Source organism: Pseudomonas sp. GW822-FHT02G04, assembly GCF_058802085.1.
Window position 1 is genome coordinate 57,672 of sequence record NZ_JBXANU010000025.1, and the last position, 40,584, is coordinate 98,255.

The 40,584-nt window shown below is 61.8% G+C and carries 29 protein-coding genes (1 of these 29 cut by a window edge); 5 read left to right on the forward strand and 24 right to left on the reverse strand.

Annotated features, from left to right (window positions below):
* The 5 genes from AC1RO5_RS24815 to AC1RO5_RS24835 form a co-directional block, all read right to left on the reverse strand.
* On the reverse strand, positions 1 to 180 hold the 5' end (the start) of the coding sequence (locus AC1RO5_RS24815; protein WP_493178182.1) for an efflux RND transporter permease subunit. Its footprint begins 2,928 nt before the window's first position; the window shows 180 of its 3,108 coding nt (coding positions 1-180); it begins with the start codon at positions 178 to 180; its stop codon lies off the left edge, out of view.
* On the reverse strand, positions 177 to 3,281 hold the full coding sequence (locus AC1RO5_RS24820; protein ID WP_493178185.1) for an MdtB/MuxB family multidrug efflux RND transporter permease subunit: 3,105 nt from the start codon (positions 3,279 to 3,281) through the stop codon (positions 177 to 179). The genes AC1RO5_RS24815 and AC1RO5_RS24820 overlap by 4 nt, the downstream gene beginning before the upstream one ends.
* Positions 3,278 to 4,594, reverse strand: coding sequence for an MdtA/MuxA family multidrug efflux RND transporter periplasmic adaptor subunit (locus AC1RO5_RS24825; protein WP_493178188.1), 1,317 nt, complete (start codon positions 4,592 to 4,594; stop codon positions 3,278 to 3,280). The genes AC1RO5_RS24820 and AC1RO5_RS24825 overlap by 4 nt, the downstream gene beginning before the upstream one ends.
* A 189-nt stretch (positions 4,595 to 4,783) precedes the next feature.
* Positions 4,784 to 5,284 (reverse strand): thiol peroxidase, encoded by a 501-nt coding sequence (gene tpx, locus AC1RO5_RS24830; protein WP_007940656.1) that lies wholly within the window; start codon positions 5,282 to 5,284, stop codon positions 4,784 to 4,786.
* Between the two features lie 142 nt (positions 5,285 to 5,426).
* Entirely contained in the window at positions 5,427 to 5,870 is a 444-nt protein-coding gene (locus AC1RO5_RS24835; RefSeq protein WP_493178189.1) for an SRPBCC family protein, read from the reverse strand.
* Positions 5,871 to 6,051: 181 nt separating this feature from the next.
* Here AC1RO5_RS24835 and AC1RO5_RS24840 point away from each other — a divergent pair, with 181 nt between their 5' ends.
* On the forward strand, positions 6,052 to 6,474 hold the full coding sequence (locus AC1RO5_RS24840) for a YciI family protein (RefSeq protein WP_493178191.1): 423 nt from the start codon (positions 6,052 to 6,054) through the stop codon (positions 6,472 to 6,474).
* A gap of 130 nt (positions 6,475 to 6,604) precedes the next feature.
* Entirely contained in the window at positions 6,605 to 6,754 is a 150-nt protein-coding gene (locus AC1RO5_RS24845) for a hypothetical protein (protein WP_493178192.1), read from the forward strand.
* A 46-nt stretch (positions 6,755 to 6,800) separates the two neighbouring features.
* On the opposite strand, the gene AC1RO5_RS24850 is transcribed toward AC1RO5_RS24845, so the two are convergent.
* The 4 genes from AC1RO5_RS24850 to AC1RO5_RS24865 form a co-directional block, all read right to left on the reverse strand.
* Positions 6,801 to 7,472, reverse strand: coding sequence for a DUF3313 domain-containing protein (locus AC1RO5_RS24850; RefSeq protein ID WP_493178193.1), 672 nt, complete (start codon positions 7,470 to 7,472; stop codon positions 6,801 to 6,803).
* A 134-nt stretch (positions 7,473 to 7,606) separates the two neighbouring features.
* Positions 7,607 to 8,575 carry a hypothetical protein gene (locus tag AC1RO5_RS24855; RefSeq protein WP_493178194.1) on the reverse strand — a complete coding sequence of 323 codons (969 nt, stop codon included), beginning with the start codon at positions 8,573 to 8,575 and terminating at the stop codon, positions 7,607 to 7,609.
* Between the two features lie 86 nt (positions 8,576 to 8,661).
* A complete protein-coding gene (locus AC1RO5_RS24860; protein ID WP_493178195.1) occupies positions 8,662 to 9,156 on the reverse strand; it encodes a DUF934 domain-containing protein in 495 nt (164 codons plus the stop codon).
* Positions 9,153 to 10,826 (reverse strand): nitrite/sulfite reductase, encoded by a 1,674-nt coding sequence (locus tag AC1RO5_RS24865; RefSeq protein WP_493178196.1) that lies wholly within the window; start codon positions 10,824 to 10,826, stop codon positions 9,153 to 9,155. The genes AC1RO5_RS24860 and AC1RO5_RS24865 overlap by 4 nt, the downstream gene beginning before the upstream one ends.
* A gap of 264 nt (positions 10,827 to 11,090) precedes the next feature.
* Between AC1RO5_RS24865 and ccoN the strand changes: the two genes are divergently transcribed.
* Positions 11,091 to 12,518, forward strand: a complete 1,428-nt coding sequence (ccoN, locus tag AC1RO5_RS24870) for a cytochrome-c oxidase, cbb3-type subunit I (protein WP_493178197.1) — start codon at positions 11,091 to 11,093, stop codon at positions 12,516 to 12,518.
* 15 nt (positions 12,519 to 12,533) lie between these two features.
* A complete protein-coding gene (locus tag AC1RO5_RS24875) occupies positions 12,534 to 12,755 on the forward strand; it encodes a cbb3-type cytochrome c oxidase subunit 3 (RefSeq protein WP_493178199.1) in 222 nt (73 codons plus the stop codon).
* Positions 12,756 to 12,890: 135 nt separating this feature from the next.
* On the opposite strand, the gene AC1RO5_RS24880 is transcribed toward AC1RO5_RS24875, so the two are convergent.
* Positions 12,891 to 13,385 carry a hypothetical protein gene (locus AC1RO5_RS24880; protein WP_493178201.1) on the reverse strand — a complete coding sequence of 165 codons (495 nt, stop codon included), beginning with the start codon at positions 13,383 to 13,385 and terminating at the stop codon, positions 12,891 to 12,893.
* A gap of 70 nt (positions 13,386 to 13,455) precedes the next feature.
* Positions 13,456 to 14,232, reverse strand: coding sequence for a helix-turn-helix domain-containing protein (locus AC1RO5_RS24885; protein WP_493178203.1), 777 nt, complete (start codon positions 14,230 to 14,232; stop codon positions 13,456 to 13,458).
* A 77-nt stretch (positions 14,233 to 14,309) separates the two neighbouring features.
* Here AC1RO5_RS24885 and AC1RO5_RS24890 point away from each other — a divergent pair, with 77 nt between their 5' ends.
* Entirely contained in the window at positions 14,310 to 15,002 is a 693-nt protein-coding gene (locus tag AC1RO5_RS24890; RefSeq protein WP_493178204.1) for an aspartate/glutamate racemase family protein, read from the forward strand.
* Between the two features lies 1 nt (position 15,003).
* Here the strand turns inward: AC1RO5_RS24890 and AC1RO5_RS24895 are convergent, their stop codons facing one another.
* From AC1RO5_RS24895 to AC1RO5_RS24955, 13 genes are all read right to left on the reverse strand, one after another.
* The gene (locus AC1RO5_RS24895; RefSeq protein WP_019579290.1) at positions 15,004 to 15,522 is read right to left on the reverse strand and encodes a GNAT family N-acetyltransferase; all 519 of its coding nucleotides are present in this window, start codon (positions 15,520 to 15,522) and stop codon (positions 15,004 to 15,006) included.
* A 215-nt stretch (positions 15,523 to 15,737) separates the two neighbouring features.
* Positions 15,738 to 16,715 carry a LysR substrate-binding domain-containing protein gene (locus AC1RO5_RS24900; RefSeq protein ID WP_493178206.1) on the reverse strand — a complete coding sequence of 326 codons (978 nt, stop codon included), beginning with the start codon at positions 16,713 to 16,715 and terminating at the stop codon, positions 15,738 to 15,740.
* Positions 16,716 to 16,867: 152 nt separating this feature from the next.
* The gene (locus AC1RO5_RS24905; protein WP_493178207.1) at positions 16,868 to 17,815 is read right to left on the reverse strand and encodes a peptidylprolyl isomerase; all 948 of its coding nucleotides are present in this window, start codon (positions 17,813 to 17,815) and stop codon (positions 16,868 to 16,870) included.
* A complete protein-coding gene (locus tag AC1RO5_RS24910) occupies positions 17,812 to 18,297 on the reverse strand; it encodes a YbjN domain-containing protein (RefSeq protein ID WP_493178208.1) in 486 nt (161 codons plus the stop codon). The genes AC1RO5_RS24905 and AC1RO5_RS24910 overlap by 4 nt, the downstream gene beginning before the upstream one ends.
* A gap of 20 nt (positions 18,298 to 18,317) precedes the next feature.
* Positions 18,318 to 18,947, reverse strand: coding sequence for a DNA repair protein (locus tag AC1RO5_RS24915; RefSeq protein ID WP_493178210.1), 630 nt, complete (start codon positions 18,945 to 18,947; stop codon positions 18,318 to 18,320).
* Positions 18,948 to 18,964: 17 nt separating this feature from the next.
* Positions 18,965 to 20,665: a putative porin gene (locus AC1RO5_RS24920; protein ID WP_493178211.1), complete on the reverse strand. Its 1,701-nt coding sequence runs from the start codon at positions 20,663 to 20,665 to the stop codon at positions 18,965 to 18,967.
* A gap of 40 nt (positions 20,666 to 20,705) precedes the next feature.
* Entirely contained in the window at positions 20,706 to 21,404 is a 699-nt protein-coding gene (locus AC1RO5_RS24925) for an energy transducer TonB family protein (RefSeq protein WP_493178212.1), read from the reverse strand.
* A 2-nt stretch (positions 21,405 to 21,406) separates the two neighbouring features.
* A complete protein-coding gene (locus tag AC1RO5_RS24930; protein WP_007901242.1) occupies positions 21,407 to 21,832 on the reverse strand; it encodes an ExbD/TolR family protein in 426 nt (141 codons plus the stop codon).
* An 11-nt stretch (positions 21,833 to 21,843) separates the two neighbouring features.
* Complete coding sequence (locus tag AC1RO5_RS24935) at positions 21,844 to 23,652, reverse strand: DUF2341 domain-containing protein (RefSeq protein WP_493178213.1); 1,809 nt, start codon at positions 23,650 to 23,652, stop codon at positions 21,844 to 21,846.
* Between the two features lie 19 nt (positions 23,653 to 23,671).
* Positions 23,672 to 25,270 carry a ShlB/FhaC/HecB family hemolysin secretion/activation protein gene (locus AC1RO5_RS24940; RefSeq protein ID WP_493178215.1) on the reverse strand — a complete coding sequence of 533 codons (1,599 nt, stop codon included), beginning with the start codon at positions 25,268 to 25,270 and terminating at the stop codon, positions 23,672 to 23,674.
* A gap of 53 nt (positions 25,271 to 25,323) precedes the next feature.
* Positions 25,324 to 25,935 (reverse strand): transposase, encoded by a 612-nt coding sequence (locus tag AC1RO5_RS24945; protein ID WP_493178216.1) that lies wholly within the window; start codon positions 25,933 to 25,935, stop codon positions 25,324 to 25,326.
* Between the two features lie 304 nt (positions 25,936 to 26,239).
* Positions 26,240 to 38,719 (reverse strand): filamentous hemagglutinin family protein, encoded by a 12,480-nt coding sequence (locus AC1RO5_RS24950; RefSeq protein WP_493178218.1) that lies wholly within the window; start codon positions 38,717 to 38,719, stop codon positions 26,240 to 26,242.
* A 210-nt stretch (positions 38,720 to 38,929) separates the two neighbouring features.
* Positions 38,930 to 40,102: a substrate-binding domain-containing protein gene (locus AC1RO5_RS24955; RefSeq protein WP_493178219.1), complete on the reverse strand. Its 1,173-nt coding sequence runs from the start codon at positions 40,100 to 40,102 to the stop codon at positions 38,930 to 38,932.
* Positions 40,103 to 40,584: the final 482 nt, after the last annotated feature.

Below are 40,584 nucleotides of genomic sequence, written 5' to 3' on the forward strand. Positions count from 1 at the left end.
GGCCATGACCTCCGGGCTCGCGCCGGGCAGACTGGCCTGAACCACGATCACCGGGAAATCCATCTGCGGCAGTGGCGATACCGGCAACAGGCCGAAGCTCACGCCGCCCAGCAGCATGATCGCCAGGCTCAGCAACATCGTCGCAACCGGGCGCTTGATGAAAGGTCGGGACAGGTTCATGGCTGTTCTACCGGGTCCACGGACTCGGGCTTACGGCCCCAGCGCCGCCCGAGGCGGTCGAAGTACAGGTAAATGACGGGCGTGGTAAACAGCGTCAGCACCTGACTCACCAGCAAGCCACCGACCATCACCAGACCCAGCGGCTGACGCAATTCCGCGCCGGAACCGGTGGCGAGCATCAGCGGCACCGCGCCGAACAACGCCGCCAGTGTCGTCATCAGAATCGGCCGGAAGCGCAGCAGCGCCGCCTGATAGATCGCAGCTTGCGGGTCCATGCCCTGATTACGTTCAGCTTCAAGGGCGAAGTCGATCATCATGATCGCGTTCTTTTTCACGATACCAATCAGCAGGATGATGCCGATGATCGCGATCATCCCCAGGTCGTTGCCGCTCAACAGCAGCGCCAGCAAGGCGCCGACCGCCGCCGAGGGCAAGGTCGAGAGGATGGTGATCGGGTGAATGTAGCTCTCGTAGAGCACGCCGAGCACGATGTACATGGTCACCACCGCCGCCAGAATCAGCAGCAAGGTGCTCGACAGCGATGCCTGGAACGCTTCGGCCGCGCCCTGGAACTGGGTCTGCACGCCAATCGGCATGCCGATGTCTTTCTGCACCTGATCGATGATCTGCACTGCATGCCCCAACGCCACGCCGGGCGCCAGGTTGAACGACATCATCACCGCCGGGAACTGGCCGATGTGGGTGATCGCCAGTTGCGCCTGACGCTCCTCGACATGCGCCAGGCTGGACAAACGCACTTGCCCGCCATCGGTGGTCTTGACGTGAATCTGGTTCAGCGCATCGGGGCCGATCTTCTCGCCGGACTGCGACTGCAGCACCACGCGGTACTGGCTGGCCTGAGTGTAAATGGTGGAAATCTGCCGCTGACCGAAGGCGTCGTAGAGCGCGTCGGTGATGTTCGACACCGATACGCCGACTCGCGACGCCGCATCGCGGTCGATCACCAGATAAACCTGCAAACCCTTGTCCTGCAAATCGCTGGCGACATCGGTCAGCTCCGGCCGTTGCGCCAGCGCTTCCACCAGACGCCCGCTCCACAGGCTGAGCAACTCGGCATCCGGCGACGACATACTGAACTGGTACTGCGTGCGGCTGACCCGATCTTCAATGGTCAGGTCCTGCACCGGCTGCATGAACAGGCGAATGCCGACCAGCTTGTCCAACTCCGGTTGCAGGCGGGCAATGACTTGGGTGGCGCTCAGGTCGCGGCTGCTGTGGGACTTGAGATTGATCAGCAGACGACCGCTGTTCAGCGTCGAGTTGTCGCCATCAACACCGATGTAGGACGACAGGCTCTCGACCGCAGGGTCAGCCAGAATCACCTTGGCCAATTCCTGCTGGCGCTCGCTCATCGCCGCGAAGGAAATCGACTGCGGCGCCTCGGAAATCCCCTGGATCACCCCGGTGTCCTGCACCGGGAAGAAGCCCTTGGGCACCACCATGTACAGGAACACGGTCAATGCCAGGGTGCCTATGGCCACCAGCAAGGTCAGCGGCTGATGCTTGAGCACCCACTGCAACTTGCGCCCGTAGGCGGCGATCATCCAGTCAATGGCTTCACCGCTGGAACGGTAGAACCAGCCCTGATCTTTTTCCTTGGGCTCACGCTTGAGCAACCGCGCGCACATCATCGGCGTCAGGGTCAGGGACACCACCAGCGAAATCAGTATCGCCACCGCCAGCGTGATCGCGAACTCGCGGAATAAACGCCCGACCACGTCGGCCATGAACAGCAGCGGAATCAGCACCGCGATCAACGACAGCGTCAGGGAAATCAGGGTGAAGCCGATCTGTTTGGCGCCCTTGAGCGCCGCTTGCAGCGGACTGTCGCCCTCTTCGATGAAGCGGGAAATGTTCTCCAGCATCACGATTGCATCGTCCACCACAAAACCGGTGGCGATGGTCAGCGCCATCAGGGTCAGGTTATTCACCGAGAACCCGGCGAGGTACATCACGCCGAAGGTGCCGATCAACGACAACGGCACCGCCACCGACGGAATGATCGTGGCACTGGCCCGCCGCAGGAACAGGAACGTGACCATCACCACCAGGGCGATGGCGATCAGCAGTTCGTGTTGCACGTCGGTGACCGAGGCGCGGATGGTCTGGGTGCGGTCGGTGAGCACGGTGACGTCGAGGCCGGCCGGCAGATTGTCGGTGATGCTTGGCAGCAAGGCCTTGATCCGGTCGACCACCTCAATGACGTTGGCGCCGGGCTGACGCTGGATGTTCAGCAGCACGGCCTGGTTTTCATTGGCCCATGCCGCCAGGCGTTCGTTCTCGGCGCCGTCGACGATTTGCGCCACGTCCTTGAGCCGCAACGGCGCGCCGTTGCTGTAGGCGAGGATCAGGTTGGCGTAGTCCTTGGGCGACGTCAGCTGGTCGTTGGCGTCGAGCATCGACACCCGGGTCGGGCCGTCGAAGTTGCCCTTGGGCTGGTTGACGTTGGAGGCACCGATCAAGGTGCGCACGTCCGACAGGTTCAGGCCGTTGGCCGCCAGGGCCTCAGGGTTGACCTTGATCCGCACCGCCTGACGCTGACCGCCGGCAATAGAGACCATGCCGACGCCGCTGATCTGGGCAATCTTCTGCGCCATGCGGGTGTCAACCAAGTCATTGAGCTTGGGCAGCAGCATGGTTTTGGAGGTGATGGCCAGGGTCAGCACCGGGGTATCCGCCGGGTTGACCTTGTTGTACACCGGCGGCGCCGGCAAATCCTTGGGCAGCAAATTGGTCGCCGCGTTGATCGCCGCCTGCACTTGCTGCTCGGCGACGTCCATGTTGATGTCGAGGCTGAACCGCAGGGTTAGCACCGAGGCGCCGCCGGAACTGGTCGACGCCATCTGGGTCAGGCCGGGCATCTGACCAAATTGACGCTCCAGCGGCGCGGTCACGGCGCTGGTCATGACATCCGGGCTGGCGCCGGGATAGAGCGTCATGACGCGGATGGTCGGGTAATCGACCTGGGGCAATGCCGACACCGGCAGCAGCCGATAAGCGATCACACCGGCCAGAATAATGGCCAACATGCTCAGGGTCGTGGCGACCGGGCGAAGGATGAACAGCCGCGAGATGTTCATGCGCCGCCCTTTTTCGCCTTGTCGGTGGCCATCGCGTCAGGCGCAGTGACGGCTGACTTGCCTTGCAGGTGTTCGGTCGGGGTGGTCGGTACATCCTTGCTGTCGTTGACCACTTCCACTTCGCTGCCGTCCTTCAGGCGGTCGGTGCCTTCCAGCACCACCCGATCGCCCACGGCCAGGCCTTCGGTGATCACGGTGTTTTCCCCGTCACTGGCGCCGACTTTCAACTGACGGATGGCAACCTTCTTGTCGCCGTCCAGCGCATAGACGAACGTGCCGTTGGTGCCGAACTGAATCGCCGCCGAGGGCGCCAGCACCACGTCTTTGAGGGTGTCGGCCAGCAGGTGGACGTTGACGAACTGATTCGGGAACAACGCTTGATCGCGGTTCTCGTAGCGAGCCTTGAATTTCAGGGTGCCGGTGGTGACGTCGATCTGGTTATCGAGGCTCTGCAGCACGCCGGTGGCCTGCAATTTAGTGTCGCCACGGTCCCAGGCTTCGGCGGGCAGCTTGGCGCCGGTGCGATAGCGGGCCAGCACGGTGTCCAGGCTGTTTTCCGGCAAGGTAAAGGCCACGCTGATCGGTTGGGTCTGGGTGATGATCACCAGCGCCGTGGTGTCGTTGGCCGCCACGAGGTTGCCGACGTCCAGCTGCCGCAGGCCCACACGCCCGGCGATCGGAGCGCGGATTTTGGTGAATTCCAGATTGAGCTTGGCGTCGTTGACTGCCGCCTGATTGGTCTTGACCGTGCCCTGATACTGGCCCACCAAGGCTTCGGCGGTGTCCAGGGTTTGCTTGGCGATACTGTCTTCGCGGTACAGGCCGCGATAGCGCTCGACGTCGACCTGGGCGTTTTTCAGTTGCGCCTGATTCTGCAGCAAGGTGCCTTCGGCCTGGAGCAAGGCGTTCTGGTAAGGACGCGGGTCGATCTCGGCCAGCAGGTCACCCGCCTTGACCATCTGCCCTTCTTCGAAATAGACCTTGACCAGTTCGCCACCGACGCGGCTGCGCACATTGATGGTGTTCAGCGCCGTGACCGTGCCCAGCGCCTTGTAATACAGCGGAAAATCGCCTTTGACCACCGGCGCCACGCGCACCGGAACCGGCCCCGTCGCCCCGCCGAATCCCGGACGCATCCCCCCCGCTCGGCTCGTGTGCCCGGCAACGGCTTTCTGCCCTGCGCCCTCCTTCGGGCTGCTGCCTGCGGGCCAGAACTTCCAGCACAGGCCGGCGATGACCAACAGAACAAGCAGGCCGAACAGCCAGCGACGAGGATTGCGGGAAGCGGAGGATTGCATGGAATGATCAACCATTGGGCGCGTGCGCTTTTTTCTACGGGAGGCTGAACGATAAGCACTGGCGGGAATTAAGCAAAGCGCCTTTACCGGCAATTTACCTTTGGCTTACGGAACAGGAGGTTTAGCTAAGACACTGAAGCACAAATGAAAACGGCCTGGACAGAGCCAGGCCGTTAACAATTGTAAAACTTTGCTTACTTTTGCTTACTTCAGAACGGCGAGCGCTGCTTCGTAGTTCGGTTCTTCAGCGATTTCCTTGACCAGTTCGCTGTGCAGAACGTTGTCGTTTTCGTCCAGAACCACGACGGCACGGGCGGTCAGGCCTTTGAGTGGACCATCGGCAATCGCCACGCCATAGTTCTCGATGAACTCGGCACCGCGCAGGGTCGACAGGTTCTGCACGTTTTCCAGGCCTTCGGCGCCGCAGAAGCGAGCTTGAGCGAACGGCAGGTCAGCCGAGATGCACAGCACCACGGTGTTGGCTACATCGTTGGCCTGGGCGTTGAACTTGCGCACGGAAGTGGCGCAGGTCGGGGTGTCGATGCTTGGGAAGATGTTCAACACTTTGCGTTTGCCGGCGAAGCTCGCCAGGGTCACGTCGGACAGATTGCCGGCAACCAGGGAAAAGGCTGGCGCCTTGGAACCGGCTTGTGGCAATTGGCCGTTGACTTGAACCGGGTTGCCTTTGAGAGTGACTTGAGCCATGAACGGAGTCCTTCTGAACGTTGATGTAGAGAATTTTGACGAGGCCGAAGTTAACCACGAAATTGTCTGACGACCTATGCCCAAATACAAAGCAGATTGTATTACTGGATCTCCAGACAACGCCGCCCCCCTACAAACGGTGTCAGCCCAGCAACCGCAACATATTGCGGTGCCGCGCCACGAAGATCCGCCGCATGTAGGCATTCACCAGCAGCCCTTCACTCAAGGCACCGCCAATCGCCGCATAGGTCACGCGGTCGGTGTACAGCGTACCGCCCTCGCCCGCCGCCACCCGGTGTTCATGACGAAAGGCACGCAGTGGTCCCTTGAGCATTTCATCGATGAAATGCGTGTCGCCGACCTCCCGGATCACCACCGTCCAGTTCGACGGAATCACGTTGAACATCCAGTGCCGAAAACGGAACTGGCGGCCGGCTTCGATGCGCAGGTTGTTCAGATCGAGATCACCCAACGGTGTGACCCGTTCCGGGAAGATCTTCGGGAAATTCACGCCTTCCAGGCAGAAGTCGAGGACTTGCACGGGCGTGCGGTTGGGGATCAGCGTGGTGAGTTCCAGGACGGGCATAGGCAGTGGCATTCCAGTGGCCAGAGAACTCGCAGACTACCACTACACTAAAATCCGACCTATCCCCCCCAGGGGTGCAGTGTCAGCAGTTTTTTTGCGATTTCGTTAGAAGAGATGTCGATTCAGACGACGGCCATTCGACTAGACAGTGATTAACTCACATTACAACGGAGACAAGACCATGCGATTCATGATCATTGTAAAAGCCAGCCCCGATTCCGAGGCCGGTGTGATGCCCAGCGAAGAACTGATGACCGCGATGGGCAATTACAACGAGGAACTGGCCAAGGCCGGCATCCTCATCGATTGCGATGGCCTGCAACCCAGCAGCAAAGGCGCGCGCGTGCGTTTTTCGGGTGACAAGCGCACGGTGATCGACGGCCCTTTTATTGAAACCAAGGAACTGATCGCCGGCTACTGGCTGTGGCAGGTGAAGTCGAAAGAGGAAGCGATCGAGTGGGTCAAGCGCTGCCCCAACCCGATGCCGGGTACGGAGGCCGAGATCGAGATTCGCCAGGTATTCGAGGCCGAAGATTTCGGTGCCGAGTTCACCCCGGAGCTACGGGAACAGGAAGAGCGCGTGCGCGCGCAGGCGAAGAAGTAATGAAGCAAACCTGACTCCCTGAAACGGAGCAGCATGATTAGACGGTTGACGTGACAACCACCTGCTAGAGTAAAAAAAGCCTTCATGCAGGCCGGACTGAATGTCATCTTCGGAAAATGAGGAAACGTCTATGAAAGGTTTGCTTCGCGTTGCGGGATTCAGCCTGATGGCGCTTTTCGCAAGTTGTGGTGTCGGTGCCCAGACAATGCAAAGTCATGCGGCACCAATTGCGCTCACCGTCACACCGGCCAATATCCCGGGGGATAGCCAAAGGGATTGATCGTTCCCACGCTTGGGAACGATCCTTCGCGAACAATCAACCCGCGTTACTTGGACTTGAGCTTCATAAACGATTGATTCATGTCCGAAGCCCAGCCATCGATCACGTTTTTCACGTCATCGGCCTTCATCACCTGAGCTTCGTTTTCCAGCGGTTTGCCGGTGCCCTTGCGCACCACTTGGGCGATGACTTTGTTGGTGCTGCCATCGAGAAATACCGCTTCGGTGGCCAGATCGGTTTGCTGATCGCGAGCGCCGCTGGCGGTGGTGACGGCCGCCGCCACCAGGGCGATCGGGATCACTTCATACGGTTTGAGGCTTTCGGTCTTGCTGCTGACGGCGGTAATCGCTGCACGTACCACGATCACGCCTGGGCCGGGACCGCTGGCCAGTGGCAGGGATTTACCCAGTTCGCGCTTGAGCGCCTGATCGTAGTAGCTGGTGATGCCGTTCAGCGTGGTCTGAGGGATTTTCACTGTCGGTTGCGGTTTGGGGTAAAGCTGAGTCGGCTCGATGTAGGCACTGGTGTATTTGTTGACGTTGAGCTTGGGATCGACCCAGCGCATCACTACGGCGCCCGAGGGCGACTTGGCTTCCTTGAGCTGACTGTAGTCCTTGAGAAAGCCGGAGTACTGATCTGGCTCGACGACTTTGCTGGCGCAACCCACCGCCCCGATCGAGGCGATGCACAGTGTGCTCATCATTAACGCAAGCTTCATGCTTAAACTCCTGTCAAAAGGACGGCAACAGTATTGCCTACGGGAGTTACAGGTATAGCTAATGCCCGGCGTTTTTGTATCGAAAATCACAATTTCATCTCTCGCCACGGGCCGGTTCGCAACGGTCGCGGCAATCACCACGAAGACCCGGTTTTCGCGGCCAACTCCCGTCGACTATTGGCCCGCATCGCCTTGATCAACGACACCGTGCCCACCAGGATAATCACCGCGCCGAACAGGAAGTCGATGGTGTACAGCTGGAAGTCGTTCAACGGCCCCACCAGAAACACCCGGATCGCCCCAATACTTACCAGTGTCGCGAGAAAATCGATGCCCGGCTCGTCGCGATAGAACACGTGCAGCAACGGCAGGCACATCACCAGCAACAACAGCAACACAATCACCTTGAACGAGCCCTTGCGCTCGACGCTGAACGCGCACTCGTTGGCGCCGTAGGGCTTGTAGTCTTGCTCGCTGATCAGCGAATTTTTCTCGTTGATGTACTCGACGCGGTTGTACTTCTGAATCGGCGTAAAGGTGTTGGACATCTGCATGCTGGTGGTGACGTTTTTGAAGCGCAGGTCGATGCGCTCGTTACCCTTGAGGTAGTACAACACCGGTTTGTAACCGTAGCGGTAGGTGTCGAACGGAAAATCCGTCGCCCGCCCCTGGACATCGATGGGCCGGGACTCAAGTTCGGCATAGGCGCTTTTGTTGACTGCAGACAGGTTGCGGCTCAGGGGTTTGATCTTGACCTGTTCCATGAAAATCGGCGCAACGCCGTAGGACCATTGCAGCGGCTCCATGCGCAGCCGCAGTTCGTTGCGGCCCAGATCGTAGCGATCAAAGGTTCGCTCGGAAACGACAACCGCCCCCGAGAGCATGAACTCGCCGTGAACGTTGTTGGTGATGCGCAGTGACAGTTGATCCTTGCCCTGCCCGCTGCTATCGCTGGCAGGCGGCGTGCCGCACCAGGCGTAGCTGTCGAATGCATCCCCGAGCTGGCCGTTACGGTTCTCTTTGAACACGTAAAAGTAACTGCCCCACAGGGCCGCCATCAGCAACAGCGCTATCAACCCTAAAATCTTCTTGCCCGCGCCCAAACCAGACTCCTTCCTTCACCGACTCCTTATTAGACGCGGACTCTATCAAAATGCCATCAGTGGCCCAAGCAAAAGATCTCGATGCCCTACCGCCGCCGAAACAACGGCCGAGGCTCAATCACGGAACGCCCATACAACACGCTCATCCCCGCCAACCCCTTGAGCGCATCTTCGGCTGACTTGTCTTCGCGCACGGCAAAGCTGTCGAAGCCGCATTGGCGCATGTGGCTGAGTTGATCACGCAGCACATCGCCAATCGCGCGCAGTTCACCTTGCCAGCCGAAACGCGTGCGTAACAGATAGGCCTGGCTGTAGGCGCGCCCGTCGCGAAAGCTCGGGAAGTCCAGGGCAATCAGCGGCAGGTCGGGAAACCACGGGGTCAGGTTTGTCACTTCGTCGTCGGGACCGAGCCAGACGCCTTCGAGCGCAGACGTCTTGTCGGCGTTAAGGGTCAGCCACTGGGACAACGGCAGTATCAACGGTCCGGCCGGCAGCGCACCGGCCGTTTCACGAATCAACTGCCACGGATCATCGCGCACCCACTCGGCGCCGCCCTCTCGCAAACGCAGCAGATTGTTCATGCCGACACCTCCAGCACTTTCGGGTAGACGCGCTCCTTGAACGGCTCCAGACCGATGCGCGCCAGGGTATCGACGAACAGTTCCTCGCTCTCGCGGTAGCGCACGAACGTGCCGATGATCCGTTCAATCACATCGGGCACTTCGGCGGCGCTGAAGGACGGGCCGATCACCTTGCCCAACGCGCTGTCCTTGCCCTGGGCGCCGCCGAGGGTGATCTGGTACCACTCGCTGCCGTTCTTGTCGACACCAAGAATGCCGATGTTGCCGATGTGGTGGTGTCCGCAGGCGTTCATGCAGCCGGAGATGTTCAGGCTGATGTCGCCCAGGTCATGCAAGTAATCCAGATCTTCGAAACGCGCCTGGATCGCTTGCGCGATGGGGATCGATTTGGCGTTGGCCAGGGCGCAGAAGTCGCCACCGGGGCAAGCGATGATGTCGGTCAGCAAGCCGATGTTGGCACTCCCCAGGCCTTGCTCGCAGGCCTGGCACCACAGCGCATAAAGATCGGCCTTGGGCACATCCGGCAGGACGATGTTCTGTTCATGGGCGATACGGATTTCGCCGAAACCGAACTGCTCGGACCACTGCGCCACCGCGTCCATTTGCTCGGCGGTGACATCCCCCGGCGGCGAGGCGATGCCCGGTTTGGTCGACAACACCACACTGGCGTAACCCGGCACCTTGTGCGGCTGAACGTTGCGCGCCACCCAACGGGCGAACGCCGAGTGCTCGGCCAGGCGCGTGCCGAAGTCCAGGTCGGTGCCGGCCAGTGAACGGTAATCGGGTGGCACAAAGGCGCTGGCAACACGCTCATACTCGACGTCGGTCAACTGCGCCGGACCATCCTTGAGGTGCTGCCACTCCTCCTCCACTTCCTTGGCGAAAGCTTCAATACCCAGGGCCTTGACCAGAATCTTGATCCGCGCCTTGTACTTGTTATCGCGCCGCCCGTGACGGTTGTAGACCCGCAGCACCGCCTCGACGTAAGACAGCAAATGCTGCCACGGCAAGCCTTCGCGAATCTGCAAACCGAGGATCGGCGTGCGCCCCAACCCGCCGCCAACGATCACCCGCAAGAGCATTTGCCCGTGGTCATCGCGATAAAGATAAAGGCCGATGTCGTGCATCATGATTGCCGCGCGGTCCTGTTTCGCCGAGCAGATGGCGATCTTGAACTTGCGCGGCAGGAACAGGAATTCCGGGTTGATGGTCGACCATTGCCGCAGGATCTCCGCCAGCGGACGCGGGTCCATCAGCTCGTCCGCGGCGACACCGGCAAAGGCTTCGGTGGTGATGTTGCGCACGCAGTTGCCGGAGGTCTGGATTGCATGCATTTCCACCTCAGCCAGGCGTTCGAGGATGTCCGGGACCTGGGCGAGTTCGATCCAGTTGAACTGCATGTTCTGCCGGGTGGTGAAGTGGCCGTAACCACGATCGTAATCCCGGGCAATGCTCGCCAGGGTGCGCATTTGCTGTGCGCCGAGGGTGCCGTAAGGAATCGCCACGCGCAGCATGTAGGCGTGTTTTTGCATGTACAGGCCATTCTGCAAACGCAAGGGCAGGAACTCTTCTTCGCTCAATTCGCCGGCCATGAAACGCTCGACCTGATCGCGAAACTGCGCAACACGCTCGAACACCAGGGCCCGGTCATAGTCATCGTATTGATACATGTGGCTACCTCATCAGGATTGATCGGGCTCTGCGGCTCGCTCTCGAGGTAGCGACTATGAACCTGTGGCACAGCACGTTACAGATTCAGCTAAACACTAAAAAACCGTATCAGGACGCGACTGATGGCCGCAGGCTTGCCGCGCATCTGATCCGTACAAATGAAAGTTTCCTGAGACTGTTTTGTTTCCGGCAGGGTTTCTACAGTTCATCGCATGCCAGACCGGGTGGCCTGGCAAGACTTTGCAACCGTGGAAGAACTGACCATGAGCACAGCAACAATCGGACTGGCCTATAATTACAAGGTCGTCCGCCAATTCGTCGTGGCAACCGTGGTATGGGGTGTCGTCGGGATGGCGATGGGGGTATGGATTGCCTCGCAACTGGTATGGCCCGAGATGAACCTCGACCTGCCGTGGACCACCTTCGGCCGCTTGCGTCCGCTGCACACCAGCCTGGTGATTTTCGGCTTTGCCGGCAGCGCGCAATTCGCCGCCAGTTACTACGCCGTGCAGCGTACCTGCCAGGTACGACTGTTCTCGGACAAGCTCGCCGCGTTCACCTTCTGGGGCTGGCAATCGGTGATCGTGGTGATGCTGATCAGCCTGCCGCTGGGCTACACGACCACTAAGGAATACGCCGAGATCGAGTTCTCCGGCGCGGTGTGGATGACGGTGGTCTGGCTCGCCTATGCCATCGTGTTCTTCACCACCGTGGTGCGCCGCAAGACCAAACATATCTACGTCGGCAACTGGTTCTTCGGTGCGTTCATCGTGGTAATCGCCATGCTGCATGTGGTCAATCACCTGTCGATTCCGGTGGACTGGTTCAAGTCGTATCCGGTGTATTCCGGGGCCACCGACGCCATGGTGCAGTGGTGGTACGGGCACAACGCGGTGGGCTTTTTCCTCACCACCGGGTTCCTCGGCATGATGTATTACTTCGTGCCGAAACAGGTGGGTCGACCGGTGTATTCCTATCGTTTGTCCATCGTGCACTTCTGGGCATTGATCACCCTGTACATCTGGGCTGGCCCGCACCATCTGCACTACACCGCGCTGCCGGACTGGGCGCAGTCGCTGGGCATGGCGATGTCGCTGATTCTGCTGGCGCCTAGCTGGGGCGGGATGATCAACGGCATGATGACGCTCTCGGGCGCCTGGCATAAGTTGCGCACCGACCCTATCCTGCGCTTCCTGGTGCTGTCCCTGGCCTTCTATGGCATGTCGACCTTCGAAGGGCCGATGATGGCGATCAAGACCGTCAACGCCCTCTCCCACTACACCGACTGGACCATCGGCCACGTGCACGCCGGCGCGCTCGGCTGGGTGGCGATGATCACCTTCGGTGCCATCTACCACATGGTCCCGAAAGTTTTCGGCCGCACGCAAATGCACAGCGTGCCGCTGATCAACCTGCACTTCTGGCTGGCGACCATCGGCACCGTGCTGTACATCGCCTCGATGTGGGTCAACGGCATCACCCAGGGTTTGATGTGGCGCGCGATCAACGACGACGGCACGTTGACCTACTCGTTCGTCGAGGCGTTGCAGGCCAGTCATCCGGGCTTCATCGTGCGGTTTGTCGGGGGGGTGTTCTTCCTCAGCGGCATGCTGCTGATGGCTTACAACGTATGGCGTACGGTGCGGGTTGCGGATGTGAAGATGGCCGAACTTGAAGCGCAGTTTGCCTGAGGCAAGGAGCCTGACATGATCGAGATGGTGTTGAATCTATTCGGTGTGCTGGGGCTTTGGCTGGCGATCGAGTACTGCCTGAAATACCAGACGGCCGAGAGCCTGGACGATGCCAGCCTGATTCCGTTTGCCGATGATCCCGAGGTGGCGCGGCGGGTGGAGTTGGCGACGGGAAAAACCGTGAAAGCGGTGGCGCCGGAAGAGTTGAAACCGGGCTGGGGCAACCTCGAAATCTGACACACCCCTATGATCGTTCCCACGCTCTGCGTGGGAATGCAGCCCGGGACGCTCCGCGTCCCATTGGAACGCGGAGCGTCCCTTGAGGCATTCCCACGCGGAGCGTGGGAACGATCATCAGGGGTTAGGTGTCGATTAGTTGCGCTCGCGGGGAATCAGGCTCTGCAGCTGCTGTGCCAGGAAATCCGCATCGAAGGCAAAGGTGTCCGGGTCTTTCAAACCGTTGGTCTTGCGCCATTGCCAGGCGCTGGACGGTGGCAGGCACACCAGCGAAATACTGCCATAGCGCGCCGCGGTCAACCCCATCACGGCAAGGGAAATCTGCCCACCAACGCCCATCACGTCCGGTACAAACTCCACCGGTTTGCCGGCGATAACGATGCTCAGTTTCTCGGTCTTGAACGTCGACGTCTCGACCGGCACGCTCGGCCCGGATGCGACATACGCCTCGCGGCTCACTTCCAGCAGGTTCGGCGCCAGGACCGGTGCCAGCCACTGCTGGATCTGATCGAACAACTCCCCGATGCGCGTCGCCCACACGGCCGATTGCGCCTCAAACAGTTGCTTCTTGTGCGCTTCGCTTTCTGCGTAGTGGCGAAGCATCTCGCCCAGTTGCTGTACGTCGTCCATTGCGGTGTTCCTTTGGTTGAAGCGGTGCTGCGGACTTTGAGCATGGCAGATGCGCGCTGCCGGCGTACGACTAAAAGCGCGAGCGGTACTGGCTGGGGGTCATGGCCAGGTATTTGCGAAAGGCACTGCCCATGTGGGACTGATGGGCGAAGCCGACATCCAGAGCGATGCTGGCCAGGGGCAGAGCCGTGCGCTCGATCAGCCTGCGTGCGGCCTGAAGCCGCACTTCAACGAGGTAGGCGTGGGGCGTCAGGCCAATAGCCCGGGTGAAATCGCGCAGAAAGCGCAGTTCGTTGTGCCCATAGGTGGCAGCCAATTGTTCCAGCGTCAGGGGTTGCTGGAACTGCTCGGCGATCTGTTCCATGACTCGGGCGAACGTCTTGGGCGTGGTACGCCGCGTTGTATCGGCTATCGAACCCGCTACGCCAACCAGCGCGACGGCACATTGCTCAAGCGCCAGCAGGTCAGGTTGCGTGGCGAGCAGCTGACGCCGTATATCTCGCGCCAGGGTCAGCGCACGCCGATTGCCGCAAGATTGCATGCGGTGAGTGGCGGCCGGTAACAGTTCGCTGGCGATCGGCTCATCCAGCCGCATCAGCAGATACTCGCCACCGGTGGCCGATTCGGAAAACACCTCCACGCCGACCGGCGTGTACGCCAATACGCCCGGCCAGGTATCGAAATCCGTCCGCCGGTCAGAATCGATCGCGTGCACGCCTTGCTGACGTTCCAGCGTCACCCCGAGGGTTTGCGACTGTGCCGGATCCCGCGCGCTGTACGCCGCACGGGGCAAGAGTTGCAGGCAGACCTTACCGCCCGGCAGACGCTGGCTCAGTACATTGGGCATGTGAAATTTCCTGATAGATCGGAACAAGGATCCACTGGCACTCTCTTGCAAGGGTTTGCCATTCACAGGAGCACGACATGCGCACCATCGGCCTTATCGGCGGCATGAGCTGGGAGTCCAGCGCCGAGTATTACCGCCTCATCAACCAACAGGTACGCGACCGCCTCGGGCCGTTGCGTTCGGCGAAATTACTAATGTACAGCGTCGACTTCGGCCCTGTCGAACAAGCGCAGCATGCCGGGCGCTGGGACGATGCAGCGGCGATTCTGGTGGATGCCGCGCGACGTCTGGAGGCTGGCGGTGCCGAGTGCGTGGTGCTGTGTACCAACACCATGCACAAGGTGGCCGGGCAGATTCAGGCGGCGATCGATATTCCGTTCCTGCACATTGCCGACCCGGCCGGTCAGGCGGCACTGGACGCCGGTGCGTTGCGGGTGGGTTTGCTGGGTACTGCGTTCACCATGGAGCAGGATTTTCTCAAGGCGCGTCTGACGACCAAGGGCCTGACGGTGCTGGTGCCGGAGGCAGAAGAACGTCAGGCCGTGCACCGGATCATCTACGAAGAGTTGTGCGTCGGGGTGATCAGCGAGGCCTCGCGCCAGGTCTATCAACGGGTGATCGAATCGCTGACCGAACGCGGCGCCCAGGCGATCATCCTCGGCTGCACCGAAATCGGCCTGCTGATCAAACCCGAGCACAGCACCCTGCCCTTGCTCGACACCACCGAACTGCACGCGCAGGCGGCGGTGGCGTTTGCCTTGGGCGACTGACTCAATCGGCCTTGGGCGTGCGACGCAGGCGCGCCATGCTCAGGGTATCGACCAAGCGACCGTCACGCACCGCATAGTCGCGAAACAGGCCTTCGGTCTCGAAGCCGAATTTCCGGTACAGGCCGATGGCCGCTTCGTTGTCGGCGTACACCGAGAGTTCGACCCGTTGCAGGTTCATCCAGTTGTCGGCGACGTCGAGCGCCGCCGCCAGCAGTTTCGAACCGACACCCTTGCCCTGCCAAGCCACAGCAACCCCCATGCCGAAGCTGCCGGCGTGGCTGCGGCGGATTCGCGAAAACTGTTCCAGGCCGATGTTACCGATGACCGAACCCTGATGCAGCGCCACCAATTTTACCGCCCGTTCGTTGTCCGCCATCAGGCGTTGGCGCCAGACCTCGGTGGACTGAAACGGCATTTGCAGCACCTGACGGGCCACGGCCGGGTCGTTATAGAGGGCGGTGATGCCCTCGATGTGAGATTCGTTGAAGCGTTCGAGGGTAATGACGGAATCGGCGGGCATGAATGTTTCGTCCTTGATGCGTACATGGCCGCTTACTCTATAACGGTGCAAACCTCTGTGGCGAGGGAGCTTGCTCCCGTTGGGTTGCGAAGCAGCCCCCATTCTGAGAACGGTTTGTCTGATGCACCGGTTTGAATGGTTTTGGGGGTGCTACGCGCCCCAGCGGGAGCAAGCTCCCTCGCCACAGAAGTGTTCTTGCCGGAGGGTTGGTCGAGCTACTCGAACCACTCCCGCCGCTCATTGAAAGTGTTGTGGATCAGCTCGACGATCGCCTGCACCGCAGCTTCATTTCGGGAGTCGGCATTGACCGCCATCCACACCTGGCGCTCCATCGGTTGGCTGAAGAGCCCTGGCAACGCCACCAGCCCCCTATCGAATTGGCTCATGTAGTGCGGCAGCAAACCAATGCAGGCGCTGCAGCGGACCATCTCCAGCATCAGCTCATAGGAATGCAACTGCACCACTCCCGCCAGACGCTGCTCCACCAGGCTGTTCCACGGCCCGAAGGCGCCGATCTGGCGGTCGTGTTGCCATTGCACCAGCATGAAATCGGCCAGGTCGCCCAGGCTGTCCGGGCGGGCCGCGACCCGCGAATAGCGTTTGGCGATGTGCGGCAGGTAGTCCAGCCGTGCCAGACGCCGGGGCTCGGTGATGGCGAAACTGGGGCCCGGTAACGGCGAATCAGTGCCCGCCAGCCACACCACCACATCGGCGCTGATCGCCCGCAGGGACAGTTCGCTGTCGAGGGAGATGATGTCCAGGCGCACGCTGGCGTTGCGTCGCAGCAGCGAGACCAGGTCGCGACCGAGAATGTCGTGCAAGATCGACTCGGCCACGGCCAGGCGAATCAACGGCTGCTCGATTACCGGCAACTTGCGCTCGTGCACCAGCGCGATCAACTGTGCCTGCAACTGCTGGCCGTCACGACTCAAGGTCAGCGAACTGCCCTGAAACTTGAACAGCGAACGTTGCAACTGTTCTTCCAGCTGCGCAAGGTGCTTGCGCAGCAGAGTCGCCCGCACATTGAGGCTGCGCGCGGCCTGCATGAAACAGCCACAACGGGCGCTGACCATAAAATATTGCGCCACCTCGGCATCGATCCCGGCGGCCAGCGCCAGCCAGGATCCCGATGGCTCGCGCGGGGATCGGTATTCGACAACACCCTGACGTCCTGTGGGTTCTATGAATGACATCGATGACTCCCTGTCGATCTTTGTTTGTTTTGAGCTTGTGTCGGACGTGATGACGCCTTCGCGGGCAAGCCTCGCTCCTACAAAAGCTGGCTCAACTCAATCCCGTAGGAGCGAGGCTTGCCCGCGAAAGCGCCCTGCGCCACACCGCCGAACTAAAGCCTCTCCTCCAAAACTTTGTTGAGCTCGGCCCCGTCGATGCTCAACGTCGCCGTATTGAGCATGCCTTCCAGGTAAGCCTTGGCAATCTGTTCCTGACGCTGGGCACGCAAGGCCTGGGTCAGGCGTTCGCGCAGTTCGTCCAGGGTCGCGGTGCGGGCCGGTTGCTGCTCGGTGAGTTTGATCACATGGAAACCGGCCGCGCTCTGCACCAGCTCGGACACGGCTCCGACTTTCAGTCGTGCCACCGCGCCACGCACTTCCGGCACCAGTTGCTGCAACGGTTGCAGGCCGGTGTCGCCGCCTCGTTCAGCGCTGGTTCGATCCTGCGAATACTGACTCGCCAACGCCGCAAACTCCGCCGGCGCGGCCTGGGCTTTTTTGCTCAGCTCCGCAGCCTGTTTGCGCACGGCATCGAGGTTTTGCGGATCACTCATCCCGAGGAAAATCTGGCTGACCCGGTACATCGGCGGCGTCACCCAACCCGCCTTGCCGGCCTCATAGGCTTGCTGCAGTTCAGTGACGCTGGGGTAATCGGCCGGCACCTGACTGACCGACTGCAAGTAGTCGCGAAAGACGATCTGCTCGGCGGCGGCGCGGGTTTGCCGTTCGATCTCGGGGCGCTGACGCCAGCCTTGGGCGTCGGCTTGTTCGAGCACGGCTTTCTCGGCCAGGCGCGAGCGAATCCAGCTTTCCAGCGCCATGCGATTGCCGCGCAATTGTTCGCGGGTGGTTTCCGGCAACGTAGCCAGCAGCGCCTGCAATTCGTCAGGCGATATCTGCAGATTGCCCAACCGCGCCACCGCAGGCCCGGCATTGACCGATACAACGGGGGCAGGCTGCTGTGCGGCGACCGGGTCGCTGCCCGGCCGCACCACCAGCGCCACGGCCACCACCAGTAGCGCCACCGCACCGGCGCCGACCACCATGGCTGGTTTTTTCACAGTGCAACTTCCTCTTGCTCAGGCACGGCGACCTTTGGCGTCGGCACCGCCTCGCCGTTCTGGCCGCTGTTCTGACTGTATTCGCGCAGGTAAACGATGAACTCCTGAAGCAAGCGATCCCAGAGTTCAAGGTTGCCGCGCAGATGATCGTCGCTCACCCCGGCGGCGACCACCACGTCCATTTCCATCAGCAGAAACTCGCCCTGCACCGACATCCGGGCAAACCGTCGCGAGGCATTCCACAGTTGCGCCAGCCCGGCCGGCAATTCGCCCTGCACCCGCAAGGCGCAACTGAAGGTGAAGTCGACGTAGCGGCCCTGCTCGGCCGCCGGGTTGCCAAAGCGCACGGCGTAGCCGATGCCCTGGCTGGCGCTGAGCAATTGCACGATGCCGTTCTGTTCCGTTTGATTGACCCGGTAACCGGCGGCTTGCAGCACGTCGGTGAGGGACTGTGGCGATACGTGGCTGATCAATTGAGTCATGTGAGAGGCTTCCCTGTCATTCAATGAGCGATCGCGGCCTGGGGCGCGTCGAATTGCGTTTTATAGAGTTCGTCGCCAAACCCTTGGGCCAGTTCTTCGAACTTGACCCGGGCGCTGCCTGCGAATGGCTGGCGGATCTTCATCACCTCGGCGACGTCGATCTTTTCATAGGCCGCGAGGATTTCCTTGGCCACGCCATACATCTGTTGATTCTTGACCGAACATTGCTGCATTTGTGTGTCACGTTCAGCCAATTGCGCCGCAAGCCGCGCGCGCTCGGCCTCTTTGCCCCGGGCCATCACCAACAGTTCTTCGTACGCTTTCTTGAACTTGCCGATTTGCTCGCTGCTGGCCGCCGCTTGCGCCTGGGCCTGGTTTTGCAGGCTGTCGTGCTGACCGGCCAGTTGTTCGGCCACGCCTTTGACCTTGGCCAATTCCGCCGTCAGTTGCTTGATCTGCGCTTGTGCAGCCTTGGCCTGACTCTCGGCCGCCACTTGCGCGGCGCTGGCCTGAGCCTGCTGGCTTTGCAGGGCCTGCAACTGCTGGGTGGTGCTGCGCAGTTGGGTGCGCAAGCGTTCCTCCATGCCTTCGGCGCTCGCCCCTTGAGTCAGCAACAACCCCAGGGCAAACAGCAGGATTTTTGTGTTCATGACGCTCTCCCTGCGCCTTAGAAGCGCGTGTTGATTTCAAGCTGCAAAACATCGATGTCGAACGGCGCGCCGTACACCGCTTCGGAGCTCAACCAGCGCCCGGTGGCGAAGACGTTCTTGGCCAGGCCGTAGTTGCCGCCGAGGAAGTAGCCCTTGGCATTGGTGCCGCCGAGGTGGAACGACGAATCGTTGAAACCGTCCGGCAAGGCGTCCGGCTGGATGTATTTGTAGCCGGCGAAGAAGTTCCAGTCGCCCTGCTTTTTCAAGTCCAGCGAGTTGCCGAGGGTGAACTGCACCATCCAGGCATTGGCGCCGCTTTCCACTCCGCCGTTGCTGTCGAGGTTGTTGACGATCTGCCCCGCCGAGCGCTTGCGCATCTCGCCTTCGTCGTAACCCAGGTTGTGGATGTAGTCGGCCTGACTGCGCAGTTTGAAGTCTTCCGGCAGGTCGGTGTCCCACACGACGTTGAGGTCCAGCAAGTTGAATTCCGAGGCCAGGCCGACAAATTGCGGTTGCGGCGTGGTGGCCGGGTTGAGCGGGTTGGGGGTGATGTCGCGCAGCAGGAACACGCTGTTGCCCTTCTGCATGAACGCCGAGCGGCTGCCATCGCTGTCGCAGCCCGGTGCGCCGGCCCAGGGTTCGCAAGGGCTGGAGCGCTGGCCTTCGATGTCGTCGAAACGGTAGTAGGCCAAGGCGCCCTTCAGACGGTTGTTGCTGTTGATCGCCCAGTTGGCGCCGATCTGCGCGCCGTACAGCCACTTGTTGTCGCTTTCTTCCTTGTCGAAACCGTTGCTGGTGCTGGTGTCGTTGGTGTATTCCACCGGGAATGCGCCAACGGTGCCGAACAGGCCCCAGTCGCGGTTGAGTTTGTGGTCGAAGATTGCCGCCACGCCATCGAAGTTCAGGTCATTGGAATAAAGCATGTCGGTGGAGAAGAACGGATTGGCGATCCGCCCGCCGGTCAGGGTCAGCTGATCGGACGGTTTCCAGGTCAGGTAACCCTGATCGAGCCAGATGTCTTTTTTGCCGAACCCGCCGCCGAGGGTCTGGGTGGTGGACACCGGGTTGTTGTCCGAACCGGTGCCGATGCGTATGCCGGCGGTCCACTCCGGCGAAATCACCGCTTTCATGCCCAGGCGCGCCCGCAGGCGGAACAGGTTTTCGCGGTCTTCGCGGGTGTTGAGCAACGGCGGCAGGTTGGTGCTGCTGTTGGGGTTCACGTCGTACGGGCCGTTGTTATTGAGCCTGGCGAAGTCGACGATCTCGTTGCTGTTGGTGCCCGAGTAGTAACGCGATTCGTCCCGCAGGCGAATGTCGCCGTCGAAGCTGATGCGCGAGACCCAGTCCGGGAAGGTATTGGGCTGGGCCCAGTTTTCCTGTTTGGCGGTGGCCATGACCTCGGCCTTGACCTGGTCGCGGATCTGATCGCGTACCGCGGCCGGTACATATTGCACCCGTACATCGCCAGGCGCGGCAGCCGGGCCGGCCGCCACGGCAGTGCTGGCACTGGCCGCCTTCTGGGCCTGCACGGCTTCGTTCTGGGCCTGGGCAATCAGTGCTTCGGCCTTGTCCTGTTTCAATACGCCTTGCTCCACCAGCAAGCGGATCAGATTGATCGTGGCGTTTTCCGAGGGCGCAGGGGCTGCCGCTGCGTGCCCGACCAGGGTCGCAATGACCATGCCGACCGCCAGGGACAATCGATTCACGTTGGAAATCATCTGCACACAACTCCTTTTGGCAAAACCTGAAAATGTTCGGTTAACCCGGACGCCGCCCTTGCAGGGACAAGCGCACAGGCAAGGTCATGGAGGCCGGTGGCCGTTCGGTTAAATGCGGGGCGCCGCGCAACGCGGCGAGCACCTGAGCGTCGACGTCCGGGTTGCCGCTGGACTTCACCAGCTCGACCCGGGTGATCTCGCCCACGCTGCTCAGCCACACGTCGGTCTGCAGCGAAAAAGCCAGGTTGCGCAGGTCCGGGTTTTCCCGCAGCAGGCGCTGGAAGGTGAACGCCAAAAACTGGCTGTACGTGCCGTTGCCCAGGCGTCCGCCACCGGAACCGGCCATGCCATTGCCCTTGCCAACGGGAATGCCGCCTTGGCTGGACTGGGGATCGCCGTCCATGTCCACCGGTTTGGCCAGGTCATCCACCGGAGATGGCGGCGCCTCTTCTTCTGGCTTGACCTCTTCCGGTTCCGGGGTCGGTTCGGGCTCGACCATTTTTTCTTCCACGGGGGGTTGCGGCTCCGGCGGTTTTTCCGGCGGCGGAGGTGGCGGTGGCGGCAACGGAATAATCGTCGGCACCTTCGGTGCTTCCCGGCGGATGCCGCTCATGTCGTTGGCCCACTGCCAGAGAAACCACGCAGCCACGCCGGCGATCAGCAACCCGACGCCCCATATAACAAAGCGCAAGGGCGATGGCTTCACCGGCAACGGCTTGAAGGGTTGTTGTGCGGTCATGGTCAGCCCTGGGTCGGTTTGCCGGTGACGAGACCGACCTGGGACAGTTCAAGCCGGCGCAACAGGTCCAGCACCTCGATGACTTTCTGGTACTGCACCGTGGCGTCGCCGCGCACGATCACCGGGAAGTCGGGGTTCTGGGCCTTCTCGATGCGCAGGCGGTCTTCGAGCTCCGCCAGGGTTACCGGGTAGGCATCGAGGAACACCTGGCCGCCGTCGTTGACCGAAATTGCCTTGGTCTTGGCTTCGGACAGCGACACCGAGGCACTGGCCTTGGGCAGGTTGATCTGGATGCCGGAAACCTGCGCGGTGGCGGTGAGGATGAACATCACCAACACCACCATCAGCACGTCCACCAGGGGCGTGATGTTGATGCTGTCCACCGCTGCATCATCGTCATCGTCGTGGGAGGTATTGACGCTAGCCATGTCAGTACTCCTCAGGCCGGGACGGATGCGTTGGCGTGGTGGCCGCGCCGATGGGCCGCTTCACTGGACTGGCTTTCGCCGTGCATCTCCGCCAGACGGGTGATGAACTCGTCGACGAACACCCGCATGTCGGCGCTGACTTCCCTGTTGCGGGTGATCAGGCGGTTGTAGCCGAACAGCGCAGGGATCGCGACGAACAGGCCCATGGCGGTGGCGAGCAAGGCGGCGGCCATGCCTGGGGCGATGGCGTTGATGTTGACGTCACCGGCCATGGCCGTGCCGAGGAACACCACCATGATCCCCAGCACCGTGCCGAGCAGACCGATATACGGACCGCCGGCGATGGCGTTGGACAGGGTCGAGAGTTTCGAACTGAGCTGCTGGTTCTCGCGGGTGCGCACGCCGTCCATGGAGCAGCGAATCGCTTCAATGGTCGCGGCCGAAACCGATGAGGTGTCGGCACCCTGCTCGCGGCGAGTGCGGATTTCCTTCACCGCCACCTGATACAGACGCCACAAAGAGGAGTGTTGCAAACGCTGAGCGAGATCCTGATCGTCGGCGAACATCTCCAGGCGCGTGCCGACCTTGGCGAACTGCTCGCGGAACGCTTCGTTGGCGGCGCTGACGCGGCTGACCATGCGGTTCTTGCGGATCATGATGACCCACGACTGGAACATCATCAGTACCAGTACCGCGATGATCACCCAGGCGTCCGCCGGCACGGCGTTGAGCAGGAAACCGAGGCTGCCGAAGCCATAACCCGACTGTTCTTCATCGACGCCGTAAGCCACCAGTTTCGACTCGGCGCCCTGGGAATTGGCGTCCGCCAGCAACTGCGCGGCAGGCCGGGCGACCTTGGACAAACGAAGTTCGTCGATGGCGCCAGTGAAGGGCTGAAAAGTGCCTGGGATTGCGCCCGGCAGGTCGGCACCGATGGCCATGACCGAATTGAACGCCGGCATCGCTAGCGCAAGGCTCGCGGTTTCACGCCCGTTGACGTACAGCGAAACCTTGCTGCCCTCGGCAGTCAGTGCCAGGTGCTGCCATTGGCCCGGGTTCAACGGCTGGGTAGACGCAGCGCGCTGGCCGTCGATCTCCACGAACGGCATGCCCTGGTTCAGCCCCAACAACAGGCTGTTGGCCCCTTCCCGTCTTGCCAGCACCAACTGCTCGCCATTGGCCTGATCCACACGCAACCAGGCACTGAAGGTGAACGCACTGCCAGTGTTGTGTTGCAGCGACGGGCTGGCCGGCAGCAGCAATGGCTGGCCACTGAACTGCAACGCTCGCCCCATCACGCCGTCGATGCTCGCGCCGGTCGCGCTTTGTGCGGTGTTGCCGTAGGCGGTGGTGTCCTTGGCCGGCGTGCCATTGGCGCCATCGAAGTGATAGAGCGCGGTGAAGTTCGGGTCGAAGGTCAACTGACCGTTGCCAGTGGCCGGGGCTTTCTGGTTGCCGTAATACATCCAGATGTCTTGACGCTGACCGCCGCTGATAGCCGGCACATCGACCCAGATCAGCGCCATGCCCATCAGCGGGTCGAAGCTTTCGATCTGATGGTTGAGCACGGTTTTGTCATCGGCGGCGATAAAACGCAGGTCTGAACCGTCTTCCTTGACGCCGTCGAAGGTGAAGTTGCCGGTGTGCAGGCGCACCAGCAGCGCCGTGCGGCCCAGCGTCTGGTTGATCGCCGCGCCCTGGGGCGTGGTGTCGACCGAAATCTGTTTGCGGTAATGCCAGTCATCCTGCCACCAGGCCTGGGCGGTGGCCGGGAGCACGAAGCCCAGGCAGATCAGGAAAGCGATGAATAAGCGCTGCATGAAGAATTACTCCGTAGGTTCAGAACGTCGCTTGCAGGTTGAAGTGCAGGCGCGATTCCTGTTTAGAGGTGTTCGGCCCTTCGAGCAGCGGATAGCCCCAATCCAGGCTGCCGGACAGCCATTTGCTCAAGCTCGCGCGGGTGCCCAGGCCAACACTGGCCAGGGCGTAATCGGCGTCCTGATCGGGGAGCTCGTCACGCAGGTACAACCGGGCGCCTTCGGCGAAGGCGTAGAAGCGCCACTCCTGGACGTAAGTGCCCAGGTACTTGGCGAGGGACGGCGTACGCAGTTCCTGAGACAACAGGTAACCGTCGTCACCGGTACGCTCGGCGGCCAGATAACCGCGCACCGATGTCGCGCCGCCGGCCGAGAACTGCTCGTTGGATACCAGCGGCCCGGACGCCAGCTGGAACGCGGCTTTGGTCGCGGTCTGCCAATCGTTGCCGAAGGTGAAGGTGTAGCTGGTGTCGCCCTTGAGCACGGCGAAGCTCGGGCTGGCGCGGTAGCGCTTGTAGTCGAAGTCTTCATCGGAGCTGCCGTAACCGAACAGGCTGCGAGTACCGGCCACCAGACTCAGGCCGAGGCCCAGTTGTGAGTTTTCGGTGTAGCGAAAGCCGTTGTAGGCGAAGGTGAACGGTGCGTATTGCAGCGGCACGTTGTCGCTCTCGCCGGCCAGGGTCAGGCGCTCGTCGAAGTCCTTGAAGTCGATACCGGCCGACAGCGCGTTGGACCAGTTGCCGCTGGACGGCAACGTGTAAATCGCCGAGATCCCGTAGGAGTGACCCTTGCCCAACACGTTGCTGCCACCGATGGTCGCGACGTTACTGTCGGATTGATAACCGGACAGTTGCACGCTCCAGCGCTCGCTCAACGGCGCGGTGTAGGAACCGGACCAGACCTTGGCGTTATCGGTGTCCTGGGGTGCGGTGAAGTACGTCAGGGAAATGCTGTGGCCCAGTTGCCACAGGTTGTTGTAACCCAGGCTGGTGACGGCGCGCAGTTTCTCGGTGTCGGCGCTGTAATCGTTGTTCAGCCCGACGCTGGCCTGCCACGGATTCTGATCCTCGACCTGCAAGTCCACGTCCATGGTGCCGGGGCGCTGCCCTTCACGCACCAGCGGCATCACCTGCCGGCCCGGGGTCTTGTTGAGTTGCGCCAGCTCACCCTGGACCTTGCTGAAGTCCGGCACCTCGCCTTCTTTCAGGGCCGGCACGTCTTCGCGGATGTCCACGGGCGAATAGTGTTTGGCGCCGACGACGCGCACCCGGCCGACTTTGGTTTCACTGACGTGCAGATAGACGATGCCGTCCTCGACTTTCTGCTCCGGCAACTCGACGAACACCGACTGATAACCCCGGGCCTGGTAAACCTTCTGCAGGGCTTCACGGGCGCCCTCGATATCGTTCAGGGTCTTTTGCGGGCCGAGAAACGGGTACACCGCTTCTTCGATCGCCCGGGCATCGAGCACGGTGTTACCGCGCACGAAGTATTCGTTCACATCGACCAACTTGTTTGCCGGCGCCGCCATTGCGGCGTCTTCGGCCAATACCGGCTGCACGCCGGCCGCCACCAGCAGCCAGCCCCACAGCGCCAGCCGTGACTTGAAAAGATGCTCCACACCACCCCCTGAATTCGCAATGACCGTCGCTGTTTGTCCAGCGCCCGGCCCACTCAATTGCTTGCTGTCGATGTCGCGGCGTGTTTGCCCAGCCAGGTGTGCAGCAGCGCGAAGTTCAAGGAGAACTCGGGCATTTGCAGCAAGGCACCGCAGAACACTTCGCCAATGATTTTCTGGATCAGCTGCACCGCCCGCGGGTTGTTCAACAGCGTGGCGATGTCGCGGCTCAATACGTTGAAGCTCCAGACCTTCTGGTTCAGGTCCAGGCCGACGAACCAGCGGAACAGCAGGTTGTAATTGAGCTGTTCGTAGAGTTGCTGCTCGCTGGGCACCGAATAGAGCAACTGCAGCAGCAGGATGTGCATGACGGTCTGTGGGGCGATGAGCATGCCGGGCTCTGCGTTGAGGCCGAGCAGGATGTCGCGGTGTTCTTCGAGCAGGTCGTCGATTTGCGGGCGCAGCAGCACCAGTGAATGGCCCGGCGGGATGTAGCTGGAGACTTCTTTCAAAGCGCCCTGCCAGTCATCCTGAGACACGATCCAGACCCACGGCGCACCGTAGCGATAGACCGAAACCGGCTTCTTGCGCGCGGCTTCGACGATCTTCGACAGGCGTTGATCGAGTTCTTGCATGCCCACTTTCGAGTAGCGTTCCATAGTCCCCATTGCCTCACTCCCGGCTTCCCGCCCTCGGCTGGAAAAGTGGCCTCGCGGCCCCCTCAAGCACGTCACATAGGCATGACCGGAATGGCTTTGTGCTACCGAACTTTTGTCACAAAAGCTTCATTTCAAAAGAGGGCCAGATCAGCCCGAGCGGGCTGCCCGCGAAGACGTCGATACAGTCAACATTGATGTCGCCTGATTTGATCGTTCCCACGCTCTGCGTGGGAACGATCAGTGTGTCTGTACACTCGCCGGACTCGTAAAAAAAAGGGCGACCCAAAGGTCGCCCAAACTTACAACGAGAGTTCTATAACGTGAGGCTGCCCCGCTCCTCTTCGGTCAGGCGCTGCCGGGCCGATTCATCCAGGGTTCCGGCACCCAGCACCTGCACCGGACTGTTCGGGTTGTACCCGGCCTCAGGTGCGCGGCTGGCGCCATCGCGGGTCGGCGCCAGTTGCTCGGAGCCGAAACTCAACACCTGCACGGTGAACACCGACGCCTGATTCTGCCGCGCCGCAGCCTGCTGCTGACGCGCCACGTCCTCCGCCGCCTGGGTGGCCGACGACGCAGCGGAGCTGGCCGAGGTGATCGCACCGGTATTCACCGAAGCGGTCATCGGTACACCGGACGACTTGCCCTGGGTCTGGATGTTCGCCGCGTTCACCACCGTCAATGCCGCGATGTTGACGTTGCCCGACACCCGAATCCCCGCCTCGCCGGCATCGATGGTGCCCAGCGGTGCGATCAGGTCGATGTCACCCGGCGCCACCTCGGGAATCGGGTTCAATGTCGCGATCCCCGCACCGGTGCTCGGCACCGATGGCGACAGGGTCACGTTGCCCCAGGTGTCGTACAGACGTTTGGGTGGCGTGTAGACCACGGTGGTTTTCGAACCGCGACCGGCGTTGATGTCGCCCTGGGCCGACCAGCCGAGGATCGAGCCGCCAAAGGTGGTCATGATCCGGCTCTGGCCGAGCAGAATGCTGCCTTTGGCATACAGCTCAATATCGCCCTCGCCCTGGGTGATCACACCGGCCGTGGACGGCGGCGCCGTGCCTTCGATGCCGAAGATCTGGCCACCGCCCGGCGTGAGCATCTGGATGCCGCCACCAAAATCGGTGTGCACACCGGCGCCGCCGTACAGCGTGATATCGCCCTTGTAGCTGATCGGGTTACCCGCCACATCTTTCTCGGGGAACAATGCGGCGATGGCCTCGCGACCCCGCACGTAGCTACCCTGACGCACTCCGCCCTCTTCGTTGTATTCGCGGCCACCGGCCTTGAGTTCGGCGAAGTACACCTCGCGGGCAAACACTCGACGCTGCTCGGCCGGCAGCGCTGCATAGAAGCTGCGCGCCTGCTCCGGGGTTCCGCTGAAGCCATAGCGAACGGCCAGCCAGCCGGCCAGTTCGGTTTCGTAGATCTTGGCGACTTTACCGTCCTGACTGGCCAGCCCAAGACCGGCCTCAGCCAGGTTCGCGGCCGACAGATAGGGGGTGATGAAGCGATCGTAGTCTGGCCCGCTGGCGCCAACCCCGGCTTGCATCACAATGCTCGCTCCGGCTCTGGAATCCCCTGGCACCACGGCACCGATGCTGGTCACACTGACCTTGTCTTCCATCAGCAAATTGCGCCCGGCACTGAGTTCCAGTGTGCCGGGACCGGCGACGTTGAAGTTGCTGTAGAGGATGTCGCGTCCGGCGGAGGCGATGGAGATGTCATTCGGGTTGTTGTGGATGAACAGGTTGCCTGCGTGGGTATACGCCCCCACAACTGAGTCACCGCCCTGACCACCGCTCAACCCGGTTCCGCTACTGACGATGTCTCGCCCGGCCATCATCCAGACCGGCCCGCCGCCCTCATACCAGGTTTGCCCCAGACGAGCATCACCGGGTGTGGTAAAGGTCATTGCCCGACCGCTGCTGACCGCCAGCAAATCGCCGTTCACGGCGTAAAAGCGAGCGGGGTTGGCATTAGCGTCCCCTTCACCGGCCGCACTGTCTGGACCAAAGGCGAACAGTGGGAAGATGCTAGAGCCGGCCCCGTAACGGTTGCCGGTTTCGGAAAGATTGCTGCTGACGATGGCTTGGGTGATTCCTGTGGTGACGGTTGCGACAAATGCCGGTCGTTGCGGGGTGGCCATCGCACTGCCGGATGCATTCGATTGAGTGACAGTCAGATCACCGCCATAGATGGAATCACCGGCCAGAAACTGCAATTCCCCGCTCGCCGACGGTGCGAGTACTAACGCAGGGCGGCGATTGCTCACGCCACCACCGGTCCCCAGCCTGCTGGCTTCGCCATAGTAGAGATTGCCGCTGGCCGCAACGGCACGAAGAATGGAGGGGTAAACCACCGCCAGGTCCGTCTCCACACCTTGGGTGTAAGGCGTGAGATTACCGCCCGCCGAGAACAGATCGATGGCGGTGCGCTCTGTCCACAACGTGAACCAGCTGCGCCCCAGCCCCTGAACGCCGGCGCCAGAGATAAACGCCGAACCGCTCATCAACGGCGCACGCCCCGGATCCGCGACATCCTGTACGACCAAATCTCCAGACGTCGACAAGGCAAACGTGGCATCGCCGGGCATCAATGTCAGCCCGCCCGCCGCAAGGCCACGGGTCGCACGGAATACGTCATAGGCACGGGTTTCACCAGGAGACTGGTCGTTCAACACACTGCCGTAATGAAGGTTGAGGCTGCCCATCGATGCACTGTCGAGTTGAGCATGACCGCGCAGATCGATCACTGCTCCGTTGAGATGCCCGGTGACGATGGTGCTGGCCGGATTGATTGCGCCGCTGACACGCAGGTCAAGGTCGCCACCGCCGGTCAGTTGCACGTTGCCATCGGCGCCCACACGCCCGGTGCTGCCCACTGCCAGTACCAGCCCTTGGCTACGTGGGTTGATATTGGAATTGAACGTGCTGCCGGCCAGGGTATTCAACACCCCGGCATCACCCGCCACCTGCACATTCAGGTCACCACCGCCCAGGGTGCCGTAACCGGTGAAGCCCACCATCTGATCGGCGCCACCTCCGACCATCGAAGCGGTGTAGCTACCGAAGTTGATCCACCACGCCGTAGGCTGCGCCGCACCGCCGGTTGCCACCCCGCCATCGCCCTGACGCCAGAGCCAGTTGCCCACGTTTGCCGAGTCATAACCGGCATCCGCATTGTTGGGCCGGCCGATCGCATTGGCCGGTGCGGTGATGTTGCCGGTGAGGTTGCCCCCGACCTTGAGCGTCAGGTTACCGCCAGCATCCGGGTACCACGCCCGATAGACGCTGTCGGGACCGCCATTGACCAGATGCTCGTAACTGCCATTCGCGTCATTGAGTACCGTACCCAATGCCCCGCGGCCTTTGGCCTGGTTGTACGGATCATTGGCTTGTGTCGGCCCCGACGAGCTGCCGGCGGTGTAGACGCCAAATAGCGAATCCATGCGCAGGTCGCCAGCGCTTAACAACTCAATGTCGCCGGTACCCGTGCGCAGTACGCTCAAGCGCGTGCTGCCTGGGACCAACTCGTAGCTCGTGCCACCCGACGCCACGCACCAGTACGGCACATCGGCGCACATGGCTTCAATCGAGTCGTAGCCGACCGTTGCCTTGATGTAGTCCAGGTCGATTGGCTGGCCAGCGATCGAGGAGTCACCGAGCTCGTCCGCACCCTCTTGGCTCCAGATCATCGAACCGCTCTTGGCCTTGCCGAACATGCCGTAATGACTGTCGGCCAGATGCAGGTCGCCATGGGCCGCTTGTGGCTGAACAACGCGGCTGTCGGCCGCCTCGGTATCCGCCCCGGCAACCAGGCGCAGTGACCATGACTGTGAGCCCGGCTCCAGCATTGAGGCGATGGCCCAGATCCGTCCCTGACGTCCGGCGACTTCCGGACGCAACTGCACCGAATCCACCCCGGTGGGCAGTTTCACATCGGTGCCGGACGGAATCAGCGCGCCACGGGCCAGCGCCAGACTGCCGACGAGATTCAACACATTGGTCTGAGCATTCATTGCTCCCGCGACACTCGGCAACGGCACCCCCTTGGGCCAGACAAAGTTTTGCAAGGACGCGGCGCTGGTCAACAGGCTCCCGGCTCCCAATTGAGAGTCGGCGGCCAGGGTTACGTTTTGCGACAACAAGGTGCCGGCGGCAAACAACAGGTTGCCCACGTTATCGCGCACGTCGGCCGCCAGAACAGTGCCCGCTGGCAGTACCAGTGGCTGAGCGAGTGTCACGGCCATCGGTAAACGAGTGCCGGCGACCACCGTCACGCCTTTGAGCGGTACGTCGTAGTTCAAAGTCGTCCCGGCCGGGAACGCGGTGCCGTCGGCCAGGGTGACACCGGCGCCCGGCACAACGATATCGCCACCGGTGAAATCGATACCCGGCAGCAGCACCCAGCCCTTGTCGTCCTGGGTCGCGGGGGGTGGTGCAAAACCGTCGTTGATGCTGCCGTAGATGCTCAGGTCGCCACCGGCGCGCAAAGTCAGGCTGCCGGATTCGCCAGAGCCGTAAACCGAAGTCTTCTGCGTGTGCGGATTGACGCTGGCGTAGCGGTAACCGGACAGGTCCAGATCACCCTGCACCACCAGGTCGCCATCGGCGGTGGAACTGACAATTTCGACCCCTGGCCGCAGATGGAAGGCATCGGCATACCGGGCGTTGTTCAGGCCCGCCAGCTTGCGTTGCATCAAGTCGCTGTTGGCCAGCGCGGCGTTGATGAACTGGATGCTCTGTTGATGTTTGCCGTCCAGATAACCCTGATCGATCACTTGATACGGCCGGCCGCTGGCCGCCGGGTCAATGCCCAGCGGTGCATCGTCGTACTGCCAAGTGGCGTTCACGGCGATGGAACGCGCCCCCTGAATATCCAGATTGCCGCTGGCATCAATGGCGATGTCCCCGTAGACCGGATCGGGAGCATTGAGTCCCATGCGCCGTGCATTAAGTTCCAGGGTGCCGCGAGCACGGCCATCGTTCTGCCCCGGGAGATTGCCGACCGCGACATCAGTGCCGTGACGCAAATCGATGCGCGCACCGCTGGCCAGGGTCAATACGCCCTCGCGTGAGGTCAGGTCGACCATAGCGCGGTTCGGCGAATCGATGATCTTGCCGTAACTGTCTACCCTCAGTCGGCGGCCATGGGCGTCAAGCAAGACGCCGCTGCCCAGGGTCAAGTTGTTTTTCGCCGACAGGCTAATGCTGCCGACCCGCTCGCCACTGGCGTCTACCGTCCCATTGACCCACAGGCTGCCGTTATCCAGCGACACAGTGATGTTAGAGGCTTTAAGGTCGTTACCGATTGCCAGGTCGCCCTGCTTGAGCTGGAAGCTGCGCGAGCCGAACACTTCGCCCTGATTCAAACGCTGGTTGAGCGCCGCGAACTGCTCACTCAAATTGCCACTGCCACCCAGGCGCTGAGCCTGGATCTCGACCTCACCGGCCTGATACGGCATGTAGGTGCCACCGGCGTCGTATTCACCGCTGCTGCTACCCAAAATGCTGCCTTGCAGGTCGACCATTCCGGCCGCCGAGCCCAGTGCCACGGCGCTGAGTTGGCCCGCGCGGTTATTGCGCGCCGACAGATCGATCCGCGAGCCGGCGCTCTGAAGAATGTTGCCGTTGCGGCTCTGCAGAATGACTTCACCGCCGCCGCTGTACTTCGTCAGATCATTGAAAACAATGGCACGCCCGGCCACATCGATCAGCGCGCCATCGGCCAGTGTCAGGTCGTGGGTAGCGTTGAGGGTCAGCTTGCCGCTGGGCAGCACCACCGCGCTGGCCAGGTTGATGCTGCTGCCGCGCATCGACAGCTCGGCGCCCAGGCCGTTTGCATCAGTCACAGCCTTGGCCGTGCCGCCGACATTGATGGCGCCACCGGCGGTGATGTGGTTGACCGACCCGGCTTCACCGGTCATCAACGGCGTGACGATGTTCAGGTTGCCGCCGCTGTAACTGAAACCCTTTTGCGCATCGAAGGCGCCCTGGGTCTGGTACACCGCGAGGCTGCCTTTGTGATTGGCGGTGATGCGCTCGCTGGCCGTCAGATTGACACTGGCAAAGCCCAACGCCAGACGATCAAGGCTATCGACCGAGTTGGGCTGGGCAAAGTCGCCGTAACCGAACTCGATGCGCTCGGCCTGAATATCCAGGCGTCCGCTACCGGTACCGGCACCGCCGGCGATCACGGTGCCGGGTACGCCTTTGGCGCCGTTCCAGATCAGGTTGGAGGTGCGGATCGTCGCCACGTCGTTCGCGCCACCAGCGCCATACATCGCCGGGGTGGTGAGCATCAGGTTGCTCAGCCGCGAACGACCGGTCTGGACATCGTAGGTGTCGAGGCTGGCGCTGCCATAGAAATTCAGTGCTTCGCGGGCCGACAGTTCAAGGGTTTCCAGCGCCGGCGCACCGTACTCGGTATCGCCCTGCAACAAGCGTTCAAGCACTGGCTGGCTGAGGCTCAAACCGGTGGGCAATACGTTGCGCGTCGCGGCATCGGTCAATGCCTGGCTGCTGCCGACGTTGATGTTGCCCACGGCCAGGGTCAGGTGGCGCGTGCCGTAGCGCACCTGATCGTCCAGTTCCAGTGTCTTGCCCGTGGCCGCGACGAGGCTGCCTTCGGAGTAAAGCCGTGTCTGCCCGGTGCACAGGCTGTCGCAGCCGCCCACGCTGATCGAACCACTGATGGTATTGGGCGCCAACTGCACGTTGAGCAAGCCATTGGAGGCCGCGAGCAGGTTGGTCGCCTGATAAACGAAGCCGTCCCGGGCATCAAACGACGCAGCGCCTCGGCCAATGGTGTTGATCATCGCGCCCTGCTCGACCACCAGGTTACCGTTGCCGGTCACCAGGAAAACTTCCGGGGCCGAGAGGGTCGCCCCCTGGCGCAGGGTAATGTTCGAACTGGCGCCAACGCCGGTAAAGTTGATGTAGTTACCGCCCTGGCCATAGAGCACGTAAGGCAGTCGACCGACCATCAACCGCGTCGCCTGCAAGGCATTCAGGCTGTCGGCATCCAGCGTGATGCCGGCGAAGGCCGGGGTAGCCTGTTGCCCCCCACCAACGATTTCCAGATCGACGTTGGGGATGGCCGACAATGCCACTACGGTACCGCCATACCCACCCGGTGCCGCGTCGAATTTGCCGGTGCCGTTAAAGGAAAACGCCTGTTCCTTGGTGCCCTTGAGCAAGGCCAGTTTGAGGGTTTTGGCATCCACCGGCAGCATCGCCCGTGGGACACCCAACCGCGCGGCATCGGCCACCGCAAACTGGGCGTAGCTGGTTTCGTTGTATTGCGAATAACGGCGCAAAACGTCACCCGAGGTCAGGATCAACTGGCTCGCGACACTGTCACGCAGTCCGGTATTGGCCACCGAAAGCGTACCGGCGGTGGTCCACGAACCATTGCGCATCCGTTGCGCGCCAGCCACCGTGCCCAATCCCGCCAGACCGTTGACCTCGACCCGGAACGCCCCCGGCAACATGGCATAGGTGGAAGGCATCAGCGTGTAGGTGCCGGCCGCCAGCCCGGGCACGCCAGCACCAATGGTGACTTGACGACCGATCACCGGATCGACCGCGCCACCTTCAGCCGCCACTGGTGCGTAAAGACTCTGGTTGCCCGGCACGATGGCGTACACCGGGTTGCTGGAAAGGCCCGGCAAGGTAAAACCACCGTTGGCGCCGATTTGCACCAGCGGGTTGTAACGGGCATCGGTCGAACCGCCACGGCCGGAGATAAACCCGGCCCCCAACAAATCACCGCCACCGGACAGGTCCAGTACGGAGCCTTGCTGTGCCGTGATCGACTGCCCGCCCAAAATCACCCCGACCGTCAGATCACCGTTCTCATTGAGCACGGATCCTTGGCCGACCAGTGCCACATTCTTGCCGCCGTAGCTGTAGGTCTGACCATCGACGGTGCCGCCATAGGGCAACACCAGACCTTTGCCACTGACAGAGGTGAGGCTGCCGGGAAGCAACTCGACGTTCGTTGTGTACGGCAACGTCGCTGTACCGATTTCGAGAAGCCCCAAAGGTGCGCGTACGACGCCACCTTGTTTGATCGTTGCCGCACCCAGTTGCAAGCGGCCGAACACTGAATACGGCACCGGCTGAGTCACGTCTCCCACACGACCGATGACCAACGATCGTGACGGGTCATAGACCATCGTGCCCAAGGAGTTTTTGCCTAACCCCGCCAACACCCGAGCGCCGACACCCGTCGCCGGATACAACTGTGCAGCCTGCAACGTCATATCGCCCGGGGTGATCAATTGCGTGCTAAAGCCGACCGGCATGTCATCCCCGCCAACGCCAGCGAGGAAGCGCAAATCGCCGCGGCTGTTCAACTGAACCTGGTCGAAGCCCTCACGCTCAACGTCGAGGGTCGAATTGTCGGCCCGTCGCAACGTGCCTTGTCTGCTGAAAGCCACGCTGCCTTGTATATCAAGCAGATCAGTATTGACTGCAAAAAACGCCTGATTATTCGCGGTAGAAACCGAGCCCTCGATCACTGGCCGGTGGTAGTTTTCTTTGCCTGTCGCATCCGCAGCCAGAATCCCGGCCAACAGCACATGCGGCGCGTTCAGCTCAACCCGGGTATTGGCGGCGGCGCCCTTGGCCAGACCAATGCCCCGGGAATACAGGCTCAGGCTTTGGCCGGTGGTCAGCGACACATCGCCAGCCACGCTCAACAAGCCATTGCTGAGCAGCGCCACGGTGTCGAAACCGCCGGCCTGGACCTGATCAACGCCCAATTGGCCGCGACCATAGACCAGCGAACCGCCATTCTCTTCAGGTGAGCCATTCAAGGTGCCAGGTAAATGCGTCTGGCTGAGGATCAACTCACGGACCTGCAACACCCGATCCGTGACGGTGGCGTTCGGGTAGTAAGGTGTTTCGAGCGCCACCGACAAACTGCCGCCCGCCGCCCCCGCACCGCCCGCCTTGGCGTTGAAGCTACCGTCCAGATACAAGCCATTGTTGGAACCCAGGGAAATACTCCCGCCGTTACTCGCCACCCAGGTTTTGCCCTGACCGGTGATGTCCAGCAGCGCCTGGGTACCTGAGGCTTCCAGGCGCGAACCTTCACGCAGTACCACGAACAGATCGGACGCCGTGGCTATCCCGGTTTTACTGTCGATCTGGCCTCCAATCACGATCTGGCCGCCATTGCGCACCTGCCCATAGGTCCTGCCACGGACATCGACCGCCGTCGCCGCGCGGGCCGCGACATCGATCAACGCCTGTTCACCAAGCCAGATGGAACGGCCATGACCGATGGCGTTCACTGCCTCGGACACCGGCGCCGCGACACTCAGCGCGCCCAGCGTGACCTGCCCGCCCCAGGCATTCAGCGTGCCGTTGACGGTCAGTTGCCCGATGCTGCGCAGGTTGATTGACTGGCCAGGGTCAACGCTGATCGCTGAGCCCTGGCCAAGGGTCAATGCCGTACTGGCCATGTCGGCAGCACCGGATTGTGCGGTGCCGGCATTCAGGCTCAGGCTGGCGCCGTGACGCTGGGTCAGCACGCCTTTGAGCGGATTTTCCTGATACAGGGTCGGCAGCCAACGCTCCAGCGCCGTCGCCGGTTCCGCGCCAGTGGCCGTCCTCGCGGCGTCTTCGCCAAAGCGATAGGCCGGCGTAGTCACCTCGACCTGGGCGCCGTCCGCGACGATCAAGCCTTCATTGCCGGTGATGTCGTAAGCCGAAAAACCCTTGTTGAAAAAGTCGGCGGCCAAGTGCAGCGTGTTGCTCCCGGGCGCGGCGGCCGCCTCGCCGATCTCCACCTTATGGGACTGGATTTTCAAGGTGCCGCCACCCGTCACGCCTTCACCGCGCAACTCGGCCCCGAGCGTCAACGACCCCGTCCCTGATGTGTTGCTGTCACCCGCTACCAGGGTCAGATCACCGCCCTTGCCGCCCCGGGTCTTGCCGTCGGCCATAACCGCGCCGCCAGAAGACACATCAATCAAGCTGCCCGCCTGCAAGTCAATATCCCCGGTGCTGCGCAACGACACCGCGCCGCCATTGAGGTACGGCAAACGGGTGCTGTCGCTGGCATCAAGCAGCAGGTTGCTCCACAGACCGGCGGTGTTCAGTCGCACGCCATCAGCCACCGTTACCTGAGCCTTGAAACCACTGCTGGGTGCCAGGATCACATCGCCGACCACGAAGTTGCTGTCGATATTGACCTGTTTGAGCACGTTGCCCAGACGAATGCTGCCACCGCGAGCGGTGAGGTCAGCGTTGGCAGTGACTTGCGGGGCATACAGGGTGATTTCGCCGCCGTCAGCCACGGTCAGTGCGCTATCGACCTGAACCTGTTGCCGGACCGCGACCTTCAGCGCGCCGAGCTGGAAACCACTGAGTTGATCGCCGTCCAGTTGCAGTTTCCCCTGCCGATCACTGGCAACTACAGAGGTCAGGTCAAGGCCGGCGGCGATCTTCTGCTCGACATCGCCAATGAGCACCTGATTGAGCGTCGGGTTCAGGCCACTGTTGAGCGAGCCCGTGGTGGTGTCGTAAATCGGCGTGTAGTTACCGACCAGCAACTGTGCCCGTCGAGCGACGGCGGTCTGCGTTTGCTGGTAGCCGTCGAGGCCGGGGTTCGGTGCTTGCGTCTGGCGCTCGCCCTTGAACACTTCACCGACGATCTGCCCCTCGAGCACCGCGCTGGTGGTGGCGATCACCAGTTTGCCGGCGTCGCGGCCCACGGTGTAACCGTCCTCGAACCGTTGCTTCGGTGCGATCAGCGGGCTGTAGTAATAGTCGGTCTGCCCCCAGCGTTCGCTGTGATCTTCATAGCCGTTGTAAAGCCCAGAATAAAGAATGTCCCCCGGTGCCCGCGACAACTCATACAAGCGGCCATTCGGTCCCTTGAGCCAGGACTGGCGCACGTAACCGCTCTGCACATCCAGCGTGCCGCCCGACAGGTTGAGCTGCGCGCTCTGCTGAGTCACCACGTCATTACCGGTGAACGTCAAAGTCCCGCCCTGGGCCATCCATTCGCCGACGCTGTGATTTTGCGTGCCGAGATAGCCGCCCACTTCCAGCAAACCACCGGCGGTATACCAGCGATCAGTGGCGTAGCCGTTAGTACCGGCGGGTACATGCACCAGCTCACGCAAATCGACCCACACGTCACTGTTGCTCAGTTTGCCGCCATCGCGGTTGACCGGGGCATCGCGCTGCTCGTTGCCCTGGACGTTGACCTTGATGCTGTTGGATTCCATCGCCACTTTGACGCCGATGGCACCGGACACATCGATCACCGCGCCCTCTCGCACCAGGCTGCGACGTCCGGCACTGGCTGCAACCTGGCCGCCAGTGGCCAGGGTGATCGAACCGTTCTGGAAATCGACGCTACCGCCGCTGACGATCTCGACCCGCGACTGGTCGGTGCGGTCAGCCACACTGCTGAGGTTGTTGAAACGACCGGTGTTGAGCGTGTTCGATAAACCGTCGAGCCCCGCCAGAGCTGCATTGCGCTGGCTGTCCAACGCCGAGCCACCAGCGGCATCGAGCAGGATCGCCGTGGTACTACCCTGACCGAGCGTCACGCTGCCAGTGCTGTCGGTGGCCGAGTTGAGCAGGTGCACGGTGCCGCGAATGTCGACCGAGGTGCTGGCCACGGCCACGGCGTTTTGCTGCACCTGATGCCCGGTCAAGGTGATGTCGCCGGTCGACGCTTGAATCAGGCCATTGTTGATCACCGTACCGGCGCTGCTGCCGGTTTTGAGCGCGGTGGCCACTTCGTTGCCGCGGGTGGTCGAGCGCAGGTTGCCGCTGGTGCCGACTCCGCGACGGATGTAAAAGCTGTCGCCGGCGGCCAACGTGGTCTGGCCTTTGGCGGTGACGATGGAACCGGCGTTCTCCACTTCGCTACCGAGCAGCAACGCATAACCACCCGCATCGGTGGACGATGCCGCCTTGTGGGTTTCGATCAAGGCACCGCGCTCCACCAGTACTTTGCCGGCGGCACCGGCGAAGGTCGGCTGACTGCCGGTGGCGTCCACATACAGGCCGCGCTGACTGAACTGTACGTCGGTGATCGTCGCGGCGGCGGCCACCAGGTTGCGCACGTTGACCTGGCTGGTGCCACTGAACACGATGCCGTTGCGGTTGATCAGCATCACCGTGCCGTCGCCCTTGATCTGCCCCTGGATCTGACTGGGGCGCGCACTCGGGTCGTTGATACGGTTAAGCACCGCCCAGTTCGATTGCTGCTTGAAGTCCACGGTGGTGTTGCGCCCGACGTTGAAGGTTTCCCAGTTGAGAATCGCCTTGTCGGCGGTCTGCTGGATCTTCACCGTGGTCTTGCCATCGGCCTGACTTTGCTCCGGCGCCTGGGCATTGGCCCAGCCCTGGGTCAGGCTGTTGTCGACTTGCAAACCGCCCTCGCCCAAACCATCCGGCACAGTCTGCACCCGACCGAACGCAGCCTGCCGCCCCGCCGCTTGCGCGGCTTGCTGCGCGGCAATCGCGGCCACGGTGTTGTTGAGGTTGGTCAGTGAACGCTGCAACTGTTGATTAGCCTTTTGTTGCTGTGCCAACGGTGGCGGCATCCCCGGCACGGCCGCCCCTGGCCGCGCCGCGCCGGCAGACTGCGCCGCGCCCTTGGCGGCAAACCAGCTGGAACTGAATGCCGTCGCCGCATGGGCACTGCCGGTCACCATCAACAGCGCAATGGCCTGAGCCAACGGCTTGAGCCGCAATATCGACAGCTCACCATCACGACGCGAAGCACTCGGTTTTGCCAGAGGTTTGCAGCGCAGCATCACTACTCATCCTTTCGATTTGCAGAAGGTCTGCAACGCCGCGCTATCAAGCGGCCAGCGTTGCTTATAGGGGATAGGCGGTTTCGCCAAGGCGCGACCGAACTTCTGTCACGCAATATTCATCTGGCTGTTTTGCCCGGGTCACACGCAAAAAATCAGCAACGGCCTGCGCCGTTGCTGATCGGGTATTGCGGGTCGTTGAAGCGAGGGTTACAGCGGACGACCGATGGCGTTGCAGACGTTGGTGTTGCCGATGTTCTGAGCGCTGGTCGCGGTCAGGAAGCTGCTGCGTACTGCAGTTTTCCAGGCTGCTGGCAGCGGCACAAAGCGGTTGGCGGTGATGGCGGCGTCGTTGTTGGTGGCGGCGTTGGCACCGTAGTGACGGGTGAAGAAGTCACGCACTTGCGTGCTCTGGGTACCGTCGGCATAGCACTGGCTGAAGATCAGGTTGGTGAAACCCAGGATCGGGTAACCGGTGGATGGGTAAGCCACGACACTTGGATCGGTCGGGCTGGTGGTGGCGGCGAACACCGGTACCCAGGCGTTCGGGTTGGAGCGGTTGGCGACGGCAGGCACGGCGACGGCAGCGATAGCGGCCGACACGTTGGCAGGCGCTGGCGAAACACCGGCAACCTTGGCGACTTTGGTGGCGTCGTCCAGACCGGCCAGGGTAGTCGCTGCGTAGTCCGGGCTCATGTAGGTGATGCGGCCCTGAACAGCGTTCAACGCAGTCATCACAGCCTGGCTGCCGGTGGCGGAAACGGCGCCGGCTGGAAGGCCACCGCTGTAGCTGGAGGCGAAGTTGGTGGTGATGGCGAAGGTGCCGGTCTCGGCGCATTTGGCGTTCAGGAAGCGAGTGAACAACTCAGTGGTACCGCTGCTTTCACCACGATAAACCACGTTGATCGCGCCAGTACGGCCGGAACCGGTGATCTGGCTCCAGTCGGTCAGACGGCCGGAGAACACGCCGCACAGTTGGTTGACGCTCAGATCAACGTTGGCGGTGCCGGTTTTGTTGAATGGAATGGCAACCGAAGTGGCCACCGAAGGCACCTGGATCAATGGGCCCCAGGCAGCGCCATGTGCCGACACGTAGCTGCTCAATTCGGTAGCGCTGAGTTTGGAGTCGCTACCGGCCCAATGCACGTTCTTGCCGGTGGTGCCGGCCACGAACTTGGTGTAGTCGTTGTTCAGGAAAGCAGCCTTGCCGTTGCCGCTGCCGACACCGATGTAGGGGGCGAAGCCAGTGGTCAGTACGCCGGCGGTCTGGTACAGCGGTTGTGGCAGGGTCGCGCCACCACCGTTGATGTCAGCCATTGCAGCCTGTGCCGAGCACAGGGCAGCGAGGGTCAGGGATACCGCGAGAACGTTGCGCTTAAACATGAAGAGTCTCCTTTCATCGTGTTCGTACGTTGGGTGAGTTGCTCGTGCATGACGCCATGGCGCTCAAGTCCTGTGCCCGGAACCGCGTGGGTCGAACGGCGTATGGGGTGAGGCCATGGGTCAGAAGTTCGCAGCTTCCAGTGACAGATAAAGGAAAAAACCTCGGGAGCCGGGCGTTGATTTTTCGGCGGATTCTCGGGTGTTTCACCGAGTTTTAAGCGGGGTTTGCCCGAGATTTTCGGCGGTTTGGCCAAAGCCTGGCTGGAGGGCTTGATGGGGCGTTGCAGATGACAGAATGACGAACCCGAGGATGGCTCGGGTGATGGTGCGAGGCTTGAAAATAATTTTGTGTGGGTGAACAAAATCTTGTGCCCCCCCTGTAGCAGCTGCCGAACGCAGCGATCTTGATCGTTCCCACGCTCTGCGTCACTAGTGTCCGGTAAAAACTAAAGGGGGAGCTTGCTCCCCCTTGCTGTGCCTGC

What these genes read in the sequence shown, in the direction of transcription:
- AC1RO5_RS24885 (WP_493178203.1), bottom strand. Translation starts at nt 14,232, where the DNA reads ATGCCCAATGTACTGAGCCAGCGTCTGCCGGGCGGTAAGGTCTGCCTG.
- AC1RO5_RS24915 (WP_493178210.1), bottom strand. Translation starts at nt 18,947, where the DNA reads ATGAACACAAAAATCCTGCTGTTTGCCCTGGGGTTGTTGCTGACTCAA.
- AC1RO5_RS24935 (WP_493178213.1), bottom strand. Translation starts at nt 23,652, where the DNA reads ATGCAGCGCTTATTCATCGCTTTCCTGATCTGCCTGGGCTTCGTGCTC.
- AC1RO5_RS24880 (WP_493178201.1), bottom strand. Translation starts at nt 13,385, where the DNA reads ATGGACGACGTACAGCAACTGGGCGAGATGCTTCGCCACTACGCAGAA.
- AC1RO5_RS24835 (WP_493178189.1), bottom strand. Translation starts at nt 5,870, where the DNA reads ATGCCCGTCCTGGAACTCACCACGCTGATCCCCAACCGCACGCCCGTG.
- AC1RO5_RS24820 (WP_493178185.1), bottom strand. Translation starts at nt 3,281, where the DNA reads ATGAACATCTCGCGGCTGTTCATCCTTCGCCCGGTCGCCACGACCCTG.
- AC1RO5_RS24890 (WP_493178204.1), top strand. Translation starts at nt 14,310, where the DNA reads ATGCGCACCATCGGCCTTATCGGCGGCATGAGCTGGGAGTCCAGCGCC.
- AC1RO5_RS24925 (WP_493178212.1), bottom strand. Translation starts at nt 21,404, where the DNA reads ATGACCGCACAACAACCCTTCAAGCCGTTGCCGGTGAAGCCATCGCCC.
- AC1RO5_RS24900 (WP_493178206.1), bottom strand. Translation starts at nt 16,715, where the DNA reads ATGTCATTCATAGAACCCACAGGACGTCAGGGTGTTGTCGAATACCGA.
- ccoN (WP_493178197.1), top strand. Translation starts at nt 11,091, where the DNA reads ATGAGCACAGCAACAATCGGACTGGCCTATAATTACAAGGTCGTCCGC.
- AC1RO5_RS24930 (WP_007901242.1), bottom strand. Translation starts at nt 21,832, where the DNA reads ATGGCTAGCGTCAATACCTCCCACGACGATGACGATGATGCAGCGGTG.
- AC1RO5_RS24955 (WP_493178219.1), bottom strand. Translation starts at nt 40,102, where the DNA reads ATGTTTAAGCGCAACGTTCTCGCGGTATCCCTGACCCTCGCTGCCCTG.
- AC1RO5_RS24895 (WP_019579290.1), bottom strand. Translation starts at nt 15,522, where the DNA reads ATGCCCGCCGATTCCGTCATTACCCTCGAACGCTTCAACGAATCTCAC.
- AC1RO5_RS24920 (WP_493178211.1), bottom strand. Translation starts at nt 20,665, where the DNA reads ATGATTTCCAACGTGAATCGATTGTCCCTGGCGGTCGGCATGGTCATT.
- AC1RO5_RS24850 (WP_493178193.1), bottom strand. Translation starts at nt 7,472, where the DNA reads ATGAAGCTTGCGTTAATGATGAGCACACTGTGCATCGCCTCGATCGGG.
- AC1RO5_RS24945 (WP_493178216.1), bottom strand. Translation starts at nt 25,935, where the DNA reads ATGGGGACTATGGAACGCTACTCGAAAGTGGGCATGCAAGAACTCGAT.
- AC1RO5_RS24825 (WP_493178188.1), bottom strand. Translation starts at nt 4,594, where the DNA reads ATGGTTGATCATTCCATGCAATCCTCCGCTTCCCGCAATCCTCGTCGC.
- AC1RO5_RS24845 (WP_493178192.1), top strand. Translation starts at nt 6,605, where the DNA reads ATGAAAGGTTTGCTTCGCGTTGCGGGATTCAGCCTGATGGCGCTTTTC.
- AC1RO5_RS24860 (WP_493178195.1), bottom strand. Translation starts at nt 9,156, where the DNA reads ATGAACAATCTGCTGCGTTTGCGAGAGGGCGGCGCCGAGTGGGTGCGC.
- AC1RO5_RS24865 (WP_493178196.1), bottom strand. Translation starts at nt 10,826, where the DNA reads ATGTATCAATACGATGACTATGACCGGGCCCTGGTGTTCGAGCGTGTT.
- AC1RO5_RS24950 (WP_493178218.1), bottom strand. Translation starts at nt 38,719, where the DNA reads ATGCTGCGCTGCAAACCTCTGGCAAAACCGAGTGCTTCGCGTCGTGAT.
- AC1RO5_RS24875 (WP_493178199.1), top strand. Translation starts at nt 12,534, where the DNA reads ATGATCGAGATGGTGTTGAATCTATTCGGTGTGCTGGGGCTTTGGCTG.
- AC1RO5_RS24910 (WP_493178208.1), bottom strand. Translation starts at nt 18,297, where the DNA reads ATGACTCAATTGATCAGCCACGTATCGCCACAGTCCCTCACCGACGTG.
- AC1RO5_RS24840 (WP_493178191.1), top strand. Translation starts at nt 6,052, where the DNA reads ATGCGATTCATGATCATTGTAAAAGCCAGCCCCGATTCCGAGGCCGGT.
- tpx (WP_007940656.1), bottom strand. Translation starts at nt 5,284, where the DNA reads ATGGCTCAAGTCACTCTCAAAGGCAACCCGGTTCAAGTCAACGGCCAA.